Raw genomic sequence first — 57,671 nt, 5'->3', positions numbered from 1 at the left:
AAGTCGTTGTCAGAAATACGGCTGCCGGCAGTTTTTCTAAAAGGACTGGCATTGAAGAAGGCCAGCCGCTAAAGAAAACGCTGATTGAGTTTTACTATAAAGACGATGAACTCGGCGATCCTCTGTTAACGGAAGACCATATTGAAGAATTGGAACTTGCAAGCGAGGAAGATGTAGCGATTTTAAAAGAAAAAGCACAAGAAATCAGTATTGTCTTAACTTCCTTCTTTAAAGAGTTGGACATTAAATTGATTGATTTTAAATTAGAGTTCGGTAAAACCCCGAATGGAGACATTTTGCTGGCAGACGAAATTTCACCTGATACTTGCCGATTATGGGATATTAACACGAACGAAAAGTTAGACAAAGATGTATTCCGCCGTGATTTAGGAAGTTTAACAGATGCTTACGAAAAAATACTAGCAAAGTTGGAGGGCACTCAACATGTATAAGGTTAAGGTATATATCACACTACGCGAAAGTGTACTAGATCCACAGGGAGCAGCAGTGCAACAATCACTTCATAGTTTAACGTATAACGAAGTTAGCGATGTTCGTGTGGGGAAATACATTGAACTTACAATTAAAGATACGGATCGTGATTTAGATCAACTTGTGAAGGAAATGTGTGAAAAACTTTTGGCCAATACGGTAATTGAAGCTTACCGTTATGATGTTGAGGAGGTTATCACCCAATGAAATTTGCTGTCATAGTTTTCCCTGGTTCCAATTGTGATGTCGATATGTACCATGCGATAAAGGATGCACTGGGGGAAGAAGTGGAGTATGTTTGGCACTCTACAGACAATCTAGATCAGTATGATGGGATTCTCCTTCCAGGAGGTTTCTCTTATGGAGACTATTTACGCTCTGGAGCAATTGCACGATTTTCGAATGTAATGGCCGAAGTCGTAAAAGCGGCACAAGCAGGAAAGCCTGTCTTGGGTGTCTGCAATGGATTTCAGATTTTACTTGAAGCAGGGCTTTTACCTGGAGCGATGCGCCGTAATGAAGGCTTGAAATTCATTTGCCGCAATGTAGGACTGAAGGTTGAAAATAATCAATCGATGTTCACGACAGGATATGAAGTAAATGAGACGATTACGATCCCGGTTGCCCATGGTGAAGGGAATTACTACTGCGATAATGAGACATTGGCTGAATTAAAACGAAATAACCGCATCCTGTTCACGTATGATGGTGAAAATCCAAACGGAAGCTTGGAACAGATAGCGGGAATTACAAATGAACAAGGAAATGTCCTCGGAATGATGCCTCATCCCGAACGTGCTGTTGATTCGCTGCTTGGCAGTAAAGACGGCTTAAAGATTTTTCAATCCATCGTGAAAAACTGGAGGGAATCACATGTTATTACAGCTTGAACCAAGTCCGGAAAAAATTAAATCGGATCGTTTGTACGCAACTATGGGACTATCCGATGATGAATTTGCAATGGTGGAGAAAATCTTAGGCAGACTGCCGAATTATACGGAAACTGGATTGTTTTCAGTAATGTGGTCAGAGCATTGTTCCTACAAAAATTCGAAACCCATCTTAAGGAAGTTCCCGATTACAGGGGAGAAAGTGCTGCAAGGTCCTGGTGAAGGAGCAGGTATCGTTGATATCGGTGACGATCAGGCTGTCGTTTTTAAAATTGAAAGTCATAACCACCCTTCGGCAATAGAACCTTATCAAGGTGCTGCTACTGGTGTCGGCGGAATTATCCGTGATGTCTTCTCCATGGGTGCCCGTCCAATTGCGATGCTGAACTCGCTTCGCTTTGGTGAGTTAGATAATGATCGCGTGAAATATTTATTTAAAGAAGTGGTTGCCGGGATTGCAGGATACGGGAATTGTATCGGAATTCCAACTGTCGGAGGAGAAATTCAATTTGATCCATCGTATGAAGGGAATCCTCTAGTCAATGCCATGTGTGTAGGTTTGATTGATCATAAGGACATTAAAAAGGGCCAAGCGCATGGAGTGGGCAACACAGTGATGTATGTGGGTGCCAAAACTGGACGTGATGGAATCCATGGAGCAACATTTGCATCTGAAGAGTTGTCGGAGTCTTCAGAAGAAAAACGGCCTGCCGTACAAGTAGGTGATCCTTTCATGGAGAAACTGCTTCTAGAAGCATGCCTTGAATTAATTCAAAATGATGCTCTTGTTGGTATTCAAGATATGGGAGCAGCGGGTCTTACAAGCTCATCTGCCGAGATGGCGAGTAAAGCTGGATCAGGAATAAAAATGAATCTTGATTTGGTACCGCAGCGTGAAACGGGAATGACAGCATATGAAATGATGCTTTCTGAATCACAAGAGCGGATGCTGATCGTTGTAACTAAAGGACGCGAACAGGAAATAGTTGACTTGTTTACAAAGTATGACCTAGAAGCGGTTGCTGTTGGAGAAGTAACGGATGACAAAAATCTAACACTTTCCCATCAAGGTGAAATCGTTGCGGAGGTTCCGGTTGATGCATTGGCTGAAGAAGCTCCAATCTATCACAAGCCATCTGCAGAACCGCAATATTTCCGTGACTTCCAAAGCATGAAGGCTGAAGTTCCAGCAATTGGAGATTACAAAGAAACATTGGTTTCACTATTGAAGCAACCGACAATTTCGAGTAAGGAATGGGTCTACGACCAATATGATTACATGGTCCGCACGAATACAGTCGTCTCACCTGGATCGGATGCGGCCGTAGTACGTGTACGGGGTACGAATAAGGCCCTTGCCATGACGACGGATTGCAACTCCCGCTTTATTTATTTAGATCCTGAAACAGGTGGCAAAATCGCAGTGGCTGAAGCTGCACGTAACATCATTTGCTCGGGTGCAGAGCCTTTGGCGATTACGGATTGCTTGAATTTTGGGAATCCAGAAAAACCTGAGATATTTTGGCAATTGGAAAAAGCGGCAGACGGTATGAGTGAAGCTTGCAGAAGCTTAAGTACTCCTGTAATTGGCGGAAATGTCTCCCTTTACAATGAAACGAATGGTGAAGCGATTTATCCGACACCTGTAGTTGGGATGGTTGGTCTTGTCAGTGACCTTCAGCACATCACTACACAAACATTTAAAAATGAATCCGATTTGATTTACGTGGTCGGCGAAGCGAAGGTTGAATTTGGAGGCAGTGAATTACAGAAAATGCTTGAGGGTAAAATCTTTGGGTGCGCTCCAGAACTTGATTTGGCCATTGAACAAAAACGTCAGCAGCAAATTCTAACTGCAATCCAAAAAGGACTTGTTGCATCAGCCCATGACCTTTCGGAAGGCGGTTTGGCAGTGGCTTTAGCTGAATCTTTATTCGGGGCTAGCAAACTTGGGGCAAAAGTGAATATATCCGGCGAACCGGTATCCGAATTATTCAGTGAAACGCAATCACGATTCTTACTGTCCATCAAACCTGAAAACCAAGCGGCATTTGAAGCACTTGTTGAAGATGCGATATGCATAGGTTCAGTAACGGCTGATAATAAATTAGTCGTGGAGACAAGCAGTGATAGCAAAGTATTGGAAGCGGACGTTGAAGATTTACAAACAGCTTGGAAGGGAGCCATACCATGCTTGCTGAAATAAGAAGCCTAAACGAAGAGTGTGGTGTTGTAGGAGTCTGGGGACATCCCGATGCTGCACAGCTTGCTTACTACGGTTTGCATAGCTTGCAACATCGTGGTCAAGAGGGAGCAGGCATCGTCGTGACGGATGGTGAGCAGATGTCCATCTCTAAGGGCGAAGGACTTGTCACAGAGATATTCACTGCTGAAAAAATGCAGGCACTTTCCGGTACCGGAAAAGCGGCAATCGGCCATGTCCGTTATACTACGGCAGGCGGCGGCGGGTATCAAAATGTTCAGCCTTTCCTGTTCAATTCGCATACAGGAGGGCTGGCACTTGCCCATAATGGGAATATCGTCAATGCCCATCAGTTAAAAGCACAGCTTGAAGGACAGGGAAGCATTTTTCAAACGACATCCGATACGGAAGTTCTGGCACATCTGATTAAACGCTCCGGCTACTCGGATGTTAGAGATTCCGTGAAGAACAGCTTAAGCATGCTGAAAGGGGCCTATGCCTTTGTCATCATGACCGAAAACCAAATGATCATGGCAAGAGATCCGCATGGCTTCCGTCCACTTTCCTTGGGGAAAATAGGCGATGCATATTTCGCTGCATCAGAAACATGTGCACTCGATATTGTAGGTGCAGAATTCATCCGCGATATTGAGCCGGGTGAACTTGTTGTCATTAATGATGAGGGAATCACATCCGAGTACTTTTCGCTTTCCAGTCAACAGGCAATGTGTACGATGGAGTACGTGTATTTTTCCCGTCCGGATAGCAATATTGATGGGATCAATGTCCATACGGCACGAAAAAATCTTGGCAAGCAAATGGCACTGGAAACCAAAATTGAAGCAGATGTAGTTACAGGTGTACCTGATTCCAGCATTTCGGCAGCGATTGGCTATGCTGAAGCTGCAGGCATTCCCTATGAAATGGGTTTAATAAAAAATCGGTATGTTGGACGGACGTTCATTCAGCCATCACAAAGTCTGCGTGAACAAGGCGTGAAGATGAAACTATCACCTGTAAGAGGGGTAGTGGAAGGTAAGCGGGTCATAATGGTTGATGATTCAATTGTCCGTGGGACAACGAGCAGAAGGATTGTCCGCATGTTAAAAGATGCCGGGGCGAAAGAAGTGCATGTAGTAATCAGCTCACCACCGATCAAGAATCCATGTTTTTATGGCATAGACACGTCTAAAAAGGAAGAACTGATTGCGAGTTCTAAATCGGTGGAGGAAATAAGGGAAATCATCGGTGCCGATTCCTTAACTTTTTTAAGTGTCGAAGGTATGGTCGAAGCAATTGGAAGACCGTTTCCTGGAGAAACGCGCGGTTCATGCCTAGCTTGTTTCACCGGAAATTATCCGACTGAAATTTTTGAATACGAACGAGAAAAAACAAAATGTTAATCAAGTCGGCAATGATGATTGATTTTCGGAGGAGGATTTCAAATGGCTAATGCATATAAACAGGCTGGTGTGGATATTGAGGCTGGTTATGAAGCGGTAAATCGAATGAAAAAACATGTAAAGCGCACATTTCGTCCAGAAGTAATGAATGGTCTGGGCGGTTTCGGCGGCATGTTTGATTTATCTTCCTTGAACCTTAAAGAACCTGTGCTCATTTCAGGTACGGATGGAGTGGGTACAAAACTTTTGCTGGCGTTCATGATGGATAAACACGATACAATTGGAGTGGATTGTGTAGCTATGTGCGTCAATGATGTTGTCGTACAAGGTGCTGCACCTTTATACTTTTTAGATTATATTGCCTGCGGTAAAGCAGATCCCGAACGAATTGAAATGATCGTCAAAGGAATTGCAGATGGCTGTGAGCAGGCGGGCTGTGCTTTAATCGGCGGAGAAACGGCTGAAATGCCTGGCATGTACGAGACGGAAGAATACGATGTTGCAGGTTTTACTGTTGGTGCCGTTGAAAAAACACGTCTAATTACTGGTGAAGAAATCTCGGCGGGTGACGTCGTTATTGGACTCGCTTCAAGCGGCATCCACAGTAATGGATATTCCCTTGTTCGTAAAATCCTTCTTGAAGACTCAGGCATGGGGCTTCATGACTTCGTACCGGAACTGGATTGCAAGTTGGGAGAGGAATTATTAAAACCGACAAAAATCTATGTGAAGTCCGTTTTATCGACGTTGGAAAAATTTGAGGTCAATGGTCTTGCCCATATCACTGGTGGGGGATTCATCGAGAATATTCCGCGTATTCTTCCTGAAGGATGCGGTGTTGAAATCGAGCTCGGAAGCTGGGAAATTCCAACTATATTCTCATTCCTTGAAGAAAAAGGGAACCTTGTACAAGGGGAAATGTTCAATATCTTCAATATGGGAATCGGAATGACGGCAGTCGTGAAAAAAGAAGTGGCATCCGATGTGCTAGCTCACCTACGTTCTTGCGGTGAAGAAGCCTCGGTTATTGGAACGGTAGTGGATGGAAATGGAGTGTCGTTCAAATAATGAAACGCCTTGCTGTCTTTGCATCAGGTAACGGTAGTAATTTTCAATCAATTGCTGAAGCAATAAAAAGTGGAAAGTTAGAGGCGGAAATCTGTCTTGTCGTTTGCGATCGTGAAGACGCATATGTGCTTGAGAGAGCTATGCTTGAGAATATTGATTCTTTCTCCTTTTCAGCGAAGAATTACTCGAATAAGATTGAGTATGAATCGGAAATCCTCGAAAGACTTCGCCAGTATGAGATAGAATTCATCATTCTGGCTGGTTATATGCGTTTGATCGGTCCGACTTTATTACAAAAGTATTCACAGAGGATTGTGAACATCCACCCTTCACTTCTGCCTAATTTTCCAGGCAAGGATGCAATTGGCCAGGCTTTTGATGCCGGAGTGAAGGAAACGGGGGTAACTGTTCATTATGTCGATGATGGAATGGACACAGGACCGGTCATTGCCCAAAAGGCAGTGCCAATTCTTGAGGGGGATACGAAAGATATCCTTCAAAAAAGGATTCAGGAAATGGAGCATGACTTGTATCCGTCAGTTTTGCGGGAGCTATGCCACAAGAAACTTACTTAATGGAGGGACCAACATAACATGAAGAAACGTGCATTAATTAGTGTATCGGATAAAACAGGTATCGTAGAATTTGCTCAAGGTTTAATTGAAGCAGGTTTTGAAGTCATTTCTACAGGCGGTACCAAAAAAACGCTGCAGGATAATGGTATTGAGGTAATTGGAATCAGTGACGTCACCGGTTTCCCGGAAATATTGGATGGACGTGTTAAAACACTTCACCCGAATGTCCATGGAGCAGTGTTGGCAAAACATGATGACAAAAATCACGCAGCACAGCTTGCAGAGCATAATATTGAACCCATTCAACTTGTCTGTGTGAACCTATATCCATTCCAAGCGACTATTTCCAAACCGGAAGTCACTGTGGAAGATGCTATTGAAAACATCGATATCGGTGGACCGACAATGCTCCGTTCTTCTGCTAAAAACCACGAATATGTGACTGTTATCGTTGATTCCAATGATTATCCTAACGTATTGGCTGAGCTGAAACAAAATGGCGGAGTATCAAAAACCACGAATCGCCGCCTGGCTGCAAAAGTTTTCCGCCATACAGCAGCATATGATGCCGTTATTTCAGAGTATATGACAGAGCTTGCCGATGAAGAAAATCCTGAATCATTGACTGTTACCTTTGAATTGAAACAGTCGCTTCGTTATGGGGAAAATCCACATCAAAAAGCCGCATTCTATAAAAAACCGCTTGGTTCCGTTTTCTCAATTGCAGAAGCGAATCAACTACATGGAAAAGAACTTTCATACAACAACATTAATGATGCTGATGCAGCACTTCAAATCGTTAAAGAATTCAATGAGCCGGCTGCAGTTGCAGTCAAACATATGAATCCTTGCGGCGTCGGTGTCGGTGCGACCATTTTGGAAGCATTTGAAAAAGCTTATGAGGCAGATGCCACTTCCATTTTCGGTGGGATCATCGCATTGAACCGTGAAGTTGACAGGGCGACTGCTGAAAAACTTCATGAAATTTTCCTTGAAATCATCATTGCCCCTGGGTTTACACAAGAGGCAGTGGAAGTATTGACAAGCAAGAAAAACCTTCGTTTATTAACGATCGATTTCGATGCGGTTAAAAAGCCTGAGCGTAAATTGACATCCATTGAAGGCGGATTACTTATTCAAGATCGGGATGCACATAGCTTAAAGGATGCAGAGATAAAGGTGGCAACGAAACGTGAGCCTACCCCTGAAGAGTGGAAAGCCATGGAACTTGGCTGGAAAATCGTGAAACATGTCAAGTCGAATGCAATAGTGGTTTGTAACGATCAAATGACATTAGGTGTTGGTGCAGGTCAAATGAACCGTGTGGGAGCTGCAAAAATTGCCCTGGAACAAGCTGGGGAAAGAGCGACAGGAAGTGCATTGGCATCAGATGCTTTCTTCCCAATGGATGATACCGTAGAAGCGGCAGCGAAAGCGGGCGTCACGGCAATCATTCAGCCTGGTGGATCTGTTAAAGATGAGGATTCAATCAAGAAAGCTGATGAATATGGGATTACGATGGTGTTTACAGGAATTCGTCACTTTAAACATTAATCAAAAATGAGGTGCGATAATGAATGTACTAGTAATTGGCCGGGGCGGCAGGGAGCATGCCATAGCCCGCAAACTATTTGAAAGTAAACGGGTCGGGACAGTTTTTGCAGCACCGGGAAATCCAGGGATGACTGATATAGCGACTCTTGTTCCGATTGATGAAAACAATCACGGAGATTTGGTTGCCTTTGCCAAGCAGAATGCAGTTTCATTAACTGTGATCGGGCCCGAAACCCCATTGTTGAATGGACTTGCCGATGATTTTACGGAGGCAGGATTACAGGTATTTGGCCCTAATGGCCGTGCTGCAGTCATCGAGGGAAGTAAATCCTTTGCTAAAGATTTAATGAAGAACTACAGCATTCCGACAGCAGAATATGAAACATTTTCCGATTATGATTCAGCAAAGGCATATATCGAAAAAGTTGGTGCCCCCATCGTCATAAAAGCGGACGGTTTGGCTGCAGGAAAAGGTGTCGTAGTTGCCATGACGATGGAAGAGGCGTTAGACGCCATCCATGATATGCTAGTCGGGGCAAAGTTCGGGCAAGCATCTGCTAAAGTCGTTATTGAAGAATTCCTTGATGGCGAGGAATTTTCATTGATGGCATTCGTTAATGGGGAAAAAGTGTATCCGATGGTCATTGCTCAAGATCATAAGCGGGTTTTTGATGGTGATCAGGGTCCGAACACAGGTGGAATGGGTGCATATTCACCAGTGCCGCAAATTTCCGATGAAATGATTCAGACCGCAGTCGAAACAATTCTTAAGCCCACGGTAAATGCGATGATTTCGGAGAATCGGAGTTTTACAGGTATATTATATGCCGGGTTGATTGCTACCGATAAAGGCACGAAAGTCATTGAGTTCAATGCCCGTTTTGGCGATCCGGAAACGCAAGTTGTTTTACCGCGCCTAAAAACAGATTTCGTAGATGCGCTTGAAGCTGTTCTTTCTGGAGAGGATTTAGAACTTGAGTGGCATGAAGAAGCTGTTCTTGGGGTGGTCGTCGCAGCTGATGGATATCCAGGGGAATATAAAAAGGGTTCTATTATTAATGGCTTGGAAAAGATTGATCAGAATGCCCATGTTTATCATGCTGGAACGGCCCTCGATAGTGAGGGGAATTTCATCACGAATGGCGGACGTGTACTTCTGGTTGCTGCAAAAGGGAAAGATTTGGCCTCTGCCCAAGCTGAAGTATATAAAGAGTTGGGACATATTGAGAAAGACGGCTTATTCTGGCGAATGGATATTGGCTACCGTGCAATAAAATACAATTTTTCATCATAATATAAAGAAGCTGACTCTAAGCGGAGTCAGCTTCTTCTTTAGAAAAAACTTAATAGTGATCAGATTGATTAGATTCATGTCCCTGTTTTGGTTCATTTGTCGTTAAGTTTTGTCTGTTTTCCATCGCGTCGACGACAGGGCAATAGCGGAGTATGCCTTCGCCTATTTTCATGGCAGAAAGCATGACCACGAATATATAAGATTGGTTTTTCCATGGTTTTTTCACCATTTTAGCCATAGCCCATGTTAGCAATGTAAAACCACAGGTAATTCGCATTAACGCATTTATTATACTGATATTTTGTTTAAACTTCACTTTAAGTCCATCCCTTCACAAAAATTTAACAATAATCTGGTTAACATTACTGTTCTAATGAGGCAAGTATGTTACTATGAAATAAAATTGGATTGAAAATGGTTTTTTTCATACATCTGTTTCTATAAAATTATGGGGGAATGTTTATGCTTGAACAGCGCTATAGATGGAAAAATAAACATCTAAGAGAACATATAGATGTGCTGGATGGCAATAGGGCACCACACATTCTGCTTAAAAATACGACTTATTTAAATCAGGCTTTACGAAAATGGGTAAAAGCGAATATATGGATATATGATGACCGCATCGTATATGTTGGCGATAAGCTTCCTGATAATATAGACCGCTGTGAAACGGTAGACTGTACAAACCAGTACTTAGTCCCGGGTTATATTGAGCCGCATTCACACCCTTCTCAATTATATAATCCCCTTTCTTTTTCACGTTATGCATCTCATTTCGGCACAACGACATTGATCAATGATAACTTGCCGTTTTTATTGCAGTTGGATAAAAAGAAAGCGTTTTCTCTTTTGAAAGAATTGCGTAACATTCCTGTAACAATGTATTGGTGGAGCCGTTTTGACGGACAAACGGAATTGATCGATGAAGACATGGTCTTTTCCCATGGGGCCGTTAAATCATGGCTGGAGCATGATGCCGTATTACAGGGCGGGGAACTGACTGGATGGCCGAAGCTTCTCGATGGGGATGACATGATGTTGCACTGGATTCAGGAAGCAAAGCGAATGAGGAAGAAAATAGAAGGACACTTTCCAGGTGCTTCAGAGAAGACTTTAGCAAAAATGACCTTGTTCGGCGCCGATTGTGATCATGAGGCAATGACAGGTGATGAAGTCATGTCGCGCTTGCTGCAGGGCTATTATGTATCGTTAAGACATTCTTCGATCCGGCCGGATTTACCGAAGATGATACAGGAAATCCATGAGCTGGGCATCGATCAATATGACAAATTCTTTTATACGACAGATGGATCGCCGCCATCCTTTTATGAAGGTGGTTTCATAGACTGCTTGATCAAAATAGCAATAGAAAATGGCGTTCCGGTCATCGATGCATACAATATGGCAACAATCAACATCGCACGATATTATAATATTGAATACCTTCATGGCAATATTGCCACAGGAAGGGTAGCGAATATCAACTTCCTGACCGATGTAAAGGAACCTGCACCGGTTTCGGTAATGGCAAAAGGGAAATGGGTTAAAAGGGATGGTGAGATCATTCCGGATGAACAGGAAATCCAATGGAGTGATTTCGATTTTAAACCACTTGATCTTGATTGGGATCTTAGTTTAAAGGAAGATTTTGAATTTTCCATGCCATTTGGGATTGAATTGGTCAATAATGTAATTACGAAACCGTACTCCCTTGCAAATGATGTTGGGTATGAAGAACTGAACTTTGAGGATGATGAATGCTTTTTCATGCTTATCGATCGGGAAGGGAAATGGCGCATCAATACGATATTAAAAGGGTTTGCAGACAAATTGTGTGGCTTTGCTGGCTCTTATACAAATACAGGTGATATCATACTAATCGGTAAAAGGAAAAAGGATATGCATTTGGCATTTAACCGGCTGAAGGAAATCGGCGGTGGAATCATTTTAACCGAACAAGGCAAGGTGATTCATGAACTTCCTCTGAAATTAAAGGGAGTCATGTCCACCAAGGAGGTTCCTGAACTGATAGATGAAGAAAATGAATTGAAGCATTTGCTGCGAGAGAGAGGTTATCGCTTCGCCGATCCTGTGTACACCCTTTCATTCTTTTCGACAACCCATCTGCCATATATAAGGCTAACCCAGCGAGGAGTATATGATGTAATGAATAAAACTATACTCTTTCCCACTATAATGCGTTAAAATATAAGAGAAGAAATGGCTAATAAATCAGAGGAGTGGAAAGATGAATTTTAAGAGAGTTCTTTTCATGGTTATTGCTATTTTACTGCTGGCAGGCTGTTCTACGAAAGAAGATCCTGCATCGGATGACAGTAAGCCGAAAGACCAAGCTGTCATCAAAAATACAGATGTGAAAAATGAACCTTCCAATGAGTTTCCACTTACAGGTATAGCCACTGATACAGGCAGTGATCGAAGGGCTGCAGCAGTGATGATTAATAATCATCCGGAAGCACGCCCACAATCGGGCCTCTCAGAAGCCGATATGGTCTACGAAATGCTTGCAGAAGGTGACATAACCAGATTTTTAGCTATCTTCCAAAGTGAAATGCCAAGCCAAATCGGTCCGATTCGGAGTGCAAGGGACTATTATATCGAATTGGCTAAAGGCCTTGATTGCATCTATGTCTGTCATGGGAATAGCCCCGAGGCAAAAACCATGCTGGACAAAGGGTATATTGATAACTTGAACGGATTATATTATGATGGTACTTTGTTTCAACGTTCGGCAGATAGAAAAGCACCGCATAATTCCTACACCACCTTTGAAGATATCCAAAAAGGTGCGAAGGAAAAGGGGTATGAGTTGAATGGTGCACCGGAGCCTTATGCCTTCCTTACAAAGGAAGAGGCGGCTGGCCTTCAAGGGGAACCGGCATTGAAAACCGAGGTTTCCTACGGATCAGACGAGTATGATGTTCAGTATGAATACGAAGCCACGGAAGAGAAATATAAACGTTATTCGAATGGAGAGCAAACAGTCGAACATAAATCGAGTGAACCTATTTTACTGGATAATATATTGATCATTGAGGCTGCTCATCAAGTGATCGACGATAAAGGGCGTCGTAAAATCGACTTGAAAAGTGGCGGAAAAGGTTATTTACTTCAAAAAGGAAAAGCGAATGAAGTAGAATGGGTTAATAAGGATGGTCGGATTATACCAGTGAAAAACGATAAAGAGGTAGGGTTGATTCCAGGGAAAACATGGGTCAATATTATTCCGGATGAACCTGGTTTAGTAGGAGACGTCTCATTTTGATACCCATGAAATTGAGGGGGAGTAACATGCAAATTGATAAGTTGAGAGGAAAAGAAACGGATCAGCTGTTTAAGTCGATCCTTTCCTTGCGTGATTTGGACGAATGCTATCGATTTTTTGATGATTTATGCACGGTTAATGAAATTTCATCACTGGCACAGCGTCTTGAAGTAGCCCGCATGCTTGAAGAAGGGAAAACCTATCATAAAATCGAAACGGAAACGGGTGCAAGCACGGCTACGATTTCCAGGGTCAAACGCTGCTTGAATTACGGAAATGACGCTTATTCCATGGCTCTTAACCGTATTAAGGATAACGTCGAGGAAACAACTGAATCTTAATTCTTTCGATTATAATAAAAAGCCGGGAATTCATTTCCCGGCTTTTTACTTTGAGTCCAGCACTTTCTTTGCCGGCTGTCTTTCAGCCGTATCCATGTTATATTGGATTTTAGATTCAGAGGTTCCATTTGGTAATAACATTTTATCGATACTTCTCTTTTTTAATGAAAAATCTTAATGCTATAATGGTGTAATGGGAAGTGTGAATGGAGGATTATAATGTACGATTTTCGCGAGTGGAAACATGTTTTCAAACTCGATCCAAATAAAGAAATAAGTGATGAAGCCCTTGAAAAAGTTTGTGAATCCGGTACCGATGCAATAATGGTCGGGGGAACGGATGGAATCACGCTTGAGAATGTGCTTCATTTAATGGCACGTGTGAGACGATATACCGTCCCATGTGTGATGGAAATTTCTTCTGTTGAAACGGTGACGCCAGGTTTTGATTTATATTTCATTCCGAGTGTACTGAATAGTACCAACCCGGATTGGATGATGAAACTGCATCAGCAAGCAGTCAAGGAATACGGATACCTTTTGAATTGGGATGAAATTTTCGTTGAAGGGTACTGTATCCTAAATCCTGAGTGCAAGGCGGCCCAATTGACGAAAGCCAATACCGATTTGGATATGGATGATGTGGGTGCATACGCGATGATGGCGGAAAAAATGTTTAACCTGCCGATTTTTTATTTGGAATACAGCGGTGATTACGGCGATGTCCAGATGGTGGAAGCGGCCAAAGAGAGTTTGGAGGATACCGTACTATTCTATGGCGGCGGTATAAAATCGGTTGAACAAGCCAAAGAGATGTCTAAGATTGCGGATGTCATCGTTGTCGGCAATGTGATTTATGAAGATTTGAAAGTGGCACTTGCAACAGTTTCGGCAGTTAAATGAAAACATGTAATAAATATAGTATACTAAAACAGAAACGAATGTTCGTATAGGTGGTGTGATAATGCAATATTTAGCGGAAAAATTACTAATAGGTTTGAATGAACAGCAACAAAAAGCAGTGAAATCAACTGATGGCCCACTTTTAATCATGGCTGGGGCAGGAAGTGGAAAGACGCGTGTGCTGACTCACCGAATAGCTTACTTGATGGTCGAGAAGGAAATAGCGCCTTGGAACATCCTTGCAATCACGTTCACCAACAAGGCGGCACGTGAGATGAAGGAGAGGATCCGTGCCATACTAGGCGGTGCATCCGAAGATATCTGGATTTCGACTTTCCACTCGATGTGTGTCCGAATTTTACGAAGAGATATTGACCGTATCGGATTTAATAGGAACTTCTCGATATTGGATACGACGGATCAGCAATCGGTCATAAAACAAATCATGAAAGATCGTAATATGGATACAAAGAAATATGATTACCGTGCCATTTTGGGCAGCATCAGTTCAGCGAAAAATGAATTGGTCGGGCCGGAAGAGTACCTGAAGACGGCGTCTGATTACTTCACTAAAGTAACTGCCGATGTATATACGGAATATCAAAAACGGCTGCGTAAAAATTCAGCGCTCGATTTCGATGATTTGATCATGATGACGATTCAATTGTTCCAGCTCGTACCTGAGGTGCTTGAATATTATCAGCGTAAATTTCAATACATTCATGTTGATGAGTACCAAGATACGAATAGGGCTCAATACATGCTTGTTAAACTATTGGCTTCACGCTTCCGTAATCTCTGTGTTGTCGGGGATTCCGATCAATCGATCTATCGTTGGCGCGGTGCGGATATTGCGAATATCCTTTCATTTGAAAAAGATTACCCGAATGCCAACATGATTTTCCTTGAACAGAATTACCGCTCGACGAAAAAGATTCTTGAAGCGGCGAATAAGGTCATCGATAACAATCAAAACCGGAAGCCGAAAAATCTTTGGACCGAGAATGCTGATGGCAATAAGATATTCTATTACCGTGCGGACAATGAACAAGGGGAAGCGCAATTTGTAGCCGGTAAGATAAATGAGTTAGTGCAGGCCGGCAGCAGGAAATATTCAGATATAGCAATACTTTACAGGACAAATGCACAATCACGTGTCATGGAGGAAGTTCTGCTTAAATCCAATATAAATTATGCAATAGTCGGGGGCACCAAGTTCTATGACCGTAAAGAGATTAAGGATTTACTTGCCTATCTTCGCCTTATTGCGAATCCCGATGATGACATCAGTCTCCGCCGTGTAATCAATGTACCAAAACGCGGAATTGGTGCAACTTCAATGGACAAAGTGGCAGATTATGCAGATCAATATGATGTTTCCATCTATAAAGCACTCGAATCCGTTGAAATGGCAGGGATAAGCGGGAAGGCTACCAAAGCGGCAAGGGAATTCCATACGCTGATCACTAACTATACAAATCAGCAGGAATATTTATCCGTAACGGAACTTGTGGAGGAAGTCATTAAGAAAACCGGTTACCGTGAGATGCTGCAGGCAGAAAAAACGATTGAATCACAAAGCCGGCTTGAAAATATAGATGAGTTTTTATCTGTTACGAAAGCATTCGAAGATAACAGCGAGGACAAATCATTGGTGGGCTTTTTGACTGACCTGGCGTTGGTTGCCGACATAGACCAACTTGATGAGAATTCCGAAGAAGCTACAAATACGGTAACGTTGATGACACTGCATTCAGCGAAGGGACTTGAATATCCGGTGGTCTTCCTATTGGGCCTTGAAGAAGGGGTTTTCCCTCACAGCCGCTCGCTTATGGATGAAGAGGAGATGGAAGAAGAACGCCGTCTGGCTTATGTGGGAATTACAAGGGCTGAAAATGAGCTATTCATAAGCAATGCCCAAATGCGGACATTGTATGGACGGACGAGCATGAATCCTGTTTCACGTTTCATTAATGAAATACCAGAGGAACTACTTGAAGATTTAAAACCGAAACCGGCTCCTAGAGCAAGGCAAACACCTTTCAGTTCTTCAAGAACCGGATCTCCTTCAACAGCTTCAACAAGAAAAGTGCCTGCCTTTGGAAGAGCTGTTTCTGCACCATCCGCAACGGGCGGTGAAGAAATCGGCTGGGCTGTCGGCGACCGTGCATCCCATAAAAAATGGGGTATAGGAACCGTGGTGAGCGTAAAAGGGGAAGGCGAAGGCAAGGAACTGGATATAGCCTTCCCAAGTCCAATTGGCATCAAACGCCTATTGGCGAAATTTGCACCAGTTGAAAAAGCATAAGCTATTAATATGCTTATACTGGTAAAGAATAGGGATATCTGACTTTAGACACCGCTCTTCTAAAAGAAGTGCGGTGGAGTCTTCTTTAGAAAGGATTGAACGTATGGACTTACAAGCTGCAGAGAAGAAAGTTCTAGAACTGCAAACGTTATTGAACCAATACAGCTATGAATATTATGTAATGGACCAGCCATCAGTACCTGATGCTGAATATGATCGGCTACTCCGTGAACTTATTGAGTATGAGGAGAAATTTCCGGAACTGCAAACGGCGGACTCACCGACACAACGGGTCGGTGGCGCCATTTTGGATATGTTTGAAAAAGTAGAGCATACCACACCGATGCTTAGTTTAGGCAATGCCTTCAATGAAAGTGACTTACGAGATTTTGACAGAAAGGTCAGACAATCCGTAGGTGACGATTTTTCCTATGTATGTGAATTGAAAATTGATGGACTTGCCGTCACTCTTCAATATGAGAATGGATTTTTCGTAAGAGGGGCAACTCGTGGAGATGGAACGATCGGTGAAGATATTACCGCTAATTTGAAAACGATCAAGTCGATTCCATTGAAGTTGCGGGAGCCGGTTGCCATAGAAGTGCGCGGTGAGGCCTTCATGCCAAAAAAATCATTCGAATCATTGAACAAGGCCAAAGAAGAACGCGGTGAGGAACCATTTGCAAACCCACGAAATGCGGCTGCCGGTTCGTTAAGGCAGCTTGACCCAAAACTCGCTGCAAAACGGAACTTGGATATTTTCCTTTATGCGATTGCCAATTTTGGGGAAACAGGGGTCCGTTCCCACAGTGAGGGTCTGGATTTATTGGATCGCCTCGGGTTTAAGACGAATCGGGAAAGAAAAACATGCTCCAATATAGAGGAAGTAATAGCTTATATAGTAGAATGGACGGAGCAACGTCCAAACTTAGCCTATGATATTGATGGAATTGTCGTTAAGGTGAATTCCCTTGAACAGCAGGATGAATTAGGTTTTACTGCAAAAAGTCCGCGATGGGCCATTGCTTATAAATTCCCAGCTGAAGAAGTCATTACAACCCTAAGGGATATCGAGCTGAATGTGGGCCGTACGGGTGTATTGACTCCGACCGCAGTTTTGGATCCCGTTCGGGTAGCAGGTACGACTGTGCAGCGAGCTTCACTTCATAACGAAGACTTAATCCGTGAAAAGGACATCAGAATCGGAGATCAAGTGGTCGTGAAAAAAGCGGGCGATATCATTCCAGAGGTGGTCAATGTACTGGTAGAGCGCCGTACAGGGGAAGAAGTCGAGTTTAAGATGCCGGCTGAGTGCCCGGAATGCAGCAGTGAACTTGTCCGGCTGGAGGGAGAGGTTGCTTTACGCTGCATCAACCCGAAGTGTCCTGCACAAATAAGGGAAGGCTTGATTCACTTTGTTTCCCGTACAGCAATGAATATAGACAGTCTTGGTGAAAAAGTGATTAGCTTGTTGTTTAAAGAACAACTCATACAAGATGTGGCTGATATTTATAAGCTTACATACGATCAACTGATTGCTTTGGAAAGGATGGGGGATAAATCCGTCAATAAACTTCTTCAAGCAATCGAAGCTTCGAAAACCAATTCGTTGGAAAAATTACTATTCGGGCTGGGCATTCGCCATGTTGGTTCAAAAGCGGCCAAGACACTGGCACGGGAGTTCGGGACGATGGAAGCCTTAAGCAAGGCGAGCCGTGAAGACCTAACGTCCATTAATGAAATTGGTGATAAGATGGCCGATTCCATCGTAGCCTATTTTGAATTGGAAGAAGTCCATGCGTTACTCAATGAATTGGAAGCAGCCGGTGTGAACCTTACGTATAAGGGGCCAAGAGCTGTTGTCATTGAAGAAATCGATTCCATTTTTGCCGGTAAAACAGTCGTTTTAACGGGTAAATTGCATCAGTTAACACGTAACGAAGCAAAAGAGAAATTAGAGGCGCTAGGAGCTAACGTTGCTGGAAGTGTCAGCAAGAAAACCGATTTGGTAATAGCTGGCGAAGATGCCGGTTCCAAACTGGAAAAAGCGGAAAGCCTAGGCGTCATGGTATGGGATGAAGAGAGACTGATTGAGGAACTAAATAAATAAGAGGTGTAGCTATGAGGAAACACTCTATTTTGGGGATGATTCTTATACTGCTTCTTGCTGGATGTGCGCCTAGTTTTGAGGATAAGCAAGAGGTAGTTCAAGACTCCAAAGACAAAAAAGAAACGGCAATTATTCCGAAGTATAAAATTTCGGATGAATACTATCAAACAATCCTACCGTTTGAACCATCAAAAGCACGCGGTTTGGTCGTATCCAATCTAAATACCCGATATGACATTGAAGAATTCGAAAATGGATTGATGCGGTTGGCCCAAACCCAATTCGACCCGGAAGATTACCTGTTTCAAGAGGGGCAAATGCTGGATAGTTCCACGATATCTTCTTGGTTGAACAGAAAATATACCGATAGTCAGTTGAAAGAAAAGAAGATGAAGGCCTCAGAGAACCTTGGCTTGAATCCGGTTGATCCAGGTAAAGGAGACATTGATAAGCGGAATGAAGATAATCCAATTTATCTTGCTCATATTTTAGAACATAATTACTTGGTCAAAACAAAGGATAATTCAGTGAGCCTAGGCGGGGTTGTAATAGGTCTTGCGTTGAATTCAGTGCATTACTATCAAAAAGAGGCATTCGGTGCCACCTATGAAAATAAAATCGATAGTAAAGAGCTAAAGCAAGAAGGGGAGAAAATTGCTGCAGAAGTATTAAAAAGGCTGCGTAAAATGGACAAGCTGAAAAATGTTCCGATTACGATTGCCCTATTCGAGCAAAATGAAAAATCCTCAGTAGTCCCTGGGAATTTCATTTCCTATACAAATATCGATAAAAACTCTGACAATATTGGAAAATGGACGAACTTGAATGAAGAGTATTTCCTATTTCCTTCTGCTAGTGCTGAAAAAAAATACCGCGATGACGTCAATACTTTCACGAACTTTAAAGAAGATGTCGAAGAATACTTCCCTAACTTTAATGGAGTCATCGGCAGGGCGTTCTATATGGATGATCAATTGCAAAGTCTGAACATCGATATCCCGATTCAATTTTATGGGAACTCGGAAGCGATTGGCTTTACCCAATATGTTGCGGGGCTTGTAATGGAACGTTTCCCGAACTACATTGCCGTACAGGTATCCATTACCTCTGTAAATGGACCTGAAGCGCTCATAGTCCGTGAAGCAAATCAAGACGAACCAACCGTGCATATATACGAATGAAAAAAGATGAAGCTTAACGGCTTCATCTTTTTTGTGAATAAAATTTGGAGCTATTTTTTGCGAATTTGAAAATATCCTTTAACTTAGAACAAAAATATATATTAGGAAGTAAACCCTTCCATCTTAGGAAGCAAATGCATGATAAAGGGAACATTTGTCGAATTTCACAGGCCTTATTGTCATTTCCCCGGAAATTCCGGCAACTTCCCCATATTTCCCGGAAAATATCTCTTTTTCCTTATGAAATAATTGATTTTCGACATTGTATCTCTTGTTGCTTTACTGTGCAATAGTTTGATATGATTTAAACGATGATTATATGGAGAAAAGCGACGAAATTCAGTCGATTTGGATATTTTTTCGGAGGTGAAGAGAATGTCACGTATTTCTATGGAACAAGTTAAACACGTTGCCCATTTGGCTCGTTTGGCCATTACGGAAGAAGAAGCACAACAGTTTCAGCATCAGCTTGACCAAATGATTTCATTCGCGGAGCAGTTGAATGAGCTTGATACGGATCAAGTAAACCCGACTTCTCACGTTTTGGATATGAAGAATGTTATGCGCGAAGATGTCGCAAAACCAGGATTGCCAGTAGAAGAAGTAGTTAAAAATGCACCGGATAGCAAAGAAGGGTATATCCGTGTACCATCTATAATTGAATAAGGAGGGACAATGATGTCGTTGTTCGAACAAAAGGTTTCTGAGCTTCATGAACGCTTACATAAGAAAGAGATAAGTGTCACTGATCTTGTTAACGAATCGTATAAGCGGATCGGACAGGTAGAGGACAAGGTGAAGGCATTTTTGACACTTGATGAAGAAAATGCCCGCAGTCAAGCAAAACGATTGGATGATCAATTGGTAAAAGGCGAGAACGAAGGCGCTTTATTTGGAATGCCAATCGGAGTGAAGGATAATATTGTCACTAAAAATTTGCGTACGACTTGTGCGAGCAAAATTTTGGAGAACTTTGATCCAATCTATGATGCAACCGTTGTTCAAAAACTGCAAAAAGCAGAAACGGTTACGATTGGAAAATTGAATATGGATGAGTTTGCGATGGGTTCCTCTAATGAGAACTCCGCATTTCAAGCAACACGCAACCCATGGAACACGGAATATGTGCCAGGAGGTTCTTCGGGTGGTTCAGCTGCATCTGTCGCTTCCGGTGAAGTCCTATTCTCTTTAGGTTCCGATACGGGTGGTTCAATCCGCCAACCAGCTGCATATTGTGGAGTTGTCGGCTTAAAACCTACATATGGACGGGTTTCCCGCTTCGGACTTGTAGCTTTTGCGTCCTCATTGGACCAAATTGGGCCGGTCACAAGAACGGTTGAAGATAACGCTTATTTGCTTGAAGCGATTTCAGGTGTAGATCCAATGGATTCGACCTCTGCTAATGTTGACGTGCCGAGTTTTGTGAATTCATTAACAGGCGATGTTAGAGGATTGAAAATAGCCGTGCCTAAAGAATATCTTGGTGAAGGCGTTGGCGAAGAGGCACGTAATTCCGTACTTGAAGCGTTAAAAGTATTAGAGGGGCTTGGAGCTGAGTGGGAAGAGGTATCCTTGCCGCATTCCAAATATGCCTTAGCTGCCTATTATCTACTTTCTTCATCTGAAGCTTCGGCTAACCTTTCACGTTTTGACGGAGTGCGTTACGGGCATCGTACAGATAATGCAGAAACTCTTATAGAAATGTATAAGCAAACCCGTGCAGAAGGATTCGGTGACGAAGTGAAACGCCGTATCATGCTTGGAACATTCTCCTTAAGTTCCGGTTATTATGATGCTTATTATAAAAAGGCTCAAAAAGTGCGTACGTTAATCAAAAAAGACTTTGAAGATGTTTTTGAAAAATACGATGTCATCGTTGGGCCGACTACACCTACGCCTGCATTTAAAATTGGTGAGAAAGTCGACGATCCACTAACGATGTATGCCAATGATATCTTGACGATTCCAGTCAACCTTGCTGGTGTACCGGGTATATCCGTGCCATGTGGATTCGCAGCGAATGGGCTTCCGCTTGGACTGCAAATGATTGGAAAGCATTTTGATGAAAGTACGATTTACCGCGCGGCTCACGCATTTGAGCAAGCAACAGATTTTCATAAACAATTTCCTAAGCTGTAAGGGGTGAAAAAAATGGACTTTGAAACGGTGATTGGTCTAGAAGTACACGTAGAATTAAAAACGGATTCTAAAATTTTCTCGGCGAGCCCAAACCATTTTGGTGCCGCTCCAAATAGTAACACGACTGTAATCGACCTAGGTTACCCAGGTGTATTGCCTGTCGTCAATAAAAAGGCTGTTGATTTTGCAATGAAGGCTGCAATTGCCCTGAATTGCGAAGTGGCGGAAATTACGAAATTCGACCGGAAAAACTATTTTTACCCGGACAATCCTAAAGCATACCAAATTTCACAGTTCGATCAGCCGATCGGTGAGCATGGTTGGATTGAAATCGAAGTGGGCGGCAAGAAAAAGAAAATTGGCATTACCCGCATTCATATGGAAGAGGATGCTGGAAAGCTGACACATAAAGGGAATTATTCACTTTGTGATTATAACCGCCAAGGTACGCCACTTGTTGAAATCGTATCTGAACCGGATATCACTTCCCCGGAAGAGGCTTATGCTTATCTGGAAAAGTTGAAATCGATCATTCAATACACCGGCGTTTCCGATTGTAAAATGGAAGAAGGCTCACTTCGCTGTGATGCAAACATTTCCTTGAAACCTGTCGGGCAAAAGGAATTCGGTACGAAAACCGAATTGAAAAACTTGAACTCATTCAACTTCGTTCGAAAAGGATTGGAGCATGAGGAAATCCGACAAGCGGAAATCTTGAATGAAGGCGGCATAATCGAACAGGAAACTCGCCGGTTCGACGAAGCTACAGGCAGAACGGTATTAATGCGAATTAAGGAAGGCTCCGATGATTACCGTTACTTCCCGGAACCGGACTTATTGACAATCCATATCGATGAAGAATGGAAAGCACGTATCGCTGCCGAGATCCCGGAACTTCCGGATGCCCGGAAAAAACGTTATGTCGAAGAGTTCGGCTTACCTGAATATGATGCAGCCGTTTTAACGGTAACGAAAGAAAGTGCCGATTTCTTTGAAGCGACAGTCGCTTCAGGCGCGGATGCGAAACTAGCATCCAACTGGATCATGGGTGAGGTTTCCGCTTTCTTGAATGCAGAAGGTAAAGAGCTGCATGATGTCAAATTGACTGCTGAATCGTTGGCTGGAATGATCAAGCTGATTGAAGATGGCACGATTTCTTCTAAAATCGCTAAAAAAGTTTTCAAAGAATTGATTGAAAACGGCGGAGATGCTGAAACGATCGTCAAGGAGAAGGGACTAGTCCAAATTTCCGATGAAGGCGCATTGCGTACAGCCGTTGAAGAAGCATTGAATAATAACCCGCAATCGATTGAAGACTTTAAGGCCGGTAAACAAAAAGCAATCGGCTTCCTAGTCGGGCAAATCATGAAAGCGACAAAAGGACAAGCCAATCCACAGCTTGTTAATAAAATTTTGGTGGAAGAAATCAATAAACGTTAATTATGACCGTATCACTTTTAAAGTGGTACGGTTTTCTCTTGGTTAAGAAAAGGGTTCACTGTGAAAGGCATAAAAAAAATTTTAATTTTTTTTGAGTTATCTGTAGGGTGACTCCCTTTTGTGTCGTCTATTACATGAATGTTTAACAGGAAAGGAGGAAGAGAAGTGACGGATGAGTTAGTTGAGAAGGTTAGGGCTGGGAATGAGCATGCATTCCGAATATTGATCGAAACTTATAAACAGACGGTTTATAGAACCGTTTATTCTGTCTTGCGGAATCAAAAGGATGCAGAAGATGTTACTCAGGAAGTCTTTATCAAAATCTACACTTCTCTTTCTCAATATAAGAACCAAGGTTTCAAAACTTGGATTACCCGAATTGCGGTCAATCATGCAATCGATCTAAAAAGAAAGAGGGAACGCCAAAAGGAAGAATTGCAGGACGAACATTCATCGGAAGCAAATATGGGCTTAACTGATGATGTCGAGGCAGTATTTTTTCGGAATGAAAGGCGAAAGCAAGTATTACGGAAGCTGAATGACCTTCCAGAGGGATATCGGGATGTTGTATATGGCTATTACATAAAGGAAAAGACATTCAAGCAAATTGCAGAAGAACAGCAGATTCAAGTGAAATCTGTGGAGGTAAAGCTATATCGGGCAAGAAATTGGATGAGAAAACATTGGAAAGAGGAGGATTTTTCATGAATCATGTTCCTGAAGCAGAATGGGTTGCATATTTGGCAGATAAAATACCAGAGGCTCTAAAAATTGAATATGAAAATCATCTATACTCCTGTGACAAGTGTTTGTCCGCCTATATGGAAGCGATGGAAATAGAAGAAATCAGTCAGGGCATTGAAGGATTTGATATTGATATTGCAGGTCCTGTCATGGACTCGATTAGCCGATTAAAAGTTGGTACTGTTGAAGGGGAAAAGCAACACCGAAAAGAGAAATCACTTCGGACGATAACAAGACATTACCTGATTGCTGCCGGGTTTACGATCTTATTGATGGCAGGCGGAGTATTTCAATCATTGACAGAATACATGGATTCTGTGGAATCAAGCAGTGAAAAGGAAACACAGTCCTTAACCGATGGACTTATTGATAAAACATTTAATTGGATGGAAACTATCGAAAAGAAAAATAAGGAGGGGTTTAGTAATGAATAAAAGTCCGGTTTTAGCTTTTTTATTATCTTTTCTGCCAGGTTTCGGACATTTTTACCTAGGAAAGAAATATAAAGGGTTATTTTATTTTCTTGCCACGGCTGGATTGGGGCTTGGTGGTCTTCTTCTTTCGTTAATCAGTCATTCGGATGCGTTTCTGGCTTTTTCCATTATTGGAATGGTGTTTTATTTCATCAGTATATTTGATCTGGTGGTCACCTCACTGAGGAACCCTAAAAGTGAAGAGGATGTAGGGGGAATGGCAGATCAGCCGGAAACGGAAAGATTTTATGTAATCATCCTATCATTCGTTCCTGGATTAGGGCATTTTCAGCTGGGCCTCATGAATCGTGGGCTTATTTTTCTCATAGGCTTTTTAGGCCTTGGCATCATGGTGATATTCATCAGTGTGATGACACAAATGGAAGGTCTGTTAATTTTCATGGCACTATTGCCTGTTATCTGGATTTACAGCTTTTTTGATTCTGTTCAACAGCTGAATAAAAAGCAAAGGGGCGAGGAGCTTATCGATCGGACCGTTTTGGAAGATTTCGAGGAGAGGCGGGAATCCGGGAAGAAGAGTAAATCGGTCGCGACTTTATTCGCTATTTTCCCTGGTGCAGGTCACTTATATTTGGGGCTGCAAAAACGTGGGATACAATTGATGGCCGGCTTTTTATTCGCCATTTATATACTGGATTTACTCAGGTTAGGCTTCTTCTTTTTCCTTATTCCGATTATCTGGTTTTATAGTTTTTTTGATGGATTGCAAAAAGCCTCAAAAATGGAAGAGGGTCCAGTAGAAGATACGCCCATCATTTCTGGAATGGTCAATCATCAAAAATGGGTAGGATTTGGGTTGGTGGGACTTGGAATTTACTTCTTGGCCAGTAATATTATTGTCCCGGCCATTGCTCCTCATTTAGATGAATGGATTGGAAGCAACTTGGAATACTGGTTTAGAGATTATTTTCAAAAAGGTCTTGTATGTATCCTTCTTATAGGCGGGGGAATCAAATTGCTGTCGGGAAGTAAAAAAGGGAGAGCCAAGGAGGAGACAAAATGAGAACATGGAGAGTCGGAACGATTTCAATGGGGATCTCCCTGCTTGGTTTGGGTTTGGTTTTACTGGTTTCTCAAATTGCGGATATGAATTTGACGACGATTCTGCTATCATGGTGGCCGTTGCTGTTCATTATCTTGGGTGGAGAGATTCTACTTTATATTTATTTTTCGAGAAAAGAAAGTTCTTTTGTAAAGTATGATATTCTTAGCATTCTTTTCGTGGGATTGCTTGGAACGACGGGAATAGTTTTAATTCTGCTAACATCAAGCGGATTGATGGATCAAGTCAGGGCTGCCGTGAATAGTGAAGAGAAAACGGTCAATTTGCCTGGTTTCAATCAAAACGCAGGGAAAGGCATACAGAGAGTTGTCCTGGACTCTGGTACATACCCATTGACTATTGAAAGTGGTAATGACGGGAAAGTTTCCGTTTTTGGAACATATGGTGAGCGGGTAATGAAAGATGCTGATACGTTGTTGAAGAAGTCGGAAGATTATTTACTCGTTGAGAGAAGTGGTGATACGCTTTATATTAGCTTCAAGGATTTGCCGATTCAAAATGGACTTTTGGACAGTGGTGCAAAGAATCTTAAAGCAACTCTTATAATCCCTGCTGAGTTGGCAGTGGAGATAGACGGACAAAGTACCGATCTTGTCTTGAAGCCTAGAAAACTCTTGAATGACTGGAGTGTGAAGGATAGCGGAAATCTAAGTGTATTCCTTCAGGATAATAGTGATATCAAGATAGATGCTAGAGGGGTCGAGGAACTTGAAGGTCCAAAGAATGGCTGGAAGATGACTGAAGTGAAAGAAACAAGTGAAGAAGGCATTGTAAAAAAGAATGGGATACTCAATATGGGTAAAGGGAAACATACTTTAACGGTTACCGATACATTTAACGTGAATGTTCAATATCCATGAAATCATTTACTAGAATAAAATTGTAAAAAGCATTATAATTTCCCTGATACGATTTCTAGTAAAATGCAAAAGATATGGACCGAAATACGGTCCTCTTTTTTTCGAATATTGCTTTTCATGTAACGAAGGATTAAGATGTAAATTATGGAATCAATATATATAAGGATGATGGGAAATGAAAAGAGCAAGGTTGATTTACAACCCGACTTCGGGCCGGGAAGCCATTAAGAGGAGCCTGCCAGGTGTGCTAGCAAAACTTGAAGAAGCTGGTTATGAAGCTTCTGCACATGCGACGACCGGCGCTGGGGATGCGACGAAAGCGGCTAAGATAGCGATTGAACGCGGCTATGATATAGTTATTGCAGCAGGGGGCGACGGTACGATTTATGAGGTTGTTAATGGACTGGCCACTGCAGAGAAACGTCCAAAACTAGGAATCATTCCGACGGGAACGACTAATGATTTCGCGCGGGCGCTGCATTTACCGAAGACGATCGAAGGGGCGGCGGAAATTATTGCCAGTGGGCATACGATGCCAGTCGATATTGGAAAAATGAATGATAGGTATTTCATCAATATTGCTGGCGGAGGCAGATTGACCGAATTGACCTACGACGTGCCGATCAAGCTGAAAACCATGCTTGGTCAGCTAGCGTACTATATTAAAGGAATTGAAATGCTTCCTTCAATTAAGCCGACGGAAGTTTCTATTGAATATGATGGAAAGATTTTTGAAGGAGAGATCATGCTTTTCTTGGTGGCTAACACAAATTCGGTCGGCGGCTTCGAGAAACTGGCTCCTGATGCCTCTTTGAATGATGGGATGTTCACGTTGCTTATTTTGAAAAAGGCAAACCTCGCTGATATTGTCCGTGTCGCGACATTGGCAATGCGCGGTGAGCATATCCATGATAAGAATGTCATTTATGAAAAAGCCAACCGAATTAAAGTACATGCCAAAAAGGACATGATGCTTAATTTGGATGGGGAATTTGGCGGGATGGCCCCAGCTGAATTCGTAAATCAGTACCGCCATTTTGATGTATTCATCCCGCAAGGAATATTGCCGGACGATCCGGCTAATAAATAGGGTGAAAGGGCCACTGAATCTGGTGGCCTTTTCAGTTTAATAAAGCAAGGAGAATTGCAAACATGTATATCAGGAAAGCGACACCGGAAGATGCGGACAAGGCAGCCGTATTGACCCGGTTAGCGATTAAGGAAATTGCAGAGGTTTTGACAGGCGAAAAGGAAGAAGAAAGAATACTTTCCGTTCTTGCCGATTTGTTCAGGAAAAGTGGGAATCGGATCAGTTATGAAAATACGCTTGTCAGTGAACATGATGGACAAGTATCAGGATTGATCATTGCTTACCATGGCAAGGATGCCGAAAGCTTGGATGAACCGATAGTGAAACAATTAAGGATGAAAATGAAAGACCCTAGCGTTACGCTCGATAAGGAAGCGGAAATGAGGGACTTTTATTTGGATACTGTGTCCGTTGACCCGAATTTTCAAGGAAAAGGAATTGGTAGTGCGCTGATTCAATATGTAGAGGGATACGCTAAACAGAAGGGATATCCAAGAATTTCTTTAGTCGTTGAAAATGAAAATGAAGCGGCGAATCGTCTCTATAGCAGATTAGGATATAGGGAAATGAAGACCATTTCGATTAGCGGCCATGAATTTCGCTATATGGTGAAGAAAATAGAAGAACCCCCTGTTTAACAGGGGGTCCTTTTTAGTCATTTGGAATTTGGCACTGAATGCGATTACATTTGCTGCCCGTTCATGGCTGCCCAATCAGAGTAAACTCCGGTGCCATTACAGCCGGGACAGTCGTGTATATCGGAAAAATGATATTCCGTAGGTACGAAGGAGCTGTATCCACGTCCGTAACAATCCGGACAGAGGCCTTTTTCCTCCATACTTGCTCGGTGTTTTTCTAGCCTTGTAGCATTCCAGGCTGATATAGAGTTAAATAATCCCATTTCCTCACCTCATCTGTTTTTCCTTATTTTTCATTTTTTAATGAACTTTTATTCATGGAACTATGAAAAATCCGTAATTCCTTCCACTATATTTTTATGAAAACCAGGGCGAATTGGTGAGTGGTTTTGTGGCAAGGCCTCAATTGTGGTAAAATACAGGCTAGCATAAAAAAGAAAAGAGAAGATGATATGAAAAAAACAGCACCGGTTGCTAAAAATGATATTATAGAGGTTTTATTTGAAGATTTAACACATGAAGGAGCTGGCGTCGCTAAAGTCGATGGCTACCCGATCTTTGTTCAGAGCGCCCTTCCAGGTGAAAAAGCAAAAATTAAAGTGATGAAGGCCAATAAAGGTTATGGCTTCGGACGCTTGATGGAGATTATCGAAAACAGTCCTTACCGGGTTGAGGTCACGACTGAAGATTACCATAAATACGGTGGTTGTCAGCTGCAGCATATGAGCTATGAAGGACAGTTGAAATTCAAGGAAAGGCAAGTGCGTGAAGTGATGACACGCATCGGGAAACTTGAGGATGTGAAGGTTCACCCGATCATCGGGATGGAGAACCCGACCCATTATCGTAATAAGGCGCAAGTGCCTGTTGGTGAAAAGGATGGCAAGCTAATAGCAGGGTTCTTCAAACCGCGGACACATGAAATTGTTGAAACGAAAGAAAGCATTATCCAAAATGAAGTGATCAATGAAGCCGTTCAAGTTGTTAAAGAGATTTTCAGTAAACTTGGTATCCCTGCTTACAATGAAGAGGCACATAAAGGTGTATTGCGGCACATCATGGCCCGTTATGGCAAGCAAACAGGTGAATTAATGATCGTTCTCGTTACAAGAACGAAAAGTATTCCTTTCATCGAAACAATCGTAAAGGAAATCGTTGAACGTCTTCCTCAAGTGAAATCCATCGTTCAAAACGTGAATTCCAAGAAAACGAATGTTATTTTAGGCGATAAAATGACTGTACTATGGGGCGATGAAGTGATCCATGATATGATCGGTGATGTGAAATTTGCGATATCAGCAAAATCATTCTATCAAATCAATCCGGACCAAACGAAAGTCCTTTATGATAAAGCTCTTGACTATGCAGGGCTGACTGGTGAAGAAACGGTGATTGATGCCTATTGCGGCATTGGAACCATCTCTTTATTTTTAGCTAAAAAAGCGAAAAAAGTAATCGGTGTCGAAGTGGTCGAAGAAGCGATAGAAGACGCACGCCGCAACGCTGAATTGAATGATATCTCAAATGCAGAATTCATGGTTGGCGATGCAGGTAACGTTATTGCTGAATGGTATCAAAAGGGCAACACTGCAGATGTCATCGTTGTGGATCCTCCTCGCAAAGGCTGTGAAGAGTCCCTACTGAATACGATCATCGAGATGAAGCCAAATAAAGTCGTATACGTATCATGCAACCCAGGCACTCTGGCGCGTGATCTTCATATCTTGGAAGAGGGCGGATATAAAGCAGTTGATATCCAGCCTGTCGATATGTTCCCAATGACGACACATGTTGAAAATGTAGTGTTATTAGAATTGAAGTGATGGAATGGGGCCCGGTCTAAATGACCGGGCCCTACAGTTTTTTTTGCTTGTACAATTTGAACGTTGATTTCAGCTCAAGAAACTCGTTTTCCGCGGGCAATCAGGGAGCCTCCTGGGGTCTCTCCCTGACGCGTTTTCTAAGCAGGAGTCTCTCATACCCGCTCCAATCCACTTTGTTATAACATTTATAGATAGAAACCATACCCTGAGAAGTTGAAGGTGTTGTTTTGGGGCAGATGGTTCGGGAACATCATGTGATGAAAGATATGTGTTCCGAACCCCTCCGGACCCTTTTTTCGATTGAAATGAAAGGATGGGGATTTTTTTTTGAATGGATATTCTTGACGCTCTGACTTGGACATATAGTAAGGATATATATAATGTGAGGCAGGTGATTTTATTAATTTTCAAAAAGCGTTTGCTGTAATTGTTGGTAGCTTTTTGGTGGGTATGGGAATCAATGGATTTTTAGTTCCGCACCATTTAATAGATGGCGGCGTTATCGGGATTGCACTCATCCTTCATTATTTTTTTGGGTTTAAAACAGGGCTATCCATGTTGATCCTCAGTATTCCCATATTTTTATATGCCTGGTCCTATGAAAGGTCTTTTTTCTATAGCAGTGTTCACGGATTGCTTCTGACATCCCTATTTATGGATTGGCTTAATCCATTGAAAAAAGTCTTTTCCATGTCGATACTAACAAGTTCTTTGATTGGCGGTGCCATCATAGGGATGGGGATAGGTCTCATGCTTCGATATGAGACAAGCAGCGGGGGAACGGATATGTTAGCCAAAATCATTTCCAAATCTACCTCTATAGACATTGCTTTGGCCATTATCCTCATAGATACGTTAATCATTTCCGCTGCCGCCTTCACCTTAGGTATAGAAATTTTCCTTTTTTCATGTGTGACGATCTTCACCATTGGGCTGATCACTTCTCTTATGAAAGTGAGGAAATCAATACGTTAATCAGTTTCTTAAGATATGGGCTACGTCATTTATTGCCTTTTGCAGTTTTTCGCTATTTTTGTTATACATCTCTTTAGCTTCGTTTGATTCAGTTCCAAGGGCAAATAATTCTAAGTCTGCCTGGCATTTTTTCAAGGTTGCGAGCATTAAAGGTTTTTCTTGAGGAGATGGCACTTTAATTTTATCATCAAAAAGGTCCACGAATAATTCTCCATTTGAGTTTGCTTGTCCAAGAAAGACATTTTCGATGGTTACGCCTAGCTTATCCAATTCGGTATTCAGCCAATTTCGGTTTAGGCCAATTGTGGAAAGTGGTTCATCAAGGACTTCTCCATCCATAATGACAGTCTGATTCTCCTTGACTGCAGCAACTGTCATTTTTAAATCTTTTGCTGTTAGAGGTTGGTCTTCTTTCTTTAACAGTACGGAAAAATCACCGTTAGCCTCTAATAAGGCAAACTCGACTGTTGATATATCAAAGACATCCTTACTTCGGAGTAACCACAATAATTCATCGGTTGTATACTTTTCCTTTTTTAAATTGGCCTCCATGACTTTTCCATCTTTAATAAAAATTGTTGCTTTCCCTTCGACTAAATCACGAACAATTTTGCTTTTCATGGAAAGTAATCCTGCAATGAAAGGAGCAAATGCAAAAACGAGAATGGAAAGTACACCATGAACAATATTACCTTCAACCTTTGTGGCTAACTCTGCGCCAACATTCCCGATGGTTATGCCAGTGACGTATTCAAAAAAGGAAAGCTGAGATATTTGTTTTTTGCCTAACCATTTTGTGATTAAAAAAAGAACAATTAAGAAAAATACTGACCGTAAAACGATTTCTAACCATTCAGGCATAACTTGGCCCCCCCTGCAATTCCTAGGTATTTAAAACCCTTTATATTGTGGTTCTTCCCGTTCTAACTCACCCACTCGTTTTTGTACATCCTTCATTATTTCATTCACCACCAGCATCGTTTCATGCAAGGTGCGTTTAGATTCATCATCTTGAGTCCGGAGTGCTAAGCTGGATAAGCCTGCCTCAACTCCTTTTAGGCTAGAGACACATTGTTTTACATCAGAAGCTATCGTCATAGAGCATCCTCCTTATCCTTTAGGTCTAAAAATAATGGCGCCTATCATACCAAAAATTATGGCAGCTGATACCCCGGCACTGGTTACTTCAAACATGCCAGAAACGACACCGATCAAGCCATGTTTTTCAGCTTCGGCTAATGCTCCGTGTACAAGGGAATTTCCAAAACTGGTAATGGGCACTGTCGCTCCTGCACCCGCAAAATCGATGAAAGGTTCATATAATCCAAAACCATCCAAAATTGCTCCCGTAACAACGAAAGTACATAAAGTATGGGCAGGCGTGAGTTTAAATACATCAAACATTATCTGTCCAATTACACAAATAGAGCCCCCGACGACAAAAGCCCAAAAGTAAATCATAGTCGTGGTTCACCGCCATATTCAATTGATACGGCATGGGCAATGCATGGAATCGTCTCATTTTGTTGAAAGGAAAGGGGAGATAACAAGGCACCGGTAGCCACGACGAGCATTCGTTTTATTTCACCCTTTTTCATGCGATTTAATAAATGACCATAAACAACGGTCGCGGAACATCCAGGTCCGCTTGCCCCAGATAGGACCGGTTGATCATCCTTGTAAATCATTAAACCGCAATCTTTATATTGCTCTTTCTTAATGGGGGTCCCATGTTTTTTAAATAATTCCAATGAAACTTCATGACCAATCTTTCCTAAATCTCCGGTTACTATTAAGTCATAATAGGAGGGGTCGATGTTTCGTTCTCTTAAATGGGTCTCAATTGTATCGACAGCTGCTGGGGCCATAGCCCCTCCCATATTAAAAGGATCGGTCAATCCCATGTCAACTATCCTCCCGATTGTGGCTGAAGTGACTCTTGGGCCATCCCCGGCACTGCTTAATAATGCGACGCCTGCCCCCGTAACGGTCCATTGGGCTGTTGGAGGCTTTTGCCCACCGTATTCAGTTGGGTAGCGAAATTGCTTTTCAACTGCGGCGTTATGACTTGATGCTCCTGTCAATAAGTAATCTGCCCCTTTGGTATTGACAAGGTATGCTCCGAGAGCCAGTCCTTCCATCGAGGTTGAGCAAGCTCCAAATAAGCCGAGATAAGGTGTTCCCAATGTTCGACAGGCAAAACTCGTAGGGGTTATTTGATTGATAAGGTCGCCTCCAAGGAAAAATTGGATTTGTTCCTTCTGAAGACCCGCCTTTTCTATTGCTTTTGTACTCGCTTCTTCTATGAGGATTTTGTGAGCCTTTTCATAGGAATCTTGATTTAGCCATAAATCGGAATGAAGTAGATCGAAATCATCAGCAAGCAAACCGTTTGCTTCAAATGGACCACCAACGGTTCCGGTGGAGATGATGACAGGCTTTTGATCAAACACCCATGTGCGATGCCCCGTAAGCATTATAAACCACCCCATTGTATGAGTATTGTTTTTATCATTGCTACGATAAAAGCGGAAAATACACCGAATAAGATAACGGATCCAGCCAATTTGAACATATTGCCGCCCACTCCTAACACGAAACCTTCCGTCCGGTGTTCAATTGCCGCCGATATAATGGCATTCCCGAATCCCGTAAGCGGCACAGCAGAACCAGCACCGCTAAATTGGGCGATTCTGTCATACACCCCAAATCCGGTGAGAAGCATGGCGATGAAAATTAATGTGCCTGCAGTTGGGTTTCCAGCTGTCTGGTCCGTGAAGTCAAAGTAATGGATATAAAAGTTTGAAATGACCTGTCCGATCAGGCAAATTATACCGCCGGTCATAAATGCTTTTACGCAGTTTAGCAGTATTGGCCTTTTGGTTTCCAGTTGGTGTTGGAGTTGCTGATATTCCTGTTGGACAGGAGTCAGTTTTTTCTTTTTATTATTTGACATTTTCGTATCACTTCTTTCATTTGTTACGTTTTTTCATTCAATAAGGATTTGATCCTTTTGAAATCCCTATTTAAGGAGTCCAGCTTAGTATGGTCTTTCTCAAGTTTCTGCTCCAGGTGCTCCAGTTCTATAAACAACTTTTGATCTGTTGAGACCAGGATTTTATAATCAGGAAACATGTCTTCCAGTTCTGTTTGCGATTTCTTTTTAATCTTTTTTAAGCGTAGTCGATCGAAGTTTTCCACTTTAATGGCAACTAGCAGTTCCTTATTGGAATTCACGGCTTTTGCATCCGAGACTTCGTCCTGATTCACTAGCTTATCTTTAGCTTGATTGGCAACCGTTTGGTCAATTGGATTGCTAGTATGTACTTTGGATATATTCAAGCCCCGGTCCTTATTAATATCTGTTTGACTGGAATTTGCCGAACATCCTGTCATAAGCAAAATGATTAATATGGAAAAAAAAGGAGTGGAGCGGTTTAGCATGTATGGCAAGGGATCGTCTCCTTATAGATGGATTAAAGATATAAAAAAGGTTGGTTGCCTCAACCAACCTTTTTTTATGATTTCTTATTGCTTATATTGTGGTTCTTCTTGCTCAATCTGATCAATACGAGGTGAAACACTGTCAACAATCGATTGTGTTTGTTGAGCAGCTTGTTGGTAAAGTTGTTTTGCTTGCTCGTTGTCTGTTGAAAGGGCAAAGGTTTCGAAGCTTGCTTGAGCACTTTTTAGTCCAGCTAAAGTCGTCTTAACATCACTAATTACTGTCATGGTGTTACCTCCTTGTTTTTTAACTGCCCTATTAGATTAAGGAAAAGATGATTTAATATACCTTCCAAATTTCTCTAGGTAATTTAATATCCTCTTTCCATTAATCAAACTTTCGATTAATGGAAAGGGCCTTATTGGAAGAAGGGTTAGTTCGTACGAAGAGTAATGTGAACATTCTCATGAAGGTTTTCGATGATATTACAATCGGAACGCTTTGTTATTTCGTCGTTGACTTTGGATTAATGTAAGGAACGGATTAAATTTCGGGCGTATCTTATTTTTGTTGTAATGATGATGGCACTCATCTATCCGATTGCCGGCCACTGGGGATAGGGTGGCGGCTGATTAAGCGAGATGGACATGCAGGAGACTTCGCAGTTCGGCGGTCATTCATGCACTAAGGGTTTAGTGGTCCTTTAAAATTAATCAATCGTTTGATTAAATTCATTTATTGGAATTACTGATTACCGAGTCCTTCCGATAAAAGTTAGAATAAGCAGGGCCCATAATGAGCTCCTGCTTTTTGTATTAAAAGCCATCCTCTGTTGCGTTGAATGGAATGTTTAAGTTTCTTTCAACGGCACGAAGTCTTTGGTTTAGTCGGTTTAGCCTATTCGTATGGCGTTGATCATTTCGACTTATCCTGGTTACTTCCTGGATAACACGGCCCACTTCTCGATTCATCCGTGTGATTTCTTGGTTTTGCCGAGTGAGTTCCCTCGTTTGCCTCTCATTTTGCCGCTCAAGTTCCCGGACTCTTCTTTCAAGTTGTTGAGGTTCCCTTTCAACATCGAACTGTTCGGGCACTTGGCTATATGAATTATCTTGAACCTGCTGAAGGTTCCAATCTTGCTGTGGCATGTAATCAAATCGTTCAGGCTGTTGGAAATATGGGTTATAATTAGGCTCAAAGTACTGGTGATTTCCATTTTGTTGTGAATAAGGGTAAAATCCGTATGAATTCATCGTCAACTCTCCTTTTTAAAATTCAGGATGGATACTTTATAACTTATGTAAGTTCCGATGAGGTGATTAGGCGTTAGCCCATACTGGGGAGAAGAGTTAATTCACAGAAAAAATTTCAATAAATTTGCAGAAACCATCCGGTTCCTATATCGTTTAGGATAGGGGAAATTCTTTTAATCCTTCTTGAAACCAATCCATGGGATAATCCGTATATAATAGAAAAGAGTGTAAGTCAGGAGTGTAATGATTATGAATCGATTTCTTGCCGATTTTGTTCCGATATTGATTGCATTTCCAATGGTTTTGCCGATATGGATGATTAGCTATTTTGCATTGAATCAACCGTTTGCCTTATCCGTTGTCATTTCTTTAGCAGGAGGGGCGCTTGCATACTGGCTAAGTTCCGTATATTTTTCATCAAGATTCCTCAAAAAACATGAATTGACGAGAAAAGAATATCAATATATTAAGAAAAATTTATTGGAAGCAAAATCGAAGATATGGCGGGTTCAAAAAGCATTAATCTCGGTCAGGCATATCTCTTCTTTTAAACAGAGGAAGGATATGATTAAAATGATCAGAAAAATATATAGTCTGACAAAGAAAGAACCGAAGCGATTTTACCAGGCGGAACAATTTTATTACTCGCATCTGGATTCCGCCATGGAGCTTGCGGAGAAATATGTATTTTTAGCACAGCAGCCAAAAAAGAACAGGGAGCTCGAACTTTCCTTAACAGAGACTCGCAAAACTTTAAAGGAACTCACTAATACGATAGAAAAGGATTTATATAAAGTGATTGCCGATGATATCGATCACCTTAACTTCGAATTGGATGTTGCTAAGCAATCCATTGAAACTAGAAAAGAGTCACAAGTAATTGATGAAAGCAGGAGGTTAAAATGAATAACAATGATCCAAACCTGTTGAATAAAACGAATAATGCCAGTTTGATCGATGATCTTTTAGCCAATCCATTTGATGGGGTGCAGGAGCTGGAGAAAGTATCTTCCCAGGAAGCGAAACCGGTTAAACTGATTGATGTCATTCCTGAAGAGAACAGGGCAAAGGCATATCAGCTTGCCGAACAAATCGATCCAACGAATCATCAGGCGATGATATCCTATGGTACACCCGCCCAATCAAAGCTTCTGACCTTTTCTAATTCCATGCTTGAGCATGTCCAGAAAAAAGATGTGGGTGAAGTGGGCAACATTATCAGTGATTTAATGAAAAAGTTAAACGAGCTGAGCCCGGATGAGCTAAAACCGGATAAGCCCTCTTTCTTTGCTCGTATGTTCGGGAAGCTCTCGGGATCTGTACAGGAAGTGCTATCCAAATATCAAAAAACCGGTGCCCAAATTGATCGAATCAGTGTGAAACTCGAGCGGAGCAAGAATATCCTGCTATCGGATATCGTAATCCTTGAAAAGCTATATGAAACGAATAAGGATTATTTCCAGGCATTGAATGTCTATATTGCAGCCGGGGAAATTAAACTCGAAGAAATCCATGGGAAAACGATTCCGGAGTTAAGGAAGTCCGCTGAATCGAGCAATGATCAAATGAAGTTCCAGGAAGTCAATGATATGCTGCAATTTGCTGAACGGTTGGATAAAAGGCTTCATGATTTGAAATTGAGTCGCGAAATTACGATTCAAAGCGCACCGCAAATCAGGCTGATCCAAAACACGAATCAGGCGCTGGTCGAGAAAATACAATCTTCGATCATGACAGCCATCCCCCTTTGGAAAAATCAGGTTGCGATTGCATTGACCTTAATCAGGCAAAGGCATGCAGTAGAAGCACAAAAGCAGGTTTCCAAAACTACAAATGACTTGTTATTGAAGAACTCTGAGATGCTGAAAACGAATACCATTGAAACGGCAAAAGAAAATGAGCGCGGACTTGTCGATATCGAAACATTAAAGAATACCCAAGCTAACTTGATTTCCACGCTTGAGGAAACCATGCGGATTCAAGAAGAAGGAAGGCATAAACGCCGACAAGCCGAACGGGAATTGGCTTCAATGGAAAATGAACTGAAACAGAAACTATTGGAAATAAAGGGATAAGGGGAGATAACATGGAAACCATCGAGGCTATAAAAACGAGAAGAAGCATTGGAATCGTCAAGCAAGATCCGGTACCTAAGGAAATGATCGAGCAAATCATTGAAGCTGGAACGTATGCCCCTAATCACCATCGAACGGAGCCTTGGCGCTTTTTTGTAATGACAGGAGAAGGAAGAAATAAACTTGGAGAGGTATTCGAAGAAATCACAAGAATTGAAAATGCTGATGATACCCCTGAAAGTTTAATCAGCAAGCTCGAAAGGCAAAAAAAGAATCCATTAAGGGCTCCAGTCATCATCGCAGTGGGCATAGAGCCTAGTGATAAGAATAATGTCCTCGTGGCAGAAGAATATGCAGCAGTGAACAGTGCCATTCAGAACATGCTTCTTGCGGCACATTCCCTAGGTCTGGGAGCGGTATGGAGAACGGGAAAAATAACTTATAATGAAAAGGTCCGTGAATTTTTCAATTTATCCTCAAAAGGAGAAGTATTGGCTTTCATATACTTGGGTTATCCTGATATGAAGCCGAAACCTGCCAAAAAAACACCGTTTGATGAATTGACCACATGGATCGGATGAAGGGTTGAGGGGCAGCTGCATCAGTGGATACACACTGATGCAGCTTTTTTTTGCCTTCAAAAAGGATTCCTTAAATCTGATTTTGATGAAAGGGATTTGGATTCGACAGGCTTCGTTTCAAGTGACGATTGGTGAATTAGGTTGTACAATACAGAGGAAGAATAAATTTTGATGAATTAGGATGTGTCTATAGATGAGAACGATTGATCCATTTGAGATACTTGATGGAAAAGCGATAAAATATTTGGATGTTTTTGGCGTGGAGGATGGAATTGCTTTAAAGAGTAAGTACGAAGATAAAACATATTGGATATATGATTATTATTGTATGCACCAGACTTGTGATTGCCAGGAAGTATATCTTGAATTCGTTGAGGAGCTTAAAGGAAATAAACAGGCAGGACAGCATTTTGGAGTGAGGGTTTCTTTCGGGGATAATCAATTTGTCCTTGAGGATTATAATATTTCCAAGCAAAAGGCGATGGATATTGCGGAAGATACGTTAAAATACAGTAAAGATGTTATGGAGTTATTTAAACAGCGGTATCAGCAAATGAAGGAAAAAGGCATGCAAATCATCATGGAAAGTGCAAAGGCAGCTAAAATGCCGCATGTTCATACAGAGCCGGTCATTGGCAGAAACGAACCATGCCCATGCGGAAGCGGGAAAAAATTCAAAAAATGCTGCGGCGCAGCTTAACATCTCATGGAAGCTGACTCGATTTGGGGTCGCTTCTTTTTTATTTGGGAAAAAATTGAGTAATGAATAAAAAAAATATGGCGTTTTGCGAACGTTTGTTCTATAATAAGAGTACCAGATAATAACACAAAAAGAAATAAAAAGTAGTTATTTAGACGGAATTTTCCAAAAACTTCTTTTTTATTTTCATAAATCTGGTATATATAAGAGAGAAGAGTTTTTTGATCTCATCTCTTTCAACGGTAGACGGCAACCAGACGGGATGAATATCCCACACTGATGGCAGTTTAACTTATTGAACGAAGGAAGGGGTAATCAAATGACAAGAGAAAAAAGATTAATACCTTACAAAGTTCTTGAAGTAATGGAAACGGTGAAAGAGAAGATTCCTGAGGGTGTCGAGCTTGTGAAAGCCCCGGCAATTTGGGAGAAAAGCAATTATGGTGAGGGCGTGATAGTTGCCGTCATCGATACAGGCATTGACAAGGGACATCCAGACCTCAAGGAAAGAATCATTGGTGGGAAGGATTTTACCAATACCGGGGATTATCAAGATGATAATGGACATGGGACACATGTTAGCGGTACGATTGTGGCTGCCGTCAATAATGCTGGTGTAGTGGGAATGGCCCCGAAAGCGAGCATATTAGCGTTAAAGGCCTTAAATGGTCAAGGGCAAGGAGATATAGCTTGGATTAATGGAGCTCTGGAGTATGCAATCAATTGGCGGGGACCTAATGAAGAGAAGGTTTCGGTCATTTCACTTTCACTTGGCGGTCCTCCGGATGAGGCTGAACACAAACTCATTCAAAAAGCCCTTAAGAATGATATCCTAGTTGTTTGCGCAGCTGGAAATAGTGGTGATGGGCGTCATGAAACGGATGAATTGGATTATCCAGGAGCATATCCCGAGGTAGTGGAAGTCGGAGCCGTGGATTTAAGCAGAAATTTAGCGGATTTTTCGAATACAAATGATGAAATTGACTTGGTGGCGCCAGGTGTCGATATTCTTTCTACGTATCCAGGAAATAAATTTGCCCGGTTGAGCGGAACGTCAATGGCTACGCCCCATGTAAGCGGTGCAGCAGCCCTCTTGAAAGTGATTGCTGAAAAGGAATTTGACCGCAATTTAACTGAAGCGGAATTATATGCACAGCTGGTGAAAAGTACGGAAGATCTGGGAATAAGCAAAAAAGCACAGGGAAATGGATTGCTTAACCTAACGATAGCGGACCAAAGAGCTGAAAAATCGATTAAGATTACCATAGAATCAGAAAACCTTAAGTTACCGAGTAAATCGGTGGTCATGGAATAATAGAGGGGAAAAAAGGTGCCTCAAGAATTCTTGGGGCACCTTCCATAATGATTATTTTTTAGTTTTCCTTAGAGCTGCAAAAAGTGCTACAATCGACAGGATTAGTGAAATGACAGCCAGAGTGATGAACAGCGTTTGATTGCCATCACCTTCTGTTGTTGCCGAATCCTTTGAATTGTCAGTTGCCGTGGAATCATTAGTTTCAGCCTCATCTTTGTGACCATGGTCCGCTGGTTCTGCATCAGCCTTGGGCGCAACCGTAATCTCCGTTACAGAATGCGGTAGGTCTGAGCCTTCATCACCGCTCCATTCAACAATTTCACCATCTTCGTAATATTGAAATGCATCCCAGGCAACTTTTGTTTCTTCTTTTGGATTTTGTGCTACGAAAGAGAATTGCTGGAATTGTCCAGCAGCTATTCCTTCATCAGTTGCTGTCCAAGTTACCGTTTTTACATGCCCATCTTTGTCACCTTCTGTTGATACTTTCCACCCCGGTACAGGCTGATAGCTTTCAAAAGTAACCCCTTCAGGTACTTTTAAAGTCACCTTTGTAGTGGCAGTTTCTTTCTCTACTGGTACTTTGAGTGTATAAGTTTCCCATGCCTCAGGTGCAGATGAACTAGGCTTGACTGTAACGTGAGCATATGCTGAACCGGAAAAAATGAATAATGCAGCAAATGTGAAAATAAGTAGTTTTGAAATGTTTTTCATTAATATTAACCTCCTGTTATGAATTCCCTATGAAAATTATAAAATCAGCATCAATTGAATCCAGGCTTTCAGTTAATCCGTGAACATGGATATTCCACTTTCCTGGCATGGTTAATAAAGACTTTGATGTAAATGTACCTGTGTTTTTCTCCTTCATTTGCAGTTTTATTTCACCGCGTGGCGTATCTAATGGCTGCATAGTGATTGTAAGCTGCTCTATTTCAGCAATGGGCTTGCCTTCATTGAATAGGTTTACTTGAATCACGTTATCCCCGACTTCATTGAGAGTCACCATTAATGTAACCTCATTATTTTCTTCAGTCCGTAACGTCTTTTCAATGGGCCCGGGAGAAGACATGGCAGTTTGGACATTTGTCAGCAGAGCTGCAATGAGAAGTATGACGATTCCTAAACCAAACTCCATTCCTACACTATAACCAAGTTTTCTCGTTTGCTTTTTCCCTCTGAGAAAATGGAAGCCTCCTAAAACGATCATGACTAACATGAGAATGATTTTCGCCAGTAACAATTGTCCATATGTTGTGTAGAACAATGAATGGATAGTCGGAACATGCTGTAAACTGCTATATATCCCGCTAACAATCAGTATGATTACAAACAGAAATGCCCATCTGGAAAACCTTTGAATGATTGACCAGTAAAATGTTTTCTTATCTTCTTGGACTGCCTGCCGATCAGCAAGACCAGGTAAAATCACCAATATGGCCAAAAGGCCGCCGAGCCATAAAGCCATGGACAACAGATGAAGGAAATCCATCAAAACGGCCAGAACCTGATTAGGAACAGCAGCTGTATGTCCAGTTAAAGCCTTACAAATCATCAAGCTGGCCATTATGATGAAAGAAAAGAAAGGCAATGATTTATTCAGGGAGTTCTCGAGCATGAAATAAATCACTAAAAATAGAAGAAGCAATATTAGAACTTCAATGATCCAGACCGCTCCAAAGTTTGTGGCATTCAATACTTCTTTTATATAAGTCAATTTAAATGCATCCGTCCAACCTACGCCAGCGTCAATCGTAACTTTTAAGGGCAGATTTAAGAAGATGGAAAAGGCTAAACCTGCATATGAAAGCCAAAGGTATAGACGTGTTCTTCTGCTTGCTTCAAAAAGTCGAGGATCCTTCATTAACGATAATCTGAAAAAAAGGATTCCAGTAAGTGCAGCGAAGCATATGTATTGAAGACTTTGAAGGATAACATTGATGGAATTCGGAAAACTTGCATTCACTTCGGGATTTTCTTGGTCTGAAAGGCGCGCTGAATCTCCGAATTGAAAGGGAATTGTTCCTTCAATGGGATGTCCATCACTTGAAACCACTCTCCATTTAATGTAATAAATCCCTTCGTCGATAGTGCCCTTCCACTTAGCTTCCAGTATTTTTTCACTTTGTTCCGAGATTTTACTGTCATGAATTTGAACTTTGTCCCCGCCTTGGCTGAATACCTCAAGCGAATGGAAAGATGGTTGAATATTCTCGCTGAATTGAATGCTGATCTTTTCAGGAAGGGTATCCACCGCTTCATTCGGGCTAGGATTAGAGCTTATTACCGTAGCATGACCAAAAGCCATTGCCGGGTATAAAAGCAAACTGAATAGGCTGACTACCAGCCATAAATATTTTTTCATCTTGGTGTGCCATCATCCTTTCATCAGATCATGTAAGCCCATTATAAAAGGAAAATGTGAAAAAACAGTGAAAATAAATTAGTTATCTAAAGGCAGTTTGAAAGGTTTGCTAGAAAAGTGATAACAATAAGTTTAGATTTGCCTTCCTACCTCCATTATTGCCATAAATATTGGTTTGGAATTCCTTTTTGCAAAACATTAATAGACATCCTGTTGGTATAAACTCCATTAAGAAATAATTAAGGTTCCTTTGATAACCTGACCCTATCATGTTTGCAGGAATTATAGGAGGGATAGGCTTTGCTAAAGAAGGGATTAAAAGAAAAAAGTGTGAAGGTGATCTTGGTTGGTTCCCTTGTGGGGATGGGCACATCCGCTTATATGCCCGTGGCAGGGGCTGCAGAAGACACTTCCGTCATTCAAAAAGAGGAACAAATGGTAAATAGTCTTTCAAAGCTGGAAATAGAGGGTATAGCACTGGAACAAAAATTTTCTGAAGATGTACACGAGTATAGTTCGGCAGTGGGAAATGATGTGGAAAAAATCAACTTACTTGCAGCAAGTCCTAACGAGAATGCAGCCATATACGTGAATGGTGTCAAAATGACAGAGGGGAAGGTGAAGGACTTACAGCTTCAAACTGGCATGAATACGTTTGAAATCACCGTCAGTGATGGGCAAAATGAAACGGTTGCCTATACGCTCAAGGTTGAAAGACTTGAAAGTGATGATAACCTTTTAACATCAATTGGATTATCAGAAGGCTTAATAACATTCGATTCTAAAGTGACAGCTTATAACGCTTCTGTCGAAAATGAAGTCCAGTCCATTACGGTAACTCCGACATTGAGTGACAGTACCGCAATTGTAAAGGTGAATGGAAAGGATGCAACCAATTCAGGTGTAAAGGTTACCCTTCCAATCGGTAAGACAAAGGTGAAGATTATCGTTACGGCAGAAAATGGAGATGAAAAAACCTATACGCTTACGATTACACGGGCGGCAGCCAAGGAAAAAGAAGAATCGAAAACTGCACCTAAAGCGGGTGAAGTTCAACAGGAGCCCTCAATAGGAACGGGTAAAACTCAACCATCCTCCGATAAGGGAAATAAATCATCTTTAACATCAACGGAATCCACCAATAATCTAAAACCAAGCAGTGGTGTCAGCCAAGCACAGCAACTTGAAAGCATTTCAACAGAAAAAGCGAAAACGGATTCTATAGAGAAGGGAACGTCAGCAGATGCCTTAGGTGATGAGGGCAATAATGCACCAGTGTTAACCAATCTGACTGTATCATCAGGAGTATGGAACAAAGCTTTTGAATCTAATGAGCATACCTATCATATCGAGGTCGATCATGATATTTCTTCAGTCGAAATGAATGCAACGACAAATGCCAGCGGAGCAACGATTGAATATGATGGTGAGAGCAGAAAAAAAGTGAAGATCAAGGATAAAGCGAAAACAGCCATTTCCGTTACCGTTTCAAAGGATGGGGAGCGCCGTACTTACGTCCTTGTTTTCGAAAAGGATATGGATGTGGAAATGGATGAGGAAGAAACCGTGGATGATGTCATAACAAAAGGGTGGGAGTTGAGGCAACGCAGATGAGTACAGCCGGCAAGTCGGAGGGAGATACATACAATAATACTGGAGGCCAAATTGATCGCAAACAACCTGGTGGGACCGGGTCATTCTTTGGGAATATTAAGGATTTCTTCACCTCCTTGATTAAATAGGGATGGGTCTGAATCCTGCAAAAAAAGGACAAGGTTTAGGCTTGTCCTCGGATTTATATTTTTATGGGCAAAATGATTTGGACCTCGGTTCCATGGTTTAGTTCGCTGTTAAAGTGGACCTTTCCCCGATGCGCCTCAATGATTCGGCAACTGACTGTCAGTCCTAATCCGGTTCCTTTTTCTTTAGAAGAATAGAAAGGTTCGCCAAGATGCTTTATCCGTTTTTTTTCAATTCCGCTTCCATTATCTTTGATGGTAATGGAAAGGTTATTGTCGATGCGTTCAAAATCAATCCAAATGTGATCAGCGGATGCCTCCATTGAATTCTTGAGCATGTTTATGAATACTTGTTTTAATTGGTTTCCCTCACATAATAGAAGCGGTATTTCGTTTTTAACAGATATTGATATTTGGGTGGGGTACGAGTCCGCCTCTGGTTTCAACAAGGTTTTGACATCATTCATCAGGTCGATGATTTGATGTTTGCTGAATGGAAGTTCCTGTGGTTTTGCCAGAACGAGTAACTCGCTTACAATAAGATTGATCCGGTCCAATTCACTTAACATGATCGTGTAGTATTGTTCATAGGGATGGTCGCTCTTTTTAAGCAGCTGGACGAAACCTTTTAAAGAAGTCAGCGGGTTTCGTACCTCGTGAGCCACACTTGCGGCAAGTTCGCCGACTATCGATAATTTTTCAGTTCTTCTTAAGCGTGCTTCGGTTTCCCGAATTTGAGTGACTTCTTTAGCATAAGTAATGATTCCTACTAAATCCTCTCCAACCATCATCGGGACAAACGAACAAGAAAGTAAGATGGACTTCCCGTACTTCGTCAGGAATTCTATATCTTTCCCTTTTTTTATCCCCTTTTGGTTTTCCAGGACATATTGGCAAGATGTACGGATCAATTCCGCGTCTTCTGCTGAGAAGTTCAAATTAATGAATGAGGCTCCATGTATTTCTTCCTGTTGAAAGCCTGTTACCGTTTCAAACCTTGGATTAACGGTCGTGATCATTCCGTTTAAATCAAGCATCAGCATCGGATAAGGGTTGTGTTCAAACAATGATTTATAGCGTTGTTCACTATCGAATAATTGATTCTCCGCGACTACTCTTTCAGAAATATCCCTGCCGATGACGACTAAGCCTTTTCGTGAACCATCCTCATTGAACAGAGGAACCTTGATCGTATCAAAGGTCTTGTGATTGCCATCGGGAAGAGGGACGATTTCCTCACACCTTGTGATTTCTCCTTTTACCCAAGTTTCTTCATCGGATACTTCACAGTAGATCAACGACTCTTTATAAAATTCTGAGTATTCCGCGAGCTCGCTGTCTCTTTTTCCCTTATAGTCCACATGCTCCAATTGAAATAATTGCAGGCCGAAGGTATTGGATTCAAGCCAACGGCCATCACCATCCTTAAAGTTAACGAAATCCACCATTGAATTGATGAGTGTACGCCGACGTTGCTCAGCTTCTTTTAATTGCTTGAATTCTTCCCTTTTAGCTAAATAAAGATATAAAACCAAGCCTATTGATAAAAGGAAAACAAATCCTTCCGCTCTTTGAAGTTGAATGAAGACCTCTTTGTTTTGGATATTTGTAGTTAAAAAATAGTCGAACACGACTAGTGTTAGAATCCCGGATAGGATATATATTGCTAAAATGGAGCGTTTGGACATGGAGATTCTCCCTGATTTTAAGACATTTCTAAGGTAAAATTACATACACATTTTAACAAACTATCGGAAAAAAATATATGCAGATTCCTAAATAAAAAAACAGGGGCCAAAGTGGTCACCTGTTTTTTCTGAAAAAGGTTTGTTTCCTTTTCTTTTTTGCACGCTTATAGATAATGAAAAATAGTAAGAGGACGAGTGCGAGTGCTGCTAGCGTATATTGGTTCATTTCAACAGATAATAGTCCATATGGAATGAGCGAAAGGAAGAAAAAGTAAATAAGGTTGCCAAGTGCCGTCGCTAATAAAAAATCCTTGAAAGTGACGGTGCTGACACCAGCTACCAAGTTAATTAAGCTTGTTGGGATCAGAGGGAAAATCCTGCCTGTAAAAACGTACATGAAGCCATGCTCCACAACGGTTTCTTGCCATTTTTCGCTAATTTTCTTTATGAGAAGTTCCTGAAACCAGTTTCTTGCTGCATAAAAAATGAAACCTGAGGCAACAACGCTTGTAAACCAACTCCATAGATATCCATATATGAATCCGAATATCGCGACATTGATGGTCAGGAGCAAAATTAAGGGGATGATTGTAAAAGAATTTTGTACAAACATCAATACGAATGTCACAATAAATGTAAGCAAAAGGTTTTCCTTCAAAATCCCAATAACAGAATCCAGATCACTTTTCCAAACCAAAGTGAATAACTCTGCATTATAGAAAATAAATATTGCGATTACCAATAGACCGATTATGGTCAGGATTTTTTTCAAAGGGCCACCACCATTCTTACTAGTAGTTTATCATTTTCGAGTTCATTGGTGAAAAAAGAGCTGCCGCATCATTGCAGACAGCTCTTTTCCATTATAGTGGGTTCCCGACACGAAGATTCCATTAAAGCCACTTTTCAAACTGAATTCTTTTGTTCATTCCATAAATGATTGGCGCTCCAATCAAGAGGACAACGAATTCACCGACAGCCGTGGTCATCCAGCTTAACCAGAATGGGAAGCCCAGGGCAAGATTCAGCTCAATTGCAATTAAAAACATTGTGAACGTGAAAAAGATAATCGTGGCGATCATCCGTCCTTTAATGCCTTTTATGAACCGAGAAACAAAAATGACAAGCAATAAGGCGAGCAGAGATTGCCCCACCCCGAAAATCAAGTCATATGGCACCATCGGCGAAAAGAGCAGATTCGATATGAAGACTCCGCCGACGATACCGTAGATATACTTTTTATTGAATACAATCAGATGATTCAATATTTCCGGTACACGAAATTGGAACATCTGAAATGAAATTGGTTGGAATACCAATGAGACCGCCACATACAAGGCAGCCAATAACCCGCTTATTACGAGTGTACGAACATTCATTTTACTCTCTCCCTAGTTTTTTATCGTGGGATGGTTACGAACCACGTTTAGGCGTTTGCCCGATGTTTAATAGTATCCCATGTAAGCTTGTTTCGTCAATTTGTAAAGAATGGTTTTAATTTATAAGTTTCCAAGCAGGGGAAGTGGCTCAAGGATTTTGATTTATTGCAATGATGGATGATATTATTTCAATATGTACTTCAAAGGAGTGAATATAGGATGTCGATCGAAAGTGTCAAAAGCCATTTTAAACAATGGGACCGGGAAGGCGATGTAATGGAGTTCGAAACATCGAGTGCTACAGTGATTGAAGCAGCGGAAACCATCGGTGTTATCCCAGCGCGGATTGCTAAGACTCTTTCCTTTAAGGGAGAAGGTGAAAAAGCCATTTTGGTTGTTGCCGCAGGGGACTCGAAAGTGGATAATAAGAAATTTCGTCAGACGTTCGGTTTCAAAGCACGTATGCTTTCACCTGAAGAAGTGCTTGCACAGACCGGCCATGCCATCGGAGGGGTTTGCCCGTTTGGTTTGGCAAATGATCTAGCTGTTTTTCTTGATGTATCGATGAAACGCTTTGATACATTGTTCCCGGCATGCGGCAGTGCGAACTCTGCAATAGAACTTAAACTCGCTGAGTTGTTTGAATATTCAGGTGCTAAGGATTGGGTGGATGTATGCAAAGGTTGGGAAGAGAAGGGAAATGAGGAAACGCCGATAGGCAATGCAGTTAATGGCCTTTGATGGTTTCAAAAAATCCACATGAATGGTATTGAGTCCACTACGGTGGACTTTATTTTAGTGGCGGCCGCATACATTTTCTATGGTTTAAGCGGAAAATCGGGCGGAAAGTGTTCCTGAGCGGAGGTTGAAAGATGTTAAATGAAAGCAAAAGAAAAAGCAATAACAGCTATCTTAGTCTTAAAACTCTTTATGAAGAGAATATAACGGTTAAGAGCATTGCCCAGGAGCTTGAGTTTTGCCATAAAAACGATCTGGCGGTGGATATCCAGAAAGCATTGGAAAAAAAGAACTTTGATATATTGGCAGTGCAAGATCAGGGGGAAATCATCGGGTATATCGAAAGGGAAGAACTCGGTGATGGAAGCATTTCTGAATATTTGAGAAACTTTTCACCAAGGGAAATGGTTTCGGATTCAACCCCTTTGATCCAGCTTCTCCAGATTTTTAAGAATAAAACAAGGGTGTTCGTATTAGAGAATAATTCGATTAAAAAGTTGATTACCCATGCCGACCTTCAAAAGCCTCCGATCAGGATGCTGATATTCGGATACATTACTTTATTGGAAATGAGGATGAGCGATATCATCCAGGATAGATTCGGCGATGGCAGCTGGTATCCAATGATCAGCGAAGACCGTTTAGAAAAGGCAACCGAATTATATAGAAGGAGAATCGATAAAAACGAGGATATCAATATAATCGAGTGCCTGCAAATCAGTGATAAATTCGATATCATACATAAAGATAAAGATTTGAGGCGCTTCTTCCAAATCCCTTCGAAAAGTAAAGGGAAGAAGGATGCAAATGCCATCCGGAAATTACGGGATAAGATTTCCCATGCTAATGAATTGGGTCTGGACATGTCATGGATGGAAATCATCGAGGTTGTCGAGTCCTGTGGCCGACTGCTCGAAATCTCTGAATCCTATCAGTATGAAAAATAAGGATCCAGCTGATCATGCTGGTTCTTTTTTAGCGCATCCAAATAGAAAAAACTGCCCATATCAGGCAGTCTCCCCCTTAAAACTCCGGCAGTTGATCCAGATTATTTTCTTTTATCCCATCGGGCTCACTCCGCAATATGTCACGTCCATATTTATGAAAGACGTCAACATTGGCCAGGTTGCCTGCTTTGGCTTCCGAAAGGGCTGTGGGGTAGTCGAGTTCGCGGCCGGAGTTCGTCTTGATGGCGATAATATTGTCCTCTTCATTTTTCCTTACAGCGATGATTTCTTCTTTTCCTGCTGAATCAGCTTGGTTTGCTTGCGGTGTTCCCTGCTGTTTATATGATTCATAGGCTTTTTCAAATTGGTCCATGTTTTAGACACCTCCTATATATAGGGTGAGCCATTTTTTCTGCAATATACAAACCGGATTTCGTCCAACTTGAGCCGTTAATTCGTCCAAATGGGCCGATTTTTCGGCACTTTATTAAAGTGAATGCTGTCTTTTTTGCTTTTTTTCAGTGGCATGGCACTTGCATCTTGTGTAAGTAGCAGGTGTAAGTAGTAGCAAGAAATAATATCCACTGGATTAAGGGAGGAAAATGAATCATGAATGTAAAACAAGGGGCAAGCACTGTAAATGAAAAACAAAAGGTCAAGACAATGAAAGCGGCGGTCGTCAATGAATTTAACCAAAAACTTGAGATTAAAGAAGTTCCCATCCCCGAGTTGGAATATGGTGAGATATTAGTGAAAATTAAAGCCTGTGGCGTATGTCATACCGATTTGCATGCAGTACATGGTGATTGGCCGGTAAAACCCAAGCTTCCGCTTATCCCCGGACATGAGGGTGTGGGCATTATAGAAAAGGTGGCAGAAGGCGTAACTTCCTTGAAAGTAGGTGACCGTGTTGGGATCCCATGGCTTTATTCGGCCTGTGGCGATTGTGAATATTGTCTGACCGGAAGGGAAACGCTTTGCTTGGATCAATTGAATGCAGGCTATTCGGTGGACGGAGGGTATGCGGAATATTGTAAAGCACCCGCCAAATATGTGGTGAAGGTTCCAGAAGGGCTTGACTTTGCGGAGATTTCACCAATTTTCTGTGCAGGTGTTACGACTTATAAAGCGCTAAAGGTGTCAGAAGCAAAACCAGGCGATTGGGTTGCGGTTTATGGAATTGGCGGATTGGGACATGTTGCCCTGCAATATGCAAAAGCGATGGGCTTTAATGTAATTGCTGTCGATATTCAAGATGATAAGCTGGATCTGGCAACTGAACTTGGGGCGGATTATACGGTTAATGGGCTTAAGACCGATCCTGTTCAGGCTATAAAGGATAAAGTTGGCGGTGTGCAGGCATCCATTTCTGTAGCGGTTACGAAAAAAGCTTTCGAACAGGCTTACAGTTCAGTCAAGAGGGGCGGGACACTTGTCGTAGTCGGATTGCCGAATGATGAACTCCCAATCCCGATTTTTGATACAGTGCTAAATGGGGTAACTGTAAAAGGGTCAATCGTCGGCACGAGAAAAGATTTACAGGAAGCCGTTCAATTTGCTGCTGAGGGTAAAGTCAGAACGAATATAGAGACGAGGAAACTTGATGAAATAAATGATGTGTTTTCAATGATGGAAAAGGGGGAAATCAACGGACGCATCGTATTGACGCTAGAATAGGAACAGAGGAGGATGTCATGGAACGGGGCATCCTCCTTTTTATTATGTCTGGTTCTTCTCATTTAATATATAACGTAATTTCCGTATGGATATCTGCAAGCGTTTGGCTGCCTCATTCCGGTTGCCGTAAGTTTTTTGCAGTGCCTGCATGACGAGTTCCTTTCCAATTGTAGATTGAAGCTGTTTGATTTCCGTAAGTATTTCTTCAAGCATCAGTTCATCCTTTTCATTAAAGTCGGCCACTAGCCTTTTTCGCCATTCTTCAAGAAGGTTTTCAGTTGACTGAGTCCCATTAGTGGACACGTTTTTGTCAGGCGTGATCTGGCTGTTAGTGAGAGAGATATCATTGGCGGATATTACCGACTTATGGTCTGCAAGAGTTAATGTGCGCATGACCACATTAGATAGTTCGCGTATGTTGCCTGGCCAGTTGTATTGCTGTAATTTTTCGATGGCCTCATTGGAAAAAGAGATATCTCCATGACCATTCCTCTCAATCAAGTGACGGACAAGCAAGGGAATATCCTCTTTTCGATTCCTTAAAGGCGGGATATCGAGAGTCACGACATTCAGCCGGTAAAATAGGTCTTCCCGGAATTTATTTTTGTCCACTGCCTGCTGTAGGTTTTCATTGGAGGCTGCCACTAACCGGGCGTTCGTCCGTAATGCCCCGCTGCTGCCAACCCGCATGAATTCCCTCGTTTCCAAAACTCGAAGCAATTTGACCTGAATGGCGGGACTCGCATCCGCAATTTCATCAAGAAAAAGCGTCCCGTTCCCGGCAATTTCGAAAAAACCCTTTCGCAGCTGGGTCGCTCCGGTGAAAGCGCCCTTTTCATGACCAAATAATTCGCTCTCAAGCAGGGATTCAGAGATCGCTCCACAATTGATGCCGATAAAAGGTTCATGGTTTCGGGGGCTGGCAATGTGAATGAAGCGTGAAAGCACTTCTTTACCGCTTCCGGTTTCTCCTTCGATTAATACATTGACGGATTTTTGGGCGACCTTGAAAGCCGTTTCAATCAAATTCTTCATTAAAGGACTTTCGCCGACGATGAATCCTGAATCCTCTGCCAGTTTATGGATGAAATGCTGATTCAAATCTTCATTTTCATTTAAAAGGTTGTCAATCTGCCTTTCCAGTACTTCAATATCCACAAAGGGTTTTTCCATATAATCACTCGCGCCAAGTTTCATTGCATCAACAGCGGTCTTGACGGTGCTGTATCCGGTCATGATCAGTACCTTGCAACGCGGCTGCAGCTGTTTTAAATGCTGCAGGAGGGAAAGTCCATCACAATCCGGAAGTTTCAGGTCTATCATTGCGACATCAAAACGCTGCTGATTCCAATCCATTTCATGAAAATCCTTCCCACTATTCACAACTTGTACGAGATAACCTTTCATCGTAAAAAGGCGGGAAAGAAAAGTCCCAACCTCTTTCTCATCGTCTACCACAAGTAAATGAACCACATTATCATCCCCTTTCCTCTTCTGCTTGTAAGGGAAGCCTCAGGAAAAAAGTGCTTCCTTGTCCTGGTGTGCTCAAAACGTTGATATTCCCACCATGGTCTTTGGCGATGCCAAGGCTTACAGACAGCCCCAAACCGGTACCTTTTTCACGGTCTTTAGTCGTATGGAAGGGATGGAATATGAAGGGCAGGCGTTCTTTTTCAATCCCGGTTCCGTTATCAGTCACCCGAACCACCATGAACTTGTTATCTGTATAGGTAGTGATCGCAATCAATTTTTCCGTTTGGGCGGACTCATCCAATGCGTCCTTGGCATTCAATAGCAAGTTGATGATGATCTGTTCTATCTGCGGCTGGCTGCCCTTTATGTAAGGAAGGTCTTCCTGAAGGGTAAGATGGAGGGATATCTGCTTCTTCCCAAGTTGGAACTTCAAAAGGTTCAAAACCTGGTTAATGGCTTCGTTAATAGAGTAATAGTGGAATCTATACTCATCTTGCCTTGAAAAGGTAAGCAGGCTTTTCACTATTTGCCTGCATCGATCTCCGCAAACCTTAATATCGTTTAACAGCATATGATCCAGATTATCCTGTGGGGTTTTACGTAATAAAATTTGCGAGTTACCAAGAATGGCCGTTAATGGGCTATTCAATTCATGGGCAATCCCAGCTGCCATTTCACCGATCGCCCCAAGTTTACCGGCGTGTAATAGCTGGACTTCCATCTGTCTTCTTTCGGTGACATTTTTATAATAAGCAATGACCCCATATACTTGATGTTCCTTATTCTGAATCGGGTAGGCATGCATTTCCAGGATGGTATCATGCTGAAGGAGAATTTCCTGAAACCCTGGCTTATTACATGAAAAGGTATCTTGAATCAGATTTTGGGATTTATCAATTAAAGGAATCTGGTCGGAAAAGCCCCTGGCTGAATCATTGGATTGATAGACCGCTCCTTTCTGATCAAAGACGATGATCATGTCTTCGACTGCTTTGAATGTATCCTCCCACTCCTGTTTGGAATGAAGAACTTCCTTATAAAGCTGGGCATTCTCCAAAGTTAACGCAAGCTGATTGGATAGTTGTTCAAGAAATTCGAGTTCATCTTTATGCCATGTTTTCTTTTTCTTCCTGCCAAAAGTCCAAATTCCGATTTTTTTACTTTTTCCGTATAAAGGGACCAATAGAAGTGATTCGATCTCAAGGGATAATAGACGTTCCTTTTCTCGGAAGTCCGGTAACTGTTTAACTTCCACCTCAATGGGCTGTTTTTCTTTCAAGGCAGACGAGAAATCCTGAAAAGGGTGTAACAAATTTTTGGCATCCATTTCAAGTTCACAGTGACCATTAGGGCAGATATGAAGAAGGGCAGGTTCTTCCTCATACAATATGACAAAATGACTGTCATCGAAGGTAATGAGCTGCTTAAGTTTTGTGATAACATTTCGGAGAATCTCGTGGATGTCGATGTCCATATTCATATTTTTAGTGATGTCATTCATGATTTCAAGCTGCATATTCTTCTTCTTCAGCTGATCCACTGTTTTCTTAAGTTCCGTGTAATACGTTTTCTTTGAAGATTTAACACCTGTCATTAAGTCTATCAATTCAATTTTGTTCATGCTTTCACCTCTTAAAGGGCTGTAAGAAGCAGCTGATTAATCTGTTCTAATGACATATCACGAGGATTGGTGATCATGCAGGCATCCTCAAGAGCGGTCATCCCTATGGGGTCTATCATTTCTTTCGTAATGCCGACATCACTTAAACTCTTGGGAGCCCCTATATCCTGGGATAATTCCCTTACGAAGTGTATGGCTGCCATTCCTGCTTGCTGCTCGGTCAATGTCCGTGTATCGATGCCCATGATGTCTGCAATCTCGCTGAATCGCCTTGGTGAGGAAATTCGATTGAAATCCATGACATGGGGAAGGAGTATCGCATTGATTTCACCATGCGGAAGGAGGTATTTGCCGCCTAAGGCATGTGAAATGGCATGGGCGGCTCCCAAAATGGCGTTGGAAAAAGCCAGTCCAGCCTGAAGGCTTGCCATCGCCATCGCTTTTTTTGCTTCCTCATTATGCCTGGATGCAACAGAGGGGCGTAAGTGGCGGGAAACGATGGAAAGCGCGTTTTTGGCTTGTACATCTGTCAAAGGCGTCGCTGCGATTGAAACATAGGATTCAATGGCGTGGGTTAAAACATCCATTCCCGTAGCTGCGGTCAAATCCGGTCCCAAGGTGGTTAAGGTACCAGGGTCGACTATTGCAATATCGGGGACGAGTGATTTTGAAATGATTGTCATTTTTTTCTCGCGGAATGAATCGACGATCACCGAAAACTGAGATACTTCCGAACCCGATCCTGCAGTGGTCATGATCATCACCATGGGCGGGAGGGGTGAGTGGACTTTATCAACACCTTCATAATCACTGATGATGCCGCCATTCGTTACTAAAAGGGCTACCCCTTTGGCGACATCCAAAGCACTGCCTCCTCCCAAACCAATGATGGCATCACATTCTTGTTCTTTAAATGCCAAACAGCCGGCCTCGATCTCCCTATCCTTCGGATTGGTCGTCATTTCAATGAAGGTAGCAAAAGCAAGGCCTGCATCTTGGCAGGATGTAATGACTATATCTAACCAGCCAGCATTGGCCACCCCTGAGTCGCTGACTATCAAGGCCTTTTTGGCACCCAAACGCAAGCAGGCCTCGCCAGCTTGTTCAATTGAACCTTTTCCAAAAATCACTTCCGGCATCACGAATTTAGTTATCGACATCTTTGCTCCTTCTCCCTGTAAAAATTCTATCTCTTCTGTATTATTTTCCCGAAAAAGAGCGAAAATCCTGTTTGGGTTTCAGGTATTTTTATATAATCTGACAAAATATCGAATGAAAAGGAACTTTTGGCATGGGTCAAACATCCTGTTAATTCCTTTGATTTGTAAATTTGTTACTTTAGACATGCATGAATAGGGATAAACCTACCTAGTTAGTATTTTCTATATATTGTAAAATAATGGTGAAATCTATTAAACTGGGAGGCAATCTATGAAAAAACAATTTCTATCGGTAACCTTAATCGCAGCATTGACACTCGGGACAGCCGGGACAACTACCGCTTTAGCAACGCCACATCCATCGCCGGTGCTATCTGCTACATCCACGGACAAGCAAATCATCAAAAAAATCGATGCCGATCGAATCTACAAGAATATTGAATACCTCTCACAAACACCTCGGGTCGCCGGTACCGATTCTGAGTATAAAGCTGTCCAATTCATCAAAAAGCAATTCAAATCTTATGGCTATAATGCCGATATCGAAGAGTTCAATTTTTTAGCTTATACAGACCCAAATCTGGTCGAACTTTCCGTTGCCGGATTTGATGGGGGAATCCAAGCGAACCATTTAACCTATTCTGTTAATGGGGACCTATCCGGTGAATTGGTATATGCCGGTTTAGGAACGAAAGAAGAGTTGGAGGAAACCGACGTTTCAGGGAAGATTGCCCTTATACAAAGAGGGAGCCTCACTTTTGCAGAGAAAGTATTGAATGCAGCAGAAAAAGGGGCAGCGGGAGTCATCCTATTCAATAATGCAGATGGGGAATTAAACGGGACACTCGGAGAGGATAATGACAAGTATATTCCATCTGTCACGATAACCAAAAAGGATGGAGAAACCCTGCTTGAAAAATTGAATGCCGGAGTTAAATTGACAGCATCATTAAAAATCGAAGGAGCTTATTCCGGAGAAAAAACCTCTTATAATGTAGTGGCAACGAAAAAAGCAACAAAGAACCATAAAGCAAAAAAGAGCGATATCATTTATATTACTGGACATCATGATTCTGTCGCGGGGGCACCCGGCGCGAATGATGATGCATCAGGAACATCCGTCACCCTTGAACTTGCACGTGTTCTGAAGAATCTTCCTACAGATACGGAAATTCGCTTCGTCACCTTTGGGGCCGAGGAAAATGGATTGCTAGGTTCACGGCATTATGTGAACAATCTCCCTGATGATGATATCAAGCGAACCATTGCCAACTTCAATCTGGATATGGTGGGAAGCAGGGATGCCGGGGATTTGGTCATTTTGACTAATGATGGAGAAATGAACCTTGTAACCGATCTGGCCCAGGCATCAAGTACAAGACTGAATGGAGAGCCGACTCCATATGGACAAGGCGGGCGAAGTGACCATGTATCGTTTGCTGAAGCCGGGATTCCCGCTGCTTTATTCATCCACAGTCCATCAGAACCATGGTATCATACTCCTGATGATACCATTGATAAAATCTCAAAAGAAAAGCTTCAAGATGTTGCTGAAATTGTCGGCACCGCTGTCTATGACCAAGCTAAAATCGAAGCTGAAAAACCTGATCTCAATCATAAAAAAGGGAAAAAGGTGAAAGTTCCGCAATTATTTGACGAAAAGGAATTCAAATAATGCAGTAAATATTTAGAGGGTGCAGCCTGCACTCTCTTTTTATATTTAAAAATGGAAAACAGGGGTAAAAGGTCTAATCTGGAAATGGTGTCTATGGGAGAGATTTCCTAAATACCTAGCATAAATAGCTTATTTATCCCTATTTAACTCTAAGACTATAATCCTTATAATGGAAAATATGAAAAATATGACAGTCTACATAATGAGAATAGTATGTTTGAGGTGATTTTTTTAGTGTATGCAAATTCATTGAGTGAAATTCACTCTGCCCTCTCCAGTAAAATGTCCGATGTGAATGAAGATATCAATCGTTTGGAGCAGGCAAAAAGACAAATCAAAGAAGAACAGAATGCTTGTCTGGGGGAAATTGCTAAAATTAAAAATCCGGATTTGGGTAAAAGCTGGACGGGAAACCGTGCAGAAGACTTTCAAGATGCCCGCATTGATGCATACAAGGCAATGTCAACGATCATTCATGATGATTATGACCACTATCAAGAGAAAATCGCCGGTAAAATCATGATGCTTAATATAGAAAAAAAGGCTCTGAGTGCAGCAAGCACCATAGCCCATGAAGCCGATGTACTTTTAGATAAAGGGGAAGCCGTCATAGGTCAATTGGAAAGTAAAATATCATATTTAAAAGGGTGGTTGTTTTAATGACGACAATCAAACTGAATCATCCTGCCGTAACGAAGCAAGTCGATCAGGTGAAGACAGCACTTGGAACAGTCACGCTTGGAAATTTGCCGGCAGGCGAACTTGGCAGCAATAAATTGGAATTCACCTCGAAATGGATTGACCGGGAAACGAACCTGGAGAAGGTCTTCGAGCAATATATCAAAATCGTCCAGAAAAATGTGGAAGATACCCGTGCCAACATTGACTTATTAAAAGAACAGGATGAAGCCATTGCCCATGTGTCTTCACATGGGTATCCTACGCGATGAAAATATATGAAGC

The 57,671-nt window shown here is 41.9% G+C and carries 60 protein-coding genes and 1 riboswitch (1 of these 61 running past the window's edge); of the genes, 41 read left to right on the top strand and 19 right to left on the bottom strand.

All coding sequences use genetic code 11. The features are described 5' to 3' along the window. The 9 genes in view from purC to purD are tightly spaced (at most 42 nt apart) and all read left to right on the top strand, a layout consistent with a single transcriptional unit that may run on beyond the window. Positions 1-452: the 3' portion of a phosphoribosylaminoimidazolesuccinocarboxamide synthase gene (gene purC / locus ACFVSH_RS03445; protein WP_387704877.1), read on the top strand. Its footprint begins 268 nt before the window's first position; only the last 452 of its 720 coding nucleotides appear in the window; its start codon lies beyond the left edge, outside the window; the stop codon is at positions 450-452. Then, positions 445-699, top strand: coding sequence for a phosphoribosylformylglycinamidine synthase subunit PurS (gene purS / locus ACFVSH_RS03440; RefSeq protein WP_034306118.1), 255 nt, complete (start codon positions 445-447; stop codon positions 697-699). The genes purC and purS overlap by 8 nt, the downstream gene beginning before the upstream one ends. Next, entirely contained in the window at positions 696-1,382 is a 687-nt protein-coding gene (purQ, locus tag ACFVSH_RS03435) for a phosphoribosylformylglycinamidine synthase subunit PurQ (protein WP_289323477.1), read from the top strand. The genes purS and purQ overlap by 4 nt, the downstream gene beginning before the upstream one ends. Then, complete coding sequence (purL, locus tag ACFVSH_RS03430; protein ID WP_387704875.1) at positions 1,366-3,588, top strand: phosphoribosylformylglycinamidine synthase subunit PurL; 2,223 nt, start codon at positions 1,366-1,368, stop codon at positions 3,586-3,588. The genes purQ and purL overlap by 17 nt, the downstream gene beginning before the upstream one ends. Then, on the top strand, positions 3,573-4,988 hold the full coding sequence (gene purF, locus ACFVSH_RS03425; protein WP_192207627.1) for an amidophosphoribosyltransferase: 1,416 nt from the start codon (positions 3,573-3,575) through the stop codon (positions 4,986-4,988). Before purL ends, purF begins: the two co-directional genes overlap by 16 nt. A gap of 42 nt (positions 4,989-5,030) precedes the next feature. Then, a complete protein-coding gene (purM, locus tag ACFVSH_RS03420) occupies positions 5,031-6,056 on the top strand; it encodes a phosphoribosylformylglycinamidine cyclo-ligase (RefSeq protein ID WP_387601616.1) in 1,026 nt (341 codons plus the stop codon). Then, entirely contained in the window at positions 6,056-6,631 is a 576-nt protein-coding gene (gene purN / locus ACFVSH_RS03415; protein ID WP_387601619.1) for a phosphoribosylglycinamide formyltransferase, read from the top strand. The genes purM and purN overlap by 1 nt, the downstream gene beginning before the upstream one ends. Before the next feature lie 18 nt (positions 6,632-6,649). Then, positions 6,650-8,185, top strand: coding sequence for a bifunctional phosphoribosylaminoimidazolecarboxamide formyltransferase/IMP cyclohydrolase (purH, locus tag ACFVSH_RS03410; protein WP_387601622.1), 1,536 nt, complete (start codon positions 6,650-6,652; stop codon positions 8,183-8,185). A 19-nt stretch (positions 8,186-8,204) separates the two neighbouring features. Beyond that, positions 8,205-9,479: a phosphoribosylamine--glycine ligase gene (gene purD, locus ACFVSH_RS03405; RefSeq protein WP_387601625.1), complete on the top strand. Its 1,275-nt coding sequence runs from the start codon at positions 8,205-8,207 to the stop codon at positions 9,477-9,479. A 49-nt stretch (positions 9,480-9,528) separates the two neighbouring features. Here the strand turns inward: purD and ACFVSH_RS03400 are convergent, their stop codons facing one another. Beyond that, entirely contained in the window at positions 9,529-9,795 is a 267-nt protein-coding gene (locus ACFVSH_RS03400; protein WP_260288220.1) for a YgaP-like transmembrane domain, read from the bottom strand. A gap of 146 nt (positions 9,796-9,941) precedes the next feature. Between ACFVSH_RS03400 and ACFVSH_RS03395 the strand changes: the two genes are divergently transcribed. The 16 genes from ACFVSH_RS03395 (at position 9,942) to ACFVSH_RS03320 (ending at position 28,079) form a co-directional block, all read left to right on the top strand. After that, a complete protein-coding gene (locus ACFVSH_RS03395; RefSeq protein ID WP_387601630.1) occupies positions 9,942-11,687 on the top strand; it encodes an adenine deaminase C-terminal domain-containing protein in 1,746 nt (581 codons plus the stop codon). Between the two features lie 43 nt (positions 11,688-11,730). After that, entirely contained in the window at positions 11,731-12,768 is a 1,038-nt protein-coding gene (locus tag ACFVSH_RS03390; RefSeq protein ID WP_387601633.1) for a DUF3048 domain-containing protein, read from the top strand. A 26-nt stretch (positions 12,769-12,794) separates the two neighbouring features. Further along, positions 12,795-13,109 (top strand): YerC/YecD family TrpR-related protein, encoded by a 315-nt coding sequence (locus tag ACFVSH_RS03385; RefSeq protein WP_034306094.1) that lies wholly within the window; start codon positions 12,795-12,797, stop codon positions 13,107-13,109. Between the two features lie 219 nt (positions 13,110-13,328). After that, positions 13,329-14,012 (top strand): heptaprenylglyceryl phosphate synthase, encoded by a 684-nt coding sequence (gene pcrB / locus ACFVSH_RS03380; protein WP_063235730.1) that lies wholly within the window; start codon positions 13,329-13,331, stop codon positions 14,010-14,012. Positions 14,013-14,073: 61 nt separating this feature from the next. Further along, the gene (gene pcrA / locus ACFVSH_RS03375) at positions 14,074-16,320 is read left to right on the top strand and encodes a DNA helicase PcrA (RefSeq protein ID WP_387704873.1); all 2,247 of its coding nucleotides are present in this window, start codon (positions 14,074-14,076) and stop codon (positions 16,318-16,320) included. A gap of 103 nt (positions 16,321-16,423) precedes the next feature. Further along, positions 16,424-18,430: an NAD-dependent DNA ligase LigA gene (gene ligA, locus ACFVSH_RS03370; protein WP_387704871.1), complete on the top strand. Its 2,007-nt coding sequence runs from the start codon at positions 16,424-16,426 to the stop codon at positions 18,428-18,430. Positions 18,431-18,441: 11 nt separating this feature from the next. Beyond that, complete coding sequence (locus ACFVSH_RS03365) at positions 18,442-19,611, top strand: CamS family sex pheromone protein (protein ID WP_387601640.1); 1,170 nt, start codon at positions 18,442-18,444, stop codon at positions 19,609-19,611. A 375-nt stretch (positions 19,612-19,986) separates the two neighbouring features. Further along, positions 19,987-20,277, top strand: coding sequence for an Asp-tRNA(Asn)/Glu-tRNA(Gln) amidotransferase subunit GatC (gatC, locus tag ACFVSH_RS03360; protein ID WP_076372748.1), 291 nt, complete (start codon positions 19,987-19,989; stop codon positions 20,275-20,277). 12 nt (positions 20,278-20,289) lie between these two features. Next, complete coding sequence (gene gatA, locus ACFVSH_RS03355) at positions 20,290-21,750, top strand: Asp-tRNA(Asn)/Glu-tRNA(Gln) amidotransferase subunit GatA (RefSeq protein ID WP_230301323.1); 1,461 nt, start codon at positions 20,290-20,292, stop codon at positions 21,748-21,750. A 12-nt stretch (positions 21,751-21,762) separates the two neighbouring features. Continuing rightward, complete coding sequence (gatB, locus tag ACFVSH_RS03350; RefSeq protein ID WP_076372752.1) at positions 21,763-23,190, top strand: Asp-tRNA(Asn)/Glu-tRNA(Gln) amidotransferase subunit GatB; 1,428 nt, start codon at positions 21,763-21,765, stop codon at positions 23,188-23,190. 165 nt (positions 23,191-23,355) lie between these two features. Next, a complete protein-coding gene (locus tag ACFVSH_RS03345; RefSeq protein ID WP_387601645.1) occupies positions 23,356-23,898 on the top strand; it encodes an RNA polymerase sigma factor in 543 nt (180 codons plus the stop codon). After that, the gene (locus ACFVSH_RS03340; RefSeq protein WP_387601647.1) at positions 23,895-24,368 is read left to right on the top strand and encodes a hypothetical protein; all 474 of its coding nucleotides are present in this window, start codon (positions 23,895-23,897) and stop codon (positions 24,366-24,368) included. The genes ACFVSH_RS03345 and ACFVSH_RS03340 overlap by 4 nt, the downstream gene beginning before the upstream one ends. Beyond that, positions 24,361-25,431 carry a hypothetical protein gene (locus ACFVSH_RS03335; RefSeq protein ID WP_387704869.1) on the top strand — a complete coding sequence of 357 codons (1,071 nt, stop codon included), beginning with the start codon at positions 24,361-24,363 and terminating at the stop codon, positions 25,429-25,431. Before ACFVSH_RS03340 ends, ACFVSH_RS03335 begins: the two co-directional genes overlap by 8 nt. Beyond that, complete coding sequence (locus tag ACFVSH_RS03330) at positions 25,428-26,351, top strand: hypothetical protein (protein ID WP_387704867.1); 924 nt, start codon at positions 25,428-25,430, stop codon at positions 26,349-26,351. The genes ACFVSH_RS03335 and ACFVSH_RS03330 overlap by 4 nt, the downstream gene beginning before the upstream one ends. Positions 26,352-26,526: 175 nt before the next feature. Next, positions 26,527-27,441, top strand: coding sequence for a diacylglycerol kinase (locus ACFVSH_RS03325; RefSeq protein ID WP_260288233.1), 915 nt, complete (start codon positions 26,527-26,529; stop codon positions 27,439-27,441). A gap of 62 nt (positions 27,442-27,503) precedes the next feature. Beyond that, complete coding sequence (locus ACFVSH_RS03320; protein ID WP_387601655.1) at positions 27,504-28,079, top strand: GNAT family N-acetyltransferase; 576 nt, start codon at positions 27,504-27,506, stop codon at positions 28,077-28,079. A gap of 44 nt (positions 28,080-28,123) precedes the next feature. Here ACFVSH_RS03320 and ACFVSH_RS03315 read toward each other — a convergent pair whose 3' ends face one another. Further along, positions 28,124-28,342: a hypothetical protein gene (locus ACFVSH_RS03315; protein WP_076372766.1), complete on the bottom strand. Its 219-nt coding sequence runs from the start codon at positions 28,340-28,342 to the stop codon at positions 28,124-28,126. 189 nt (positions 28,343-28,531) lie between these two features. Between ACFVSH_RS03315 and rlmD the strand changes: the two genes are divergently transcribed. Together rlmD and ACFVSH_RS03305 are read left to right on the top strand one after the other, a co-directional pair. Then, positions 28,532-29,902 carry a 23S rRNA (uracil(1939)-C(5))-methyltransferase RlmD gene (gene rlmD / locus ACFVSH_RS03310; protein WP_387601658.1) on the top strand — a complete coding sequence of 457 codons (1,371 nt, stop codon included), beginning with the start codon at positions 28,532-28,534 and terminating at the stop codon, positions 29,900-29,902. A gap of 399 nt (positions 29,903-30,301) precedes the next feature. Beyond that, positions 30,302-30,877, top strand: a complete 576-nt coding sequence (locus ACFVSH_RS03305) for a YitT family protein (RefSeq protein ID WP_387704883.1) — start codon at positions 30,302-30,304, stop codon at positions 30,875-30,877. Here the strand turns inward: ACFVSH_RS03305 and ACFVSH_RS03300 are convergent, their stop codons facing one another. From ACFVSH_RS03300 to ACFVSH_RS03270, 7 genes are all read right to left on the bottom strand, one after another. Further along, positions 30,878-31,738 carry a DUF421 domain-containing protein gene (locus ACFVSH_RS03300; RefSeq protein ID WP_387601661.1) on the bottom strand — a complete coding sequence of 287 codons (861 nt, stop codon included), beginning with the start codon at positions 31,736-31,738 and terminating at the stop codon, positions 30,878-30,880. A gap of 30 nt (positions 31,739-31,768) precedes the next feature. Next, positions 31,769-31,975, bottom strand: coding sequence for a DUF1657 domain-containing protein (locus tag ACFVSH_RS03295; protein ID WP_260288238.1), 207 nt, complete (start codon positions 31,973-31,975; stop codon positions 31,769-31,771). Positions 31,976-31,987: 12 nt separating this feature from the next. Beyond that, positions 31,988-32,338, bottom strand: a complete 351-nt coding sequence (spoVAE, locus tag ACFVSH_RS03290) for a stage V sporulation protein AE (protein ID WP_260288239.1) — start codon at positions 32,336-32,338, stop codon at positions 31,988-31,990. Next, the gene (gene spoVAD / locus ACFVSH_RS03285) at positions 32,335-33,354 is read right to left on the bottom strand and encodes a stage V sporulation protein AD (RefSeq protein WP_387704865.1); all 1,020 of its coding nucleotides are present in this window, start codon (positions 33,352-33,354) and stop codon (positions 32,335-32,337) included. The genes spoVAE and spoVAD overlap by 4 nt, the downstream gene beginning before the upstream one ends. Next, on the bottom strand, positions 33,354-33,833 hold the full coding sequence (gene spoVAC / locus ACFVSH_RS03280) for a stage V sporulation protein AC (RefSeq protein ID WP_260288241.1): 480 nt from the start codon (positions 33,831-33,833) through the stop codon (positions 33,354-33,356). Before spoVAC ends, spoVAD begins: the two co-directional genes overlap by 1 nt. A 23-nt stretch (positions 33,834-33,856) precedes the next feature. Further along, positions 33,857-34,321, bottom strand: a complete 465-nt coding sequence (locus tag ACFVSH_RS03275) for a YhcN/YlaJ family sporulation lipoprotein (protein ID WP_387704881.1) — start codon at positions 34,319-34,321, stop codon at positions 33,857-33,859. 84 nt (positions 34,322-34,405) lie between these two features. Next, on the bottom strand, positions 34,406-34,609 hold the full coding sequence (locus ACFVSH_RS03270) for a DUF1657 domain-containing protein (protein WP_053344237.1): 204 nt from the start codon (positions 34,607-34,609) through the stop codon (positions 34,406-34,408). Positions 34,610-34,728: 119 nt separating this feature from the next. On the opposite strand from ACFVSH_RS03270, the gene ACFVSH_RS03265 reads away from it, so the two are divergent. Both ACFVSH_RS03265 and ACFVSH_RS03260 read left to right on the top strand, forming a co-directional pair. Continuing rightward, positions 34,729-34,857, top strand: a complete 129-nt coding sequence (locus ACFVSH_RS03265) for a hypothetical protein (protein ID WP_387704863.1) — start codon at positions 34,729-34,731, stop codon at positions 34,855-34,857. A gap of 7 nt (positions 34,858-34,864) precedes the next feature. Then, complete coding sequence (locus ACFVSH_RS03260; RefSeq protein WP_387704879.1) at positions 34,865-34,942, top strand: hypothetical protein; 78 nt, start codon at positions 34,865-34,867, stop codon at positions 34,940-34,942. 195 nt (positions 34,943-35,137) lie between these two features. On the opposite strand, the gene ACFVSH_RS03255 is transcribed toward ACFVSH_RS03260, so the two are convergent. After that, the gene (locus tag ACFVSH_RS03255; protein WP_387602104.1) at positions 35,138-35,470 is read right to left on the bottom strand and encodes a hypothetical protein; all 333 of its coding nucleotides are present in this window, start codon (positions 35,468-35,470) and stop codon (positions 35,138-35,140) included. Between the two features lie 354 nt (positions 35,471-35,824). On the opposite strand from ACFVSH_RS03255, the gene ACFVSH_RS03250 reads away from it, so the two are divergent. From ACFVSH_RS03250 to ACFVSH_RS03230, 5 genes are all read left to right on the top strand, one after another. Beyond that, positions 35,825-36,481: a 5-bromo-4-chloroindolyl phosphate hydrolysis family protein gene (locus ACFVSH_RS03250; RefSeq protein WP_387704861.1), complete on the top strand. Its 657-nt coding sequence runs from the start codon at positions 35,825-35,827 to the stop codon at positions 36,479-36,481. Beyond that, complete coding sequence (locus ACFVSH_RS03245) at positions 36,478-37,650, top strand: toxic anion resistance protein (RefSeq protein WP_260288244.1); 1,173 nt, start codon at positions 36,478-36,480, stop codon at positions 37,648-37,650. The genes ACFVSH_RS03250 and ACFVSH_RS03245 overlap by 4 nt, the downstream gene beginning before the upstream one ends. Positions 37,651-37,661: 11 nt before the next feature. Continuing rightward, complete coding sequence (locus ACFVSH_RS03240; RefSeq protein WP_387704859.1) at positions 37,662-38,231, top strand: nitroreductase family protein; 570 nt, start codon at positions 37,662-37,664, stop codon at positions 38,229-38,231. A 193-nt stretch (positions 38,232-38,424) separates the two neighbouring features. Then, positions 38,425-38,931 carry an SEC-C metal-binding domain-containing protein gene (locus tag ACFVSH_RS03235; RefSeq protein ID WP_387704857.1) on the top strand — a complete coding sequence of 169 codons (507 nt, stop codon included), beginning with the start codon at positions 38,425-38,427 and terminating at the stop codon, positions 38,929-38,931. A 319-nt stretch (positions 38,932-39,250) separates the two neighbouring features. Next, positions 39,251-40,246, top strand: coding sequence for a S8 family peptidase (locus ACFVSH_RS03230; protein ID WP_387601678.1), 996 nt, complete (start codon positions 39,251-39,253; stop codon positions 40,244-40,246). Positions 40,247-40,297: 51 nt separating this feature from the next. Here ACFVSH_RS03230 and ACFVSH_RS03225 read toward each other — a convergent pair whose 3' ends face one another. After that, positions 40,298-40,960, bottom strand: coding sequence for a YcnI family copper-binding membrane protein (locus tag ACFVSH_RS03225; RefSeq protein ID WP_387601681.1), 663 nt, complete (start codon positions 40,958-40,960; stop codon positions 40,298-40,300). Positions 40,961-40,976: 16 nt separating this feature from the next. Beyond that, positions 40,977-42,611 (bottom strand): copper resistance protein CopC, encoded by a 1,635-nt coding sequence (locus tag ACFVSH_RS03220; RefSeq protein WP_387704855.1) that lies wholly within the window; start codon positions 42,609-42,611, stop codon positions 40,977-40,979. Positions 42,612-42,911: 300 nt separating this feature from the next. On the opposite strand from ACFVSH_RS03220, the gene ACFVSH_RS03215 reads away from it, so the two are divergent. After that, positions 42,912-44,225, top strand: a complete 1,314-nt coding sequence (locus ACFVSH_RS03215) for a cadherin-like beta sandwich domain-containing protein (RefSeq protein WP_387601686.1) — start codon at positions 42,912-42,914, stop codon at positions 44,223-44,225. 181 nt (positions 44,226-44,406) lie between these two features. Here the strand turns inward: ACFVSH_RS03215 and ACFVSH_RS03210 are convergent, their stop codons facing one another. From ACFVSH_RS03210 to ACFVSH_RS03200, 3 genes are all read right to left on the bottom strand, one after another. Next, entirely contained in the window at positions 44,407-46,038 is a 1,632-nt protein-coding gene (locus tag ACFVSH_RS03210; RefSeq protein ID WP_387601688.1) for a PAS domain S-box protein, read from the bottom strand. 115 nt (positions 46,039-46,153) lie between these two features. Further along, positions 46,154-46,810: a TVP38/TMEM64 family protein gene (locus ACFVSH_RS03205; RefSeq protein ID WP_387601691.1), complete on the bottom strand. Its 657-nt coding sequence runs from the start codon at positions 46,808-46,810 to the stop codon at positions 46,154-46,156. 121 nt (positions 46,811-46,931) lie between these two features. Next, complete coding sequence (locus ACFVSH_RS03200) at positions 46,932-47,417, bottom strand: QueT transporter family protein (RefSeq protein ID WP_076372803.1); 486 nt, start codon at positions 47,415-47,417, stop codon at positions 46,932-46,934. 6 nt (positions 47,418-47,423) lie between these two features. Next, positions 47,424-47,468: riboswitch (PreQ1 riboswitch) on the bottom strand. A 168-nt stretch (positions 47,469-47,636) separates the two neighbouring features. Here ACFVSH_RS03200 and ACFVSH_RS03195 point away from each other — a divergent pair. Then, the gene (locus ACFVSH_RS03195) at positions 47,637-48,158 is read left to right on the top strand and encodes a YbaK/EbsC family protein (protein ID WP_387601696.1); all 522 of its coding nucleotides are present in this window, start codon (positions 47,637-47,639) and stop codon (positions 48,156-48,158) included. Between the two features lie 131 nt (positions 48,159-48,289). Beyond that, complete coding sequence (locus tag ACFVSH_RS03190; RefSeq protein WP_387601698.1) at positions 48,290-49,102, top strand: hypothetical protein; 813 nt, start codon at positions 48,290-48,292, stop codon at positions 49,100-49,102. A 76-nt stretch (positions 49,103-49,178) separates the two neighbouring features. Here the strand turns inward: ACFVSH_RS03190 and ACFVSH_RS03185 are convergent, their stop codons facing one another. Then, positions 49,179-49,475, bottom strand: a complete 297-nt coding sequence (locus ACFVSH_RS03185; protein ID WP_076372809.1) for a DUF3892 domain-containing protein — start codon at positions 49,473-49,475, stop codon at positions 49,179-49,181. Positions 49,476-49,765: 290 nt separating this feature from the next. On the opposite strand from ACFVSH_RS03185, the gene adhP reads away from it, so the two are divergent. Next, the gene (gene adhP / locus ACFVSH_RS03180) at positions 49,766-50,779 is read left to right on the top strand and encodes an alcohol dehydrogenase AdhP (RefSeq protein ID WP_192208130.1); all 1,014 of its coding nucleotides are present in this window, start codon (positions 49,766-49,768) and stop codon (positions 50,777-50,779) included. Positions 50,780-50,821: 42 nt separating this feature from the next. Here the strand turns inward: adhP and ACFVSH_RS03175 are convergent, their stop codons facing one another. The 3 genes from ACFVSH_RS03175 to ACFVSH_RS03165 are packed head-to-tail and all read right to left on the bottom strand — an operon-like array spanning position 50,822 to position 55,033. Further along, positions 50,822-52,252 (bottom strand): sigma-54-dependent transcriptional regulator, encoded by a 1,431-nt coding sequence (locus tag ACFVSH_RS03175; RefSeq protein ID WP_387704852.1) that lies wholly within the window; start codon positions 52,250-52,252, stop codon positions 50,822-50,824. Between the two features lie 4 nt (positions 52,253-52,256). Next, positions 52,257-53,873, bottom strand: coding sequence for a GAF domain-containing sensor histidine kinase (locus ACFVSH_RS03170; protein WP_387704850.1), 1,617 nt, complete (start codon positions 53,871-53,873; stop codon positions 52,257-52,259). A gap of 11 nt (positions 53,874-53,884) precedes the next feature. Then, on the bottom strand, positions 53,885-55,033 hold the full coding sequence (locus ACFVSH_RS03165) for an iron-containing alcohol dehydrogenase (protein ID WP_387601706.1): 1,149 nt from the start codon (positions 55,031-55,033) through the stop codon (positions 53,885-53,887). 271 nt (positions 55,034-55,304) lie between these two features. On the opposite strand from ACFVSH_RS03165, the gene ACFVSH_RS03160 reads away from it, so the two are divergent. The 3 genes from ACFVSH_RS03160 to ACFVSH_RS03150 all read left to right on the top strand — a co-directional run bounded on the left by ACFVSH_RS03160 (position 55,305) and on the right by ACFVSH_RS03150 (position 57,658). Beyond that, positions 55,305-56,708, top strand: a complete 1,404-nt coding sequence (locus ACFVSH_RS03160) for a M28 family peptidase (protein WP_387601708.1) — start codon at positions 55,305-55,307, stop codon at positions 56,706-56,708. A 234-nt stretch (positions 56,709-56,942) separates the two neighbouring features. Continuing rightward, on the top strand, positions 56,943-57,368 hold the full coding sequence (locus ACFVSH_RS03155) for a YwqH-like family protein (protein WP_387704849.1): 426 nt from the start codon (positions 56,943-56,945) through the stop codon (positions 57,366-57,368). Further along, entirely contained in the window at positions 57,368-57,658 is a 291-nt protein-coding gene (locus ACFVSH_RS03150) for a YwqI/YxiC family protein (protein ID WP_192207671.1), read from the top strand. Before ACFVSH_RS03155 ends, ACFVSH_RS03150 begins: the two co-directional genes overlap by 1 nt. Positions 57,659-57,671 lie beyond the last annotated feature (13 nt).

The sequence above is a fragment of the Peribacillus sp. NPDC058002 genome (assembly GCF_042886655.1).
Taxonomy (GTDB): Bacteria; Bacillota; Bacilli; order Bacillales; family DSM-1321; genus Peribacillus; species Peribacillus aracenensis.
Note: the sequence above shows the minus strand (reverse complement) of the source record. Positions and strands in the feature narration are given on the sequence as shown.

Coding starts and splice junctions, on each gene's coding strand:
- purS (WP_034306118.1), top strand. CDS start 445: ATGTATAAGGTTAAGGTATATATCACACTACGCGAAAGTGTACTAGAT.
- purQ (WP_289323477.1), top strand. CDS start 696: ATGAAATTTGCTGTCATAGTTTTCCCTGGTTCCAATTGTGATGTCGAT.
- purL (WP_387704875.1), top strand. CDS start 1,366: ATGTTATTACAGCTTGAACCAAGTCCGGAAAAAATTAAATCGGATCGT.
- purF (WP_192207627.1), top strand. CDS start 3,573: ATGCTTGCTGAAATAAGAAGCCTAAACGAAGAGTGTGGTGTTGTAGGA.
- purM (WP_387601616.1), top strand. CDS start 5,031: ATGGCTAATGCATATAAACAGGCTGGTGTGGATATTGAGGCTGGTTAT.
- purN (WP_387601619.1), top strand. CDS start 6,056: ATGAAACGCCTTGCTGTCTTTGCATCAGGTAACGGTAGTAATTTTCAA.
- purH (WP_387601622.1), top strand. CDS start 6,650: ATGAAGAAACGTGCATTAATTAGTGTATCGGATAAAACAGGTATCGTA.
- purD (WP_387601625.1), top strand. CDS start 8,205: ATGAATGTACTAGTAATTGGCCGGGGCGGCAGGGAGCATGCCATAGCC.
- ACFVSH_RS03395 (WP_387601630.1), top strand. CDS start 9,942: ATGCTTGAACAGCGCTATAGATGGAAAAATAAACATCTAAGAGAACAT.
- ACFVSH_RS03390 (WP_387601633.1), top strand. CDS start 11,731: ATGAATTTTAAGAGAGTTCTTTTCATGGTTATTGCTATTTTACTGCTG.
- ACFVSH_RS03385 (WP_034306094.1), top strand. CDS start 12,795: ATGCAAATTGATAAGTTGAGAGGAAAAGAAACGGATCAGCTGTTTAAG.
- pcrB (WP_063235730.1), top strand. CDS start 13,329: ATGTACGATTTTCGCGAGTGGAAACATGTTTTCAAACTCGATCCAAAT.
- pcrA (WP_387704873.1), top strand. CDS start 14,074: ATGCAATATTTAGCGGAAAAATTACTAATAGGTTTGAATGAACAGCAA.
- ligA (WP_387704871.1), top strand. CDS start 16,424: ATGGACTTACAAGCTGCAGAGAAGAAAGTTCTAGAACTGCAAACGTTA.
- ACFVSH_RS03365 (WP_387601640.1), top strand. CDS start 18,442: ATGAGGAAACACTCTATTTTGGGGATGATTCTTATACTGCTTCTTGCT.
- gatC (WP_076372748.1), top strand. CDS start 19,987: ATGTCACGTATTTCTATGGAACAAGTTAAACACGTTGCCCATTTGGCT.
- gatA (WP_230301323.1), top strand. CDS start 20,290: ATGTCGTTGTTCGAACAAAAGGTTTCTGAGCTTCATGAACGCTTACAT.
- gatB (WP_076372752.1), top strand. CDS start 21,763: ATGGACTTTGAAACGGTGATTGGTCTAGAAGTACACGTAGAATTAAAA.
- ACFVSH_RS03340 (WP_387601647.1), top strand. CDS start 23,895: ATGAATCATGTTCCTGAAGCAGAATGGGTTGCATATTTGGCAGATAAA.
- ACFVSH_RS03335 (WP_387704869.1), top strand. CDS start 24,361: ATGAATAAAAGTCCGGTTTTAGCTTTTTTATTATCTTTTCTGCCAGGT.
- ACFVSH_RS03330 (WP_387704867.1), top strand. CDS start 25,428: ATGAGAACATGGAGAGTCGGAACGATTTCAATGGGGATCTCCCTGCTT.
- ACFVSH_RS03325 (WP_260288233.1), top strand. CDS start 26,527: ATGAAAAGAGCAAGGTTGATTTACAACCCGACTTCGGGCCGGGAAGCC.
- ACFVSH_RS03320 (WP_387601655.1), top strand. CDS start 27,504: ATGTATATCAGGAAAGCGACACCGGAAGATGCGGACAAGGCAGCCGTA.
- ACFVSH_RS03315 (WP_076372766.1), bottom strand. CDS start 28,342: ATGGGATTATTTAACTCTATATCAGCCTGGAATGCTACAAGGCTAGAA.
- rlmD (WP_387601658.1), top strand. CDS start 28,532: ATGAAAAAAACAGCACCGGTTGCTAAAAATGATATTATAGAGGTTTTA.
- ACFVSH_RS03300 (WP_387601661.1), bottom strand. CDS start 31,738: ATGCCTGAATGGTTAGAAATCGTTTTACGGTCAGTATTTTTCTTAATT.
- ACFVSH_RS03295 (WP_260288238.1), bottom strand. CDS start 31,975: ATGACGATAGCTTCTGATGTAAAACAATGTGTCTCTAGCCTAAAAGGA.
- spoVAE (WP_260288239.1), bottom strand. CDS start 32,338: ATGATTTACTTTTGGGCTTTTGTCGTCGGGGGCTCTATTTGTGTAATT.
- spoVAD (WP_387704865.1), bottom strand. CDS start 33,354: ATGCTTACGGGGCATCGCACATGGGTGTTTGATCAAAAGCCTGTCATC.
- spoVAC (WP_260288241.1), bottom strand. CDS start 33,833: ATGTCAAATAATAAAAAGAAAAAACTGACTCCTGTCCAACAGGAATAT.
- ACFVSH_RS03275 (WP_387704881.1), bottom strand. CDS start 34,321: ATGCTAAACCGCTCCACTCCTTTTTTTTCCATATTAATCATTTTGCTT.
- ACFVSH_RS03270 (WP_053344237.1), bottom strand. CDS start 34,609: ATGACAGTAATTAGTGATGTTAAGACGACTTTAGCTGGACTAAAAAGT.
- ACFVSH_RS03265 (WP_387704863.1), top strand. CDS start 34,729: ATGGAAAGGGCCTTATTGGAAGAAGGGTTAGTTCGTACGAAGAGTAAT.
- ACFVSH_RS03255 (WP_387602104.1), bottom strand. CDS start 35,470: ATGCCACAGCAAGATTGGAACCTTCAGCAGGTTCAAGATAATTCATAT.
- ACFVSH_RS03250 (WP_387704861.1), top strand. CDS start 35,825: ATGAATCGATTTCTTGCCGATTTTGTTCCGATATTGATTGCATTTCCA.
- ACFVSH_RS03245 (WP_260288244.1), top strand. CDS start 36,478: ATGAATAACAATGATCCAAACCTGTTGAATAAAACGAATAATGCCAGT.
- ACFVSH_RS03240 (WP_387704859.1), top strand. CDS start 37,662: ATGGAAACCATCGAGGCTATAAAAACGAGAAGAAGCATTGGAATCGTC.
- ACFVSH_RS03235 (WP_387704857.1), top strand. CDS start 38,425: ATGAGAACGATTGATCCATTTGAGATACTTGATGGAAAAGCGATAAAA.
- ACFVSH_RS03230 (WP_387601678.1), top strand. CDS start 39,251: ATGACAAGAGAAAAAAGATTAATACCTTACAAAGTTCTTGAAGTAATG.
- ACFVSH_RS03225 (WP_387601681.1), bottom strand. CDS start 40,960: ATGAAAAACATTTCAAAACTACTTATTTTCACATTTGCTGCATTATTC.
- ACFVSH_RS03220 (WP_387704855.1), bottom strand. CDS start 42,611: ATGAAAAAATATTTATGGCTGGTAGTCAGCCTATTCAGTTTGCTTTTA.
- ACFVSH_RS03210 (WP_387601688.1), bottom strand. CDS start 46,038: ATGTCCAAACGCTCCATTTTAGCAATATATATCCTATCCGGGATTCTA.
- ACFVSH_RS03200 (WP_076372803.1), bottom strand. CDS start 47,417: ATGAATGTTCGTACACTCGTAATAAGCGGGTTATTGGCTGCCTTGTAT.
- ACFVSH_RS03195 (WP_387601696.1), top strand. CDS start 47,637: ATGTCGATCGAAAGTGTCAAAAGCCATTTTAAACAATGGGACCGGGAA.
- ACFVSH_RS03190 (WP_387601698.1), top strand. CDS start 48,290: ATGTTAAATGAAAGCAAAAGAAAAAGCAATAACAGCTATCTTAGTCTT.
- ACFVSH_RS03185 (WP_076372809.1), bottom strand. CDS start 49,475: ATGGACCAATTTGAAAAAGCCTATGAATCATATAAACAGCAGGGAACA.
- adhP (WP_192208130.1), top strand. CDS start 49,766: ATGAAAGCGGCGGTCGTCAATGAATTTAACCAAAAACTTGAGATTAAA.
- ACFVSH_RS03170 (WP_387704850.1), bottom strand. CDS start 53,873: ATGAACAAAATTGAATTGATAGACTTAATGACAGGTGTTAAATCTTCA.
- ACFVSH_RS03165 (WP_387601706.1), bottom strand. CDS start 55,033: ATGTCGATAACTAAATTCGTGATGCCGGAAGTGATTTTTGGAAAAGGT.
- ACFVSH_RS03160 (WP_387601708.1), top strand. CDS start 55,305: ATGAAAAAACAATTTCTATCGGTAACCTTAATCGCAGCATTGACACTC.
- ACFVSH_RS03150 (WP_192207671.1), top strand. CDS start 57,368: ATGACGACAATCAAACTGAATCATCCTGCCGTAACGAAGCAAGTCGAT.